A 57671-nucleotide genomic window follows, 5' to 3' on the forward strand; every position below is an offset into this window, starting at 1 on the left:
TAAATCAGGGATGATTTAGCAGAGCCATCAGGGAAGATTTTACGGCGGCTTGCAAAGACACTAGCGCATTGGCTGCAGATCGTTGACCCTTACTCCAAATACAAAGCAAAGATCGCTAGACTCCAGTCCAGAAGCGTTACTGGAGTGACGAATTGAATTAGCTCTAAGTTGTTTCGGGGCAGTAACGATTTAGCTTCAACCCGAAGTGGTTCCAATGACCTGCGGTCGGCGTATGTGCAGATACTGCAGAGACTCGCTGCAACTCTTTATAAAAGAAAAGGTCCATGGAAGCTCGACCATGACATCCATGTCATAGATGGCCACGGCCGTATCTACACTGGTTTCGAAAAGCGTAAACTCTCGGCATCTGAGTTTTCAGTTTAAGACTAAGAAATTAGATAGTTAATCTATATCTGACAAGTAACACCCATCTTCCCCGTTGGAAATTTCGCTGTTTAAATTTCGCCGGGGCGCTGAGGGATTGACTCTTATGAAATCAACAGCGGGCGCAAGCGCTTTCTCCCTCGTTTCACTATCGACTAACTATTAGCTAATTATCGAATAACTATCCGTTATTACAATCCATAGCTGTAACTTGAACCGAGTCCTAGCGGTAAACCTATTGACCAATAGAGCAGTAACCAACCACTCCATATTGTCATCAAGGCTAGACTAAACGGCAACATCATCGAGATGAGTGTGCCGATACCAATATTATTCACGTAGCGCTGACAATACACTACTACTAGCGGGAAATAAGGCATCAGCGGAGTAATGATATTGGAGCTTGAATCCCCAACCCTATAAGCCGCTTGCGACAGATCTGGGCTAATATTAAGCTGCATCAACATCGGCACCAGTACAGGACCGATCAATGCCCACTTTGCCGATGACGAACCAACAAATAGGTTTACAAAACCCACTAGTATAATCATCCCCACTACTGTTATCTCTGCCGGTAAGTTAAGTGCTTTAAGACCACTCGCCCCCTCTACTGCTATAAGTGCCCCTAGATTGGATGCCGAAAATGCTGCCACAAACTGAGCGCAGAAAAATGCCATTACAATGTAATGGGACATGCCACTCATCGATTTAGACATTGCTTGAACTACATCACTCGAGTTTTTAAAACTGCCAGTAATATAGCCATACACGAGTCCAGGCAACATAAAAAAGATAAATATCAGCGGCACAATAGACTGCATCAAGGGGGCACTAAAGCTGGTAAGTGAGCCATTACTATCACGTAGAGTCGAGGTTTCAGGCAGAGTCAGCGAGAAAAAGCCCACTATCGCGATTAACATCACCAAAGAGGCACTTCGAAATGCTTTCAACTCTAAAGGCGTGACCTTATCCATCGCGGGCAAGTCCACTTCATCACGGTTTACCTTATGGGTTCGATTCAATCTAGGCTCGAGTACCTTGTCGGTTAACCACCAAATAAGCAGCGTGATCGGAATACAAGATGAAGCAGCAAAGAACCAATTATTGAGTGGATTTACCTCTATACTTGGGTCAACAATTTGCGCCGCTGACTGGGTAAAACTTTGCAGTAGTGGGTCGATACCCGATGGAATGAAGTTGGCGCAAAAACCACCCGATACGCCAGCAAATGCCGCCGCTATACCCGCTAATGGGTGACGTCCAACCGTAAAAAAGATAACCCCAGCGAGTGGAATAACCACGACGTAACCCGCGTCAGTGGCGGTATGGGAGACAATACCGACCAGCACCACTGCTGGTGTCAAAAACTTAGCCGGTGTTATTTTTAGCATCTGTTTAAGTGCGGTATTGATAAAACCTGAATGCTCGGCAACTCCGACACCGAGCATAGCAACAAGTACAACACCCAGTGGTGCAAAGGCGGTAAATGTCGTGACCATGGAGGTTAGGAAGTGAGTGAGTGCTTCCGCACTGAGTAGATTGTTCACTACAATAGGGCTGTCTGTGCGCGGGTCTATCGCCTCAAAGCTGACACCCGACAGCAGTGCTGATAGCCCCCAAACGGCAAACATCAGTATTAGAAATAACATCGCGGGATCAGGTAACTTATTACCCACACGTTCAATGCCGTCCAGCGCTTTACCTAACATACCCTGCGCGCCGTTATCTGCAGGGATTTGTGTACTCGCCATATATCAATCCAACCTATTTTGTTGTTATCCGTCTAACCAAATAGGCCAAGCCAGTACAATTTGGCTCAGCTTTAGCAACGCGGATTTCTTAGTAAACGATAGGATATAATTGGCGGCTTTACCCAAGCTTAAATTAAGCGATTGATTTTAAAATAGATAGAGACGGCACTATTGCAGATAGGCATAAAAAAAGCCCCGTTGTTCAACGAGGCTTTAGCAGTAAACGCATTTTAAGTGAAAAATTACTTACTGGTATCGATTGGCGCAAATGACTTAATAAGGTCATCAACCGCTTTCATCTGCGTTAAATAGTTTTCTAACTGGTTCAACGGCAGTGCACAAGGTCCATCACATTTCGCATTGTCAGGATCTGGGTGCGCTTCAATAAATAACCCAGCCAACCCTAGAGCCATACCGCTACGAGCAAGCTCGGTTGCTTGAGCGCGGCGTCCACCTGCACTATCGCTGCGTCCACCAGGTTGTTGTAATGCATGAGTTGCATCAAAGATGACTGGATAACCAGATTGCTTCATCTCATCCATGCCCAGCATATCAACCACTAGGTTGTTATAACCAAAGCTTGAACCACGCTCACATAAAATGATTTTGTCATTACCCGCTTCATTAAACTTAGTAATGATATGACGCATTTCATGAGGTGCTAAGAACTGTGGCTTCTTAACATTAATAATCGCGCCAGTTTGAGCCATCGCGACAACCAAATCAGTTTGACGTGCTAAGAACGCTGGCAACTGGATAATATCGACCACTTCAGCCACTGGAGCACACTGAGCAACTTCATGTACATCCGTAATTAATGGTAGGTTGAAGGTTGATTTGATCTCTTCAAAGATCTTCAATCCCTCTTCCATACCGGGGCCACGGTAAGAGTTAACCGAAGAGCGATTCGCCTTATCAAATGACGCTTTAAAGACGTAAGGGATCCCCAGTTTCTGAGTCACTTCCGCGTAAGTCTCGGCAATCTGCATCGCAAGATCGCGTGATTCGAGCACATTCATACCACCAAACAACACAAAAGGTTTGTCATTTGCGATTTCAATCGAACCTAAACCAATGGTTTTATTGCTCATCAATCTCTTCTCTCTATCAGAGCCAAGACCTTTGCCTTGGCATTATTCAAATTAAATTGTTACCGATTACACTAGGTTGCGACTATTTGCAGGATTTGACCACACATCCATGCCATATAAGTGCCTAAAGCATAGCCCAACACAGCCAGAAGCACACCAACAGGCGCTAGCGCTGGGTGGAACGCTGCAGCGACAACAGGGGCCGACGCTGCGCCGCCCACGTTAGCTTGACTGCCCACCGCCATATAAAACAGCGGCGCTTTAATTATTTTGGCGACAATCAGCATAAAGCTTGCGTGCACTGTCATCCAAATAATACCAATAGCAAAGTACCACAGGTTTTCAGCATCAAATAGCTTAGACACATCCATATGTAAACCGATAGTCGCGACCAAGATGTACAAGAATACCGTTGCGACTTTCGATGCACCAGCCGCTTCCAAGTGACGCACAGGGCTGAACGACATCGCTAAACCTATAGTTGTTACCGTGACGATTAACCAGAAGAACTTAGAGGTTAGGCTGTAATCACGTGTCCATGGGTAGTTAGCTTCAAAAAATGGTCCTAGGAAGTCGGCAAATAGATGCGCTAAGCCGGTGATACCAAAGCCAACAGCGGCAATCATCATTAAGTCATTAAGACTCGGAATGCGTGAGTTCTCGGCGTGGTACTTTTCAACTTTCTCTTTCAATGCCTCTAAGGCCGTCGTATCAGCCCCTGTTCTAGCATCGATCTCCTTGGCTTTTGACGCCATAAACAGCAATACTGCCATCCAAATATTGGCCACGATGACATCGACGGTCACCATGATAGAGAATATTTCACCACCGGCTTCGTAGATCTCTTTCATTGCCGCCTGATTCGCGCCGCCGCCAATCCAACTCCCCGCAAGCGTTGTCATACCACGCCATACAGCCTCAGGGCCTGTGACACCGAGTACTTCAGGGTTGATACTGGAAACAATCAGCAGGGCGATAGGGCCGCCAATCACAATGCCGACCGTACCGGTCAAAAACATGATAATCGCTTTCGGGCCTAGTGACATAATCGCTTTAAGATCGACACTTAAAATAAGCAGCACTAAACAAGCGGGTAACAAATAACGTGATGCGACGAAATACAGCTTGGAAGTGTTACCATCAATAATATTAAAGGTGTTTAGCAATGATGGCAGAAAATAACACATCAATAGTGCAGGAATGTAAGTATAAAACTTCTTCCAAAAATGGTTGCTGCTGTTGCTGGTATAAAAAACAAAACCCAACACAACGGCGAGTATACCGAGCGCTGTCGCATCATTGGTTACTAATGCGCTGGTGACCGAAGCGGAACTACTCATTAATCCTATCTCCCTGATAGCGGCTGTACTTTTATTAACAGTACTTTGCCTAGTTATTATTCTTGCTGTTCAATTTGTTGTTTCATTAATGGCGCATTCGTGCGCTCTAATACTAATGATGGTGTTACTAAAAAAGGGCCGTTAGGCCCTTTTACATACTTAATGGAACGTTTCAACGTTCTCTTTGAGCTCTTTCAATTGCATCTTCACCAGTTCAATGACCGGATCATGTGGGCTGTTTTCGACAAAATGCTTTAAATCGGCCGTTGCCACACTGATACACCCCAACTGCTGGGCAATAAAAGCCCGTTCACGATTGAGATTAAGATCATCTGCGTGCCATTGGAGTAATAAGTTACAGCACTCCATCGCAGGCTCAAATTTGTGTGCAACAATACTGCCCGCTTTCATCTCATGGATCATGCGCGACACTAGACGCTTAACTGACGCTGGCTTTAAGTAACTCGGCTTTAATACTGCCGCATTACCAAGTTCACCACGCACCAATATATGCAACTGGTGTTTGCTAAACTCACTACCAGTCAAGGGATCAATATAACGAATATCGTCATCAATCTTGCTCACGAGTACCGTTTGACCCGGTAAAAGTAACGGCTCAAGTTTAAGGTCTAGTTGCTTTGCGAGTAGCATTAACACTGTTGCTAGCGTGGTGCTATTACCCTGCTTTGAGGTCATGCATTTACCGAGATCTGCAGCCTCTGCGCTGTAATACGCTTCGCGAGGACAGAAACCTAAGTCGTTATAAAACCAATTGAGTAACCCTGCTAAACGTTCTTGACGATCAACAACGTAAAAGCTCAGCACCGAACCCGCCAGCTCAAGCCAAGCCCAGTTAGCATTCTTGGCTTTTGAAAAGCCAAGATGCTCTGCAACTTCAAAAGCAGTTTCAGGTAGTTTAATTGAATCGTTAAGTTTCAAGGCAGTCTTCAACCTAATAATATAGCTTGCTTAAACACGGCGAGTTTAGCGGCATAAAATACCCAACCTAAAGCGCCCAATGCAGCAAATACTTTAAATAATTTATTACGATTGGCTTTCAGTGCGATGGTCGCTAGCAAGATATAAGCAACAACGGCACTAAACTTTTCAGTCATCCAGGGATCAACAAATGGATACTGTTTAATTGAGAAGCACAAAATCAATCCAGACAAAAGCAGCAAGGTATCGATAACGTGTGGCGCTATCTTAACCAATTTCTTATCCATTATCGGAGATTGACGTAAATGAAGAGAAAAACGCACAATAAAAAACAATACGCTTAACGCTACAAACGTCATGTGAGTATGCTTAAACACAGGGTACAAACTATAGAACGTTTCCATGATTTTAGGTCTTTTGGCCGACAAAGGCGCTAGTGTACCCGATCCCCTTAACCATAACCAATATCAGGTAATGGTATTACGATGGAGTGCGCAATAATTAGCCAGCATCGCAGTGATTTTTACTGCTGGTTAGTTTAATCTCCAGCAAATAAAAGATTTCTTTCCTGTTCCACTTTTTTAACACTGAGTTCGTATACTATAAATGTAAAAAATAACAGGCAGGAACACCAAAATAATGAGTCAGTTCACCTTTGATGACAGCCCAGTATTTTTCCAAGCAGTAAAAGACAAAATAGCGGAGTTTAATTGGCAACACTGGGAGGTATCTGAAAGGCTACCACTTGGATTAAAGCTTGAGAGTGAAACAGGTGAACTGTTAGCCGGCTTTTCAGGAAGGACTTTTGGCAACTGGCTGATGATTGATAATTTATGGGTATCTGAAAGTTTGCGGGGGCAGAAAATTGGTCACCAATTATTAGCCGAAGCTGAGAGTATTGCACACTCTAAAGGTTGTAAATTTGCACTGCTCGATACGCTTAACTTTCAGGCCAAACCTTTTTATGAAGCCAGAGGTTATCAAGTTAAGTGGACTCAATTAGCTTATCCTGCAACGGGCTGTAAATATTTCATGGTAAAGCCATTATCTGCACTTAAAAAATAAAAAGGCACTTTAAAAGTGCCTTTATTATTGCGAGTTAAAGTGACACTATCTTGGCCAACGCCCTAACGTACAACGGTCATTACTGCCAAAATCCCGCACTGTGGCCACGTTCTCATAGCCAAGTTCAATCAACTTTTCTCTAAGCTCTATAGCTTGCTGGTAACCATGTTCAAGTAACAAGTATCCGCCCGGTGCTAGGTAATCTCGGGCGCAATCAGCAATATGAAACAAGTCGGCAAAGCCTTTTTGCGGCGCAGTTAGGGCACTTTGTGGCTCGAACCGCACATCGCCTTGAGAAAGATGTTCATCCTCTTCGTCAATATAGGGCGGGTTAGACACAATCAAGTTGAAGTCATAGTACTCAACCGCATCAAACCAATCGCTTTGGAATACATCCACTTGCTCCAGCTTTAAGTTAATGCGGTTTTCAATCGCCAGTGCCACTGCTTCTTCGACTTTATCGATGGCGCACACCTGCCACTCGTTACGCTCATGGGCCAATGACAATGCAATCGCGCCGGTACCCGTGCCTAAATCCAATACCCGCGCATTTGCAGCTAATGGTAAATTTAAAGCAGTTTCGACTAATATTTCTGTATCAGGTCTTGGGATTAAGGTGGTGGGATTCACTCTAAACGGCAGCGACCAAAACTCCCTTTCGCCAACGATATGGGCGATGGGGTTACCACTAATACGCTTTGCTAGCATCTGCTTAAACTCTGAGACTTGTGCTGACTCTAAGCTTCTTTCTGGCCAGGTGTAGATATAGCTACGCGGCTTATTGATAATATGCAGCAGCATAACTTCAGCATCTAACGAGGCTGAATCCGAAATAGTGTCTAACTGAGAAGAGGCCCATTTAAGGGCCCCAGATATAGTCAATTGCAAGGAATGTCCTTATTCATCGAATATGATAGAACTGAGTAACAGTTAGCCTTCGCCAAGAGCTGCAAGCATATCGGCTTGGTTTTCTAGGATCAGCGGTTCAAGAACAACATCCAAATCACCTTCCATAAACTCATTTAAGCGATAGAGGGTTAGGTTGATGCGATGCTCACTGACTCGACCTTGAGGGAAGTTGTAAGTGCGAATACGCTCAGAACGATCACCACTACCGACTAAGTTACGGCGGGTACTTTCTTCGGCGCTACGACGCTTTTCATCTTCTACAGCTTGAATACGGGCAGTAAGCACACTCATCGCTTGAGCACGGTTCTTATGCTGTGAGCGCTGGTCTTGACACTCGACCACAATACCCGTTGGGATATGCGTAAGACGAATAGCTGAATCAGTTTTGTTGACGTGCTGTCCGCCGGCACCCGACGCTCTGAAAGTATCAACTTTCAAATCGCCTTTATTGATTTCGATGGCTTCTGATTCAGGAACTTCAGGCAACACAACCACGGTACATGCCGAGGTGTGTACCCGACCTTGAGACTCAGTTTCTGGCACGCGTTGAACGCGGTGTCCGCCAGACTCAAACTTCAATTGTCCGTATACGCCTTCACCGCTGACTTTAGCGATGACCTCTTTAAAGCCGCCATGCTCACCTTCGTTGCTGCTCATGACTTCTAACTGCCAGCGCTTACTTTCAACGTATTTACTGTACATACGGAACAGGTCGCCAGCGAAAATAGCCGCTTCATCACCACCTGCACCCGCACGGATCTCAATAAAGCAGTTGTTATCATCATTAGGATCTTTTGGCAGCAAGAGAATTTGCAGCTCATCTTCAAATCCAGCAATAGCTGTTTTAGCTATTTTGTACTCTTCTTGAGCCATCTCTTTAAGCTCAGCATCATCCTCTTCCATCATCTCTTTAGCTGACTCGAGATCTTCCTCGGCTTGCTGAAAAGATTTAAAAGTACTGACAACATCCTCTAACTGAGAATATTCTTTAGACAAGGCGCGAAAACGCTCCTGATCGGCAATAACACCCGCATCGCTCAGTAGCGCCAACACTTCTTCATTACGTTCAAGCAAGCCTTCAAGCTTGCGAATCACACTGTCCTTCATTAAAACGCTAACCTTAGTCTTTATCTAGTCCGAGCATAGTCCTTAATTGTCCAAGAGAGTTGAGATCCCCTCGGCGACTCGCAGCGGTAAGCGCTTGGGTCGGGGCATGGATCAATTTATTGGTTAGCTTATTGGCAAGCTCTAGCAACACTTGTTCGCTATTACCGCCTTGGGCCAACTTATTGACCGCCCGCTCTACCAACTCATCTTTTATCGCCATACTCTGGGTGCGATATTCACGGATACTGTCAACCGACTCTAATGAGCGGATCCACTCCATAAATTGATAAGATTGATCATCTGCAATTAATTCTGCTTGCTCGGCAGCTTCTCTTCGAGAAGCCATATTCTGTTCAATGATGCTTTGCAGGTCATCGACGGTGTATAGGAACGCATCATCCAGATCCGCTACTTCAGCCTCAATATCACGAGGAACTGCTATATCTACCAACAACATAGGTTGATGACGACGCTGCTTAAGCGCTTTTTCTACCATGCCTTTACCAATGATCGGTAATGGGCTAGCCGTAGAGGATATCACGATATCGGCCTTAGGGAGAAAATCTGGGATCTGTTCTAAGGTAATTGCCGTCGCGCCAAACTCTTCACACATGGCTTCAGCACGTGAAATAGTGCGGTTTGCCACAACCATTGTCTTTACGCCGTTATCTTTTAAATGACGTGCCACTAGCTCTATCGTCTCGCCTGCGCCCACCAGTAACACTTGCGTGCTGCCTATGGAGGAGAAGATATGCTTTGCCATGCTTACCGCGGCAAACGCTACGGAAACGGCGGCGGCGCCGATTTCTGTTTCGGTACGGATTTTCTTAGCAACTGAAAAGGTATTTTGAAATAACCGGTCCATTGTGGCTGCAACAGTGCCGGCTTCTTTTGCTTTAACAAAAGATTGCTTAACTTGCCCTAAGATTTGAGGTTCACCTAGGATCAGCGAGTCTAGTCCTGCAGAGACACGCATCAAATGCTTAACCGCTTCCTGATCTTTATATTGATACAGGCAAGGTTCAACATCTGCATGAGAAAGTTGATGATATTCTTCCAACCATTGGACAATGTCGCTCTCTTCACCATTATTACAGTAAAGTTCGGTCCGATTACAGGTGGAGATAATGACGGCTTCGCCCGATTGAGTGCGTGACGCTAGACTCTTCATGGCATCATGAATTTTGTCTGGCGCAAATGCGACTTTCTCGCGTAGGTCGACCGTGGCCGTTTTATGATTTATTCCGATTGCTACAAGGCTCATTTTACTCGTTCTGGACTCTTGGGCATCTTATTATTGGTGCCATTCTAATGAATTGGCTTTGTTAAAAACAGAATACGCTTAACAAAACCGAATAATAATCTCTGTTGTTGCCCATTTTTTCAATTAGCGTCACTCTTTTAACTATTTCTACATAGATACGACACACATTAACGATAATAAGCATTGTACAAATAGTTATTTTTGCATATGGGCATTGGTAATTTATCCAAGCCCTCGTATCATAAGGGCTCTTTTATATCAGTAATAGATGAATAACTTGAGCAGCATCACAAAAAACACTTATGCATGGGTGATATTGAGCTTTATTTTCATTAGCGGTTGCTCAACTACCATACCAGACAACTTAGTTCCCGTCTCTGTCGAGCAGGTTGAACACGCCCAAGCGTGGGAAATGCAGGGCAAGTTAGCCGTGCGCACAGCTGATGATAAATTTAGTACCAATTTGTATTGGTTACACACTCAATCCTCTAATGAATTAAAGCTCACCACCATGCTGGGCACCACAGTGTTAAGTCTAACCAGCACTCGAGGCGATACAATATTAGAGCTCGACGGTAAAACCTACACCGACACCGACGCTCAACGCTTGCTCAATCGCATCACCGGCTGGACGATTCCCATTGATGCCTTACCACTTTGGATTACCGGCCAACTCAGTAGTGACGACGAACTAGTAAGCCAAGATGCACAAAACCGCCCGTTAAGCATCGTGAACGCCACACAGTTTCCCCCTTGGAAGGTCGACTTCAAGAGTTGGCAAACCCAGAGCGGGGCGGAGCTACCTCGACTGCTTAATTTAAAGCGTGATGACATTCGACTTAAAATACAGATAAACCAATGGCAAGCTCTCGCCCCAGAAGATACATCCGTGACAAATCGTCCACAATCAAACTCTAGTGAGCCCTCGTTATGACCGCCCCACTCTCTTTAGGTTGGCCCGCGCCGGCCAAACTCAACCTTTTCTTGCACGTCAACGGGCGCCGAGACGACGGTTACCATGAATTACAGACGCTGTTTCAATTTGTAGATCATTGTGATTACCTCGATTTTAAAGTCACAGACAAGCCGAGCTTGATATTGCATTCAAATATGTCCGGCGCTGTCGCTGATAGCGATAACTTAATTCTGCGAGCCGCAAAATCATTAAAAGAGCACACACAATGCCAACTAGGCGCTGAAATTTGGTTGGATAAACGCTTACCTATGGGGGGCGGTTTGGGGGGCGGTTCATCTGATGCAGCAACCACATTAGTGGCGCTAAATGCACTATGGGGAACGGGTTTACCCCCTAAGGAACTGGCCAAAATAGGCTTAGCGCTCGGAGCCGATGTGCCTGTTTTTATTAATGGTTTTTCCGCTTTTGCCGAAGGTGTCGGTGAACGATTAAAAGATGTTGCTCCGAGCGAACCTTGGTACCTTGTGTTAGTCCCCGATGTGCATGTATCCACCGCCGAGGTTTTCCAAGACCCTCAACTGCCACGTAATACGCCCAAGCTCACACTTGAATCTTTAATGAGCAAGCCTTGGCGGAATGACTGCCAAGAACTGGTCGTAAAACGCTACCCCCAAGTTGCCAAGACCTTAGCGTGGCTGCTAGAATATGCGCCGTCAAGAATGACTGGAACGGGAGCATGTGTTTTCGGTCAATTCGAGCAAGAGCAACAAGCTAAAGATGTCTTGGCGATACTACCAGCATCGATAAATGGCTTTGTTGCCAAAGGATTAAATAAATCACCGTTAATGCTGAGATTAGCTCAGCATTAACCACATCTGGGATACCTTTTTAGTCCCAGCCACTATCATGAAGCATACGCCTGAGGTTCATACAGTGCCTGACATTAAACTTTTTGCCGGTAACGCAACACCTTGTCTCGCTAAGAAGATAGCTGATCGTCTATTTTGCAAACTTGGAGACGCAGATGTAGGCGTTTTCAGTGATGGCGAAATCAGTGTCCAGATAAATGAAAATGTACGTGGTGCGGATGTATTCATCATTCAATCTACTTGTGCTCCAACTAACGATAACTTAATGGAACTGATCGTTATGGTTGATGCGCTTCGTCGTGCATCTGCTGGTCGTATTACAGCCGTTATCCCTTACTTTGGTTATGCGCGTCAAGACCGTCGCGTTCGTAGCGCTCGTGTACCTATTACTGCTAAAGTTGTTGCAGACTTCCTATCAAGCGTTGGCGTTGACCGCGTATTGACTTGTGACCTGCATGCTGAGCAAATTCAAGGGTTCTTCGATGTTCCAGTTGATAACGTTTTCGGTAGCCCTGTGTTATTGGAAGATATGTTATCTAAGAACCTAGACAACCCTGTGGTTGTTTCACCCGATATCGGTGGCGTTGTACGTGCTCGTGCAATCGCGAAGCTGCTTGATGATTCAGATCTAGCTATCATCGATAAGCGTCGTCCAAAGGCAAACGTTTCACAGGTTATGCATATTATTGGTGATGTTCAGGGTCGTGATTGCATCATCGTTGATGACATGATTGATACGGGCGGAACACTTTGTAAAGCGGCTGAAGCGCTAAAAGAGCACGGTGCAAACCGCGTATTCGCTTATGCAACTCACCCAGTATTCTCAGGCAACGCTGCTAAGAACATCGCTGAATCAGTTATTGATCAAGTGATAGTGACAGATACGATTCCATTGAGTCCTGAAATAGAGGCACTTGAGAAAGTCACTCAACTGACAATGTCTACCGTAATGGCAGAAGCGATTCGTCGCGTAAGCAACGAAGAGTCTATCTCGGCAATGTTTAAGCACTAATCGCTATTTGAATAGCAGAATGTGATTAGGCTTACGCTGACATAAAAAAACGCACTCAATTGAGTGCGTTTTTTTGTCTGCATCTTTTAATTAAGTGCTCTGCGCTAGGCTTCAGCTTAAAGTGACACCTGCTCTCGATGAGCCCAAACCATCGTCTCACCCCATAGTGGCAGCATCCACACGCCACTATCATCATCTTGATAAAGTTGCCTGATGACCATGCGCTCATTTTGCAGCACATTTTTGCGGATCTCCCGGTAGATGGTTGCAGACTCTTTTGATATCTGTTGTGGACTGGTGAACGAGCGCTCTTTTATATCAACAAGGAAAGTATTGACCGCTTTGCCATCGACCTGACTTTTAGTTAGCTTGAAGTCGCCGCTAAACTGATAGCGAATTGAGATATCTTTGAGCATATCATCGGTAATACATGCCGCTGCAACTAGCTTGCCTCGATTCAATGAATCGAAAATCAATGATAACCTGACATCTGCGCGCACGACATTCTTACTCTCGGAGTAATAGTACACGTCGGCACGAAATACATCTTCAATCAAACCTTTATCGGTAGGTTCAAATTCATCTAATAGAATATTATTGTAGGTCACCTGCTCCATTCTCAGCTTGGTATCCGCTAACCATTGAATGTCCAATGGCGCCGTCGGCGCATTAACAGATCGAACCAGGTTAAGCGGCTGCTTATCATTACAAACTCCATCGAACTCATTACACAAGGCGACTGATTCATAGCGGCCATTATCAAAAGTAAACAATTGTTTTTCGGTAGCGTTTTGGAAAACACCCTCATAATTAAACCAATTACCGACAACTCGTTCAGCGGAAATGGTCTCTTTGAGTTGATTATCTAACTGTACTGCATTAAGTAGCGAGGGGCTTTGTGCCAATGAAAAGTGCTTTTGGCTGATTGACGCCACATCTGGCTCAGTGAGTACAGAAAGCTGATTTACGATGACTTTAAGTCCACCCGAGAAGTGCAACCCTGCGACAAACATCACTACAGCAGCTATTCCTATAAAGTGATAGTTCATCAGTTTGGATACGGCTATCCCAACTGCAAATTTAGCGTTTTTTGGGCTTGCTGGAGTTGAACGCGACGTGCTGGCCTTATCTGATACTCGTTTTTCTAAACCGCTGACGGGGTCGACAATCGCAGGTGTTACATCCTCAGCATGTTCAATAATGCATAAGCTATAGCCGTAGCGAGGGATGTTTTTTAACTCAATACCTGTTTGGCCAGCGAGCTTTTTTCGTAAGCTGCTCATACACTGGGTCAACGATGAGGGTGCCACCACTCTGTCAGGCCAGCCTGCGTTATTAAGTGTCTCTTTGCTAACCACTTCCCCCACATGGTTGACTAAGCTTTTTAGTACTTCTAGCTCTGCTAATGATAATGCGCAGCGAGTCGAGTTCTTGATATCAACTAACTCTCTGGCATCTAAATCAATAATTAAAAATTCAGTAATATTCACAACCTAACCTCTACTACTTTTAGTAGGTCCCCAAACAACATTCTAAGCTATTTTGTTAATGCTAAACCGGACGCAATGCTGAGTTCTGATTAAACAATTGCTGCTTTGTTAATATTTGTGATCCCCGTAAAAAAAGACCCTAGCAAAATGCTAGGGCCAAAAAATATTGCAGGGATGAGAGCTTTATTTCAGGTTATGAGATTCCTTTAGGTTGTTTAGATCATGACATACAGCACATGACTCTTCGCCAGTGTACTGACCAAGTTCGACACCGAACTGAGCGCCATTTTGCTTCATGTGACTAACCACATCTTTGCGGACTTGACGGCGGTCTTCACCCTCTTCCGCGGCGCGCTTACCATGACAGCTCAAACATACAGCAGCGGTAGGCGATACAAAAGCATCTGCAACTGCATCGACGGCATAACGCTTGTTACCGCTAGTGTCTTTACCATTTGCAGGGTCTAGACCGTCATAGGTATCCATGTAATCAAGATCCAGTGCCAACGGCTTGCGGCCCACTAGGTATTTAGCGTCGTAGCTATCTTCGATATGACATTTAGTACAGTTAGCGAGATCTGCCGAGTACTCAACATTACGCTTCCAACCTTCACCACTTTGGTTAGCACGGTTGTTGGCATGCATTGCATGGATCCATACTTTCTGATCAGGGTGACTCATCGTCAGCTGTTCAATATAATCCTCATCACCTTGCTTGGTTTGCGAATTACGGATGACCTGAGTTGGCATGTTGCTGGCGTTATGACAAGCCACACACTCTTCACCGGCATTCGATGCAGTCGTCCAGTCACGCTCACCGCGTGGCATCAGATTCTTCATCATAACCATTGGGTCTAAAGAGCCATCACCATCGGAATCGACCGAGCCAGAGGCGCAGGTAGTAGCGAAGTAAGTGCTATCGTTCTTGACGACAGAGTGACAGCTACGACAGTTCAACGTCATCTGTACAAAACCATCATCTGAGGTAGTGGTACCATGACAGTCGCCACACAGCTCGTTGGTCACGATCTGACGACGTGGACGCTCTTCCAACATGCCTTGCTTATTGAAGAAGTGTTGCCAGTTATAACCTGCTGCACCGTTACTCCAATCAGTTTCGCCATCACAGTCCTGAATTGTTTCACCATCTTTGTCGACACAGAACCAGATACGCGGCGTGACCATGCCGTAGCCATCATTTAAATCACCATCGAAATCATCTTCAAGATCGAATGGACCGATTTCAAACGTCGTCTTACCATTTTCATAGTTAAGCACGATTGGCTTATCTACATAGCCTGGGAAGTTTTCTTTATTGGTATGAACGCGCAGTACCTTACCACGATCCATGCCCATATCCTGGCCGCCCCAGTTGATATAGAACTCGGCGTAATACATGTACTTAACCAGATCTAACTGCTCATTACGCGTGTTACCATTTTTGTCCAAAATATCGACTGTCAGCTGTACATAGCCAGTCTTATCCGTATCTAAGTTGGCATCGATGTTGGCTTGTGCTTCTGGAGCATCAACCATCTTAGCTTCAGTCACCGTTAGGTGAAGGTTTTCACGGCGCTCGTTCTGACCTTTATAGGTAGACAAATGCACCATCTCGAGGGTATCTGCCGTATGACAACTGGCACATTGTGCATTGTCCTGATACGGCCAGTGGCCAACGCCTTCTTTAAAGTTAACGTCTGTATGGCAGGTAATACACGTTTCCTGAGTCGGGACGTTCTTCCAGTTTGCAAAATCAGTGGCTTGCTCATTTTCAGCATGGCAGTTATCACAACCGCCCACAGGAGCTGGGATCACTCCGATGTGTACATCATGGGCTAGCATTGGAAATACTTTACTGATGTCACTGACTTTGTTGTCCGCATGGCAAGCAGCGCATGTTTCGACTTCAGTGTACTTACCGCCATGGATAGTGAAATCATCATGACAGCTAACGCAGTTTTGGTTGTTGACCACATTCTTAGTGTAGAGCGGCTCTAGACCTTCGCCTCTAAAGTCATAGTGCATATTCGCATAACTTAACTCAGTTGCGCCTACTGCCTCGCCACCGGTTCTTAGCACTAACCGTAATGTCTTTTCATCTGTGATAGTAAAAGCAGTTTCTGCTGTAACATCTTTTTCAAAGCTATAGGTATAAGTACCGTCTTTATTATCAAGCAAGCTACCACACTTAGAGTACTTGCTAGCAGGACATGCTTCAGAGCTAAGTAACTTCCAGTTATTAGCATCGCCTTGAGTGCCTTGTTCAAGCCCTGAGAGTATAAAGCCAAATTTTTCTAAGCCTACGACAGGAAGATCTTTTTCATTAGTTACTGTAAACGTAATATCAGACTGTGCCCCAACAACTATCTTATCTACCGCGACAGTTAATGCCTTGGCATCTCCTGCAACTGGTATGCCTGGTTGCCCAGGAGTTCCGGGTGTACCGGGTGTGCCATCTTTACCATTTTGTCCATCATCACCAGAACAACCCGTTAAGGCCAGTCCAATGACGGCTGCTAATGTAGCAACTTTTACATTGACTCTTTTCATCATCTGTTCCACTCACTTTTATTTAGCCCTCTTTTTTGGGGCAAATGAAATGTAACTAAATGATTGAAATTAAAGTGTGACAACCTCGGTTGCATTTACAGGCAAACCGATTAACGAGAAATACAGCACAAACAAAGCCAGAACGGATAACAAGAAGTAACACTAAGGATGCAGAACAGTTCTTTAGTGTTGAGCTTAAGTTAAATACCAAAGGAAAAGCGTGATTGTTAGCACTAACCTAGCTAACAAAAGTTAACAAAAGGCTGATTTATTACCAAGCATTAGGATTTCACTCTGGTTTGCCAACTCAAATCACTGCAACAGTTACAGCATTAACCCTATTAATCCCGATAAATGACCTACTTTGACGCAGCCTTTGTATGCACCAGCAGTGATAATCGCTCAACAATTATCTAAAGCTTGTCACTATTGTCATTAGTGATGTATGCATTAAGAAGAAGGTATCTGTTTATAAGGGAAATTAGCCCCTGCAGGGTAAGAGCTACCTAATGATAACTAGAGGGAAGTTTAAAGCCAAAGCATCGCTATAACGATGCACCTCAGCTTTATATGCATCACAATGCGCCAGCACCTCACCGAGGGCTGAGAGGGTTATCATGTACCGACAGCAGCGTACACATACACGAAGCTTATATTACCAAGCCATATAAAACTGTAAAATCCAGCCTTGAACTCTGTCACTTCTCTACATGCTGAATCCTGCATATTGAGGTCGTTGGGGTATAGACGTTCTGATTGAGGTGGCAATAGCGCTATTGAATATTGGTATTGGTATTGGTATTGGTATTGGTATTGGTATTACAGCCTAAAGTCATATTGGGCTTATTGAATTGCATAGAAAGAGGAATTTAGGAAAGCAAAAAGCCCGTCTATTAAGACGGGCTTTCTGTGTTTGGCTGGGATACCAGGATTTGAACCTGGGAATGCCGAGATCAAAACCCGGTGCCTTACCGCTTGGCGATATCCCAATTAACTCTTTGTAATTAACTTTAGTACTAAAATTCGATGGTACGGGAAGAGAGACTTGAACTCTCACACCTTACGGCACCAGAACCTAAATCTGGCGTGTCTACCAATTCCACCACTCCCGCATCGAATCTTACTGCAAGTTGCCTTGCTTCATCTTTATAGCCTGGGACAATAAAATTGTCTAGTCACTATTCCGACAAGGTCAATAAATCAACCTTTTTAAAAATGGCTGGGATACCAGGATTTGAACCTGGGAATGCCGAGATCAAAACCCGGTGCCTTACCGCTTGGCGATATCCCAATTAATCTTTGTTGCTAATAACAAGTAAAAACTCATTACTTTAAAATAAATGGTACGGGAAGAGAGACTTGAACTCTCACACCTTACGGCACCAGAACCTAAATCTGGCGTGTCTACCAATTCCACCACTCCCGCACTGCATCAATTTTTACATCTAGATTAAGATGGCACTTAGTCATAGCGTGTCTAATATCAACATCCACCACTCCCGCACTGCATCAGGTTTTACATCTAGATTAAGATGGCTCATATTTTACATCTTGAGAAAGATGGTAGCCATATTGCCGGGACTTACGTACCGTCATTGCTACAAACTCATATTTTACATCTTGAGAAAGATGGTAGCAATGGCGGGACTTGAACCTGCGACCCCAGCATTATGAGTGCTGTGCTCTAACCAGCTGAGCTACATTGCCAAAGATGGCTGGGATACCAGGATTTGAACCTGGGAATGCCGAGATCAAAACCCGGTGCCTTACCGCTTGGCGATATCCCAATTAATCTTTGTTACTAATAACCAGCCTAAGCTCATTACTTTTCAATAAATGGTACGGGAAGAGAGACTTGAACTCTCACACCTTACGGCACCAGAACCTAAATCTGGCGTGTCTACCAATTCCACCACTCCCGCACTGCATCAGTTTTACATCCTGATTATGATGGCACTTAGTCATGGCGTGTCTAATATCAACATCCACCACTCCCGCACTGCATCAATTTTTACATCTAGATTAAGATGCCTCATTTTACATCATGAGAAGATGGTGCCAATCATATTTCTGATTAAATTAATCAACTAATCGGCTATTCTCTATTTTACATCTAGAGAAGATGTTAGCCATATCGTCGGGACTTGCGTACCGAGATTGCTACGTCTCCTGCTTTACATCTAGAGAAGATGGTAGCAATGGCGGGACTTGAACCTGCGACCCCAGCATTATGAGTGCTGTGCTCTAACCAGCTGAGCTACATTGCCATCTATTTTTCGTCCCTCTCACTGAGGAACGGGGCGTATTATGCTTATTCAGCGTATTCAGGTCAACTGCTTTTTTTCGCTAATTTAAACTAAATTCACTGTTAGGCTATTACTTCGCCAAACTGGGTAACAGATGTGCAATATATTGCGGTTTGCGCTAATTAAGCTGTTAAAAAGAAGTTTATTTTCTTACTCAAGTCTCTATGAGTGCTCGCGAGATGTTCAAAATCCAACCGTTCGCCAAGCTTAGCACTAAAAGTGAATCATGTTTGCCAAGGTTCATTGATGCCAAAATACAAACGCGGCGCTTAAAGGGGACTTTAAGCGCCGCGTTTAACATTCTCTTATGGCAATAACTGCCGCAACGAGCTTATACGTTAAATAGGAAGTGCATTACATCGCCATCTTTAACGACATATGTTTTACCTTCAACACGTAATTTACCCGCTTCTTTAGCACCAGCTTCACCTTTATGGGTGATAAAGTCATCGTACGCCATCACTTGAGCACGAATAAAGCCACGCTCAAAGTCTGTATGGATAACACCTGCTGCTTGTGGAGCGCTTGCGCCAATTTTAACGGTCCATGCGCGTACTTCTTTAACACCAGCGGTAAAGTAAGTCTGTAGCGTCAGTAAATCATAACCGGCACGAATGACGCGATCAAGACCAGGTTCTTCCAGTCCTAAGTCAGCCATGAACTCTTCACGGTCTTCAGCGTCCATTTCTGCAAGTTCAGATTCAATCGCAGCGCATACAGCCACTACAACCGCATTCTCTTCAGCTGCAATTGCATGAACGGTGTCTAGATGTGGGTTATTTTCGAAACCATCTTCTGCAACGTTAGCAATGTACATCGTTGGCTTAAGCGTTAAGAAGTTCAAATAAGCCACTGCAGCGAACTCTTCTTTGGTTAAATCCATTGAACGCAGCATGTTGCCTTCGTCTAATACTGGGCGCATTTTTTCAAGCACAGCCACTTCAAACTTCGCCTCAGAATCGCCGCCTTTAGCGCGTTTGGCTTGGCGAGTGATGGCGCGTTCACATGAATCTAGATCGGCAAGTGCGAGTTCAGTATTGATGACCTCGATATCGCTTGCAGGGTCTACCTTGTTTGCCACATGCACAATGTTGTCATCTTCAAAACAACGCACAACATGGCCAATAGCGTCAGTTTCACGAATGTTAGCTAGAAACTTGTTTCCAAGACCTTCACCTTTTGATGCACCAGCAACTAAACCTGCAATATCTACAAATTCCATTGTTGTTGGCATAATACGCTCAGGCTTAACGATCTCAGCGAGTGCATCTAGTCTTGGATCCGGTACCGGAACGATGCCAGTGTTTGGCTCAATCGTACAGAACGGGAAGTTTGACGCTTCGATGCCTGCTTTAGTTAACGCGTTGAACAGTGTTGATTTACCAACATTTGGCAGGCCTACGATGCCACATTTGAAACCCATATTGTTACCTTTATATCAATGAATAACTTGGAGGTTTGCCCCAAGCATTTGTTTATGCTTTAAAAGAATGCAACCTGTGCATCGCCTTTGCCATATCTTCGTTAAATAAAATCTCAGTGGAGCGCACCGCTTCATCTATTGCGGCGTCCATCAACTCTTGATCCGTTGGTGATGCCTTACTCAACACATAGTTACTGACCTGACTTTTATCACCAGGGTGTCCAATACCAATGCGTAAGCGATAGAAGCCTTTATCATTTGCCAGTTTGGCAATGATATCTTTCAGGCCATTGTGGCCACCGTGCCCTCCGCCTAACTTAAACTTTGCCACCCCTGGTGGCATATCGAGCTCATCATGCGCTACTAATATCTCGTCTGGGGCGATGCGAAAAAAGTTCGCTAACGCGCCAACCGATTTACCACTTAAATTCATAAACGTTGCCGGGACCAATAAGCGGACGTCCTTGCCATGCAGCGTCACTCTTGCCGTCATGCCAAAGTACTTACTGTCTAACGTTAACGTTGCACCACAGACTCTCGCGAGTTCTTCAACGTACCAAGCACCTGCGTTATGGCGCGTTCGCTCGTACTGCGCGCCGGGATTTGCTAACCCAACAATAAGTTTAATGTTGCTCATAATACTCAGTCTGTGTTTGCTTACTTACGTTTTGCCGCCATTGGCCACAAAATTAAAAACGCGGCATTTTAGCACTCAAAGCGCGCGCCAACAAATTATACGCAAAATTGGCTATATCATGTCGTAAACGTTTGCTGAGAAAATCTGTTTATTGTCCGTATAAACAACAAAGCGAAAAGCTGTTGTGCAACTTTTCGCTTTCCTGTTACCGCTCGAGCTTAGCAGCGATTAAAAACCCATAGCGTACTTAAGCACCTGTTTTTTAATCGGACTATCGATATTCGCTAATTTCAGCACGCTATTTCTTAACAGCTTTAGCGGTAAAATATCGTTGCTAAAACTGGCATAAAATATATCCATCGCAGTCATCATCAACTGATTATCCCGATAACGACACTCTTGATACTCTTTTAATACCGCAGCACTCCACCAGCCAGTGTCGTACTGTAAATGCGACTCGATAGTAGTAATCAGCGCATCGACATCTTTAAAGCCAAGATTAACCCCCTGCCCCGCTAATGGATTAATCGTATGCGCTGCGTCTCCGAGGATAACCACGTTATTGCAGTAATAGCGCTCAGCATGACGACGGGTTAGCTTAAAGCTCGCTTTATTGACCACTTTAAAATCACGATCTAACCGCTCTGGAAAATGCTGATCAATCTGGTTTTTCAACGCTGTATTATTTAACTGTGACAATTGCGCGATGCGATTAGCATCATCGTACCAAACTAAAGAAGCATTATTGCCAGGAAGAGGTAGTAAAGAGCGCGGACCTTGAGGGGTAAATTGCTGCCAAGTTACGTCTTGCTCGGCGATCTTCGTTTCGATATTAATCAGCATTGCAGACTGGCTGTAATCCCAACCAGTAATACCTATCTTCGCCCACTGTCTAACATAGGAGTTGGCACCATCTGCACCAACCAATAAACGTGTAGAGAATGATTGACCGTCCTCAAGGATAATATCGATCACATCATTATTTAATCGCGCTAACTGACTAACTTTTATCGGACAAAATAGAGTGATGTTCTCCAACTGTGCCATCCGATGCCACAAAGATAACTGGATCAAACGGTTTTCGACTATATGACCCAGGTGCGAAGTATTAATTTGGTCGGCATGAAATCGGGTAATACACCCCTCGATCTCCCATGTTTCTAGTCCTTTATAAGCAACTTGACGCATGGTTCTCAGGTGCTCTAATGCCCCGAGGCGGGATAGAAGCGTTTCTGATGCGGCGCTAATCGCAGACACTCGCAGATCTAGCGGTTGTGAGCTTTCATAAGCTTTAGGCGAAAATGCTTCAACTACTGCAACGGTTAATCCTAACTGGGCTAAACCAATCGCCGTCGCGGCGCCAACCATGCCGCCGCCAACAACGACTGCGTCATACTTACTGTTTTTATTCTTCAGCTGTTCCACAGATTTCAGGCTCCTGAAAGATGACACCACCTATACCCATCTTACCTGAAGATGCAGGATTCAGTGGGATGGGGATATATGTAGGCAAGTTTACACTCAATTACAGTTCAATTTGTCCTTCGTACTGCAAAATTTGATCAAAGCAGTGCTTCTTCAGTAAGGAGCATGCAATTAGGCCAAATAAAATATGTCGTTTAATGTCTCAACCCACTCTAACGTATTTAAATGTGTCTGAGACGCCAATGATTAACAACTGGTTACATACCATACAAGCTAGCATTCAAACCATGCCATAGACTCAAATAGTCAAAAGAGTATATCCCTATGGAATAAGTGAGAATGCTATGAAAAAACTAACTATAGCAGCAGTGCTAATAACGCTATTAACCCCGTTAACTAGCCTTGCAGCCGCACCGCAGCAAGAGATGGAGCGTATGTCCGTGACTTATCGTACTCCACTTGATTATGCGATTTACCAATACACCACTAATTTGCTCAACAGTTTCAAGCTGGAATTACGTGCTGACATCCATATGCAAGCTCGGATGAACATTCAAAAAATGGCTCAAGAACATGGATTTACCGTTGCCGCTGTCAATACCGAACAACAAAAACCTATACCCGCACTGTTGACAAGGGCAATCACGTCCGCAGAATAATTTCACTCAACATAGGCTAAATGCTAGCCAGCAGCGCCTATAAGCGTTAAAATATTTCGCTATTTTTTCGGTGCCTCTAGAGTGATATAAACTGATGAGTAAAAAACTCCATATTAAAACTTGGGGCTGTCAAATGAATGAGTACGACTCATCAAAGATGGCCGATCTTCTCAACGAATATGAAGGCTATACCCTGACAGATGACGCAACTGAAGCTGACGTGCTTTTGCTAAACACCTGCTCTATTCGTGAGAAAGCACAAGAAAAAGTTTTTCATCAGCTAGGACGTTGGAAAACACTAAAAGACAAAAAACCAGGCCTTATTATTGGTGTGGGTGGTTGCGTCGCATCTCAAGAAGGTAAGGCAATTAAAGAGCGCGCTCAATGTGTGGATCTTATTTTTGGCCCACAGACACTGCATCGCCTACCAGAAATGATCGACCAGATTAAAGATGGCAAAAAAGTCGTCATTGATGTCAGTTTCCCTGAGATCGAAAAATTCGATCGTCTACCTGAACCCCGTGCTGATGGCCCTAGTGCCTATGTGTCAATCATGGAAGGTTGCAGTAAGTACTGCTCTTTCTGTGTAGTACCTTATACCCGTGGTGAAGAGGTCAGTCGTCCATTAGACGATATTATCCTTGAGATAGCCCAACTGGCTGCACAAGGTGTGCGTGAAGTGAATCTACTAGGGCAAAACGTCAACGCCTATCGCGGTGCAACCCATGACGATGAGATCTGTACCTTTGCTGAACTGCTTCGCTATGTTGCTGCGATTGATGGTATTGACCGTTTACGTTTTACCACTAGCCATCCAATTGAGTTCAGCCAAGACATTATCGATGTTTACCAAGATACCCCAGAGCTTGTAAGCTTCCTACATCTACCGGTTCAATCTGGCTCAGATTTGATTCTAACGCAGATGAAGCGTGGCCATATGGCTATTGAATATAAGTCTATTATTCGCCGTTTACGTAAAGCACGCCCTGACATTCAGATTAGTTCTGATTTCATTATTGGCTTCCCTGGTGAGTCTAAGCAAGATTTTGCTGACACAATGAAGCTCATTGAAGACATTCAGTTTGATCACAGTTTTAGCTTTATCTATAGCGCACGCCCAGGCACACCCGCAGCCGATCTCCCTGATAATGTATCACTGGAAGAGAAAAAAGAGCGCTTAGCGATATTACAAGATAGAATCACTCAACAAGCCATGCGCTATAGCCGCCATATGGTAGGCACAGTGCAGCGTATTTTGGTTGAGGGCCCATCGGTTAAGAACCCAATGGAACTGCGTGGCCGTACTGAAAACAGTCGCGTGGTCAACTTTGAAGGTAAGCCTGAGCATATTGGCGGCTTTGTTGACGTTGAAATTGTGGATGTATACACCAACTCGTTGCGCGGTGTTTTTGTCCGTGCTGAAGATGAAATGGATCTACGCCGCGATCTGCGTCCATCTGATATTGTGGCGAAATACAAGCAAGATGACGCCATAGGTGTCAGCCAATTTATCCCGTCTTAATTGACTGAATAATCAAGGGTAAATAAGCTAACAAAGCGGCATCTTAGATGGCGCTTTTTTCGTCCCTATAATCAATAAAAAAACCATTCGCATTTATTGATTATCGCTCGTAAACTAGAGTGATCACGCTTGATAACATTCTTGGATCTGGAGTTACTTTTTGTCTAATAAGTTAACGACGCTCAACCTGTATTTGGAGCCAGCAGAAACACGCAGACTAGCCTCACTTTGCGGTCCTTTTGATGACAATATTAAGCAATTGGAACGCCGTATTGGTGTTGAGATCAGCTACCGCAACAATCATTTCCAGATAGTCGGTGTGGCTAAAAATTGTTTAACTGCCAATAATTTATTAAGAGATTTGTACATTGAAACCCAGCCTCTAAAAGGTAGCACGCCGGATCTAGAACCAGAAACTGTCCACATTGCCATTCAAGAAGCTGTTGCTTTTGATATGGAAGCACCTCGCGATGAGAAAGAGCTTTATATCAAAACTAAGCGCGGTGTCATTAAGCCACGCAATCCAAATCAAAGTGATTATGTGCGTAATATTGTCTCCCATGATATTACCTTCGGCATTGGTCCTGCGGGCACGGGTAAAACATACTTAGCCGTTGCAGCCGCCGTTGATGCGCTAGAGCGTCAAGACGTTCGTCGTATTCTGTTAACCCGTCCAGCGGTTGAAGCAGGTGAGAAATTGGGGTTTTTACCTGGCGACTTGAGTCAAAAAGTCGACCCCTATTTACGACCACTTTATGATGCGCTATTTGAGATGATGGGCTTTGAAAAAGTCGAACGCCTAATAGAACGCAATGTCATTGAAGTTGCACCACTGGCCTATATGCGCGGACGTACCTTAAACGATGCCTTTATCATTCTTGATGAAAGCCAAAACACCACCATTGAACAGATGAAGATGTTTTTAACCCGCATAGGATTTAACTCCCGTGCGGTTATCACCGGTGACATCACTCAAACCGATCTGCCTAAGCATCAAAAGTCTGGGCTACGTCATGCAATTGAAGTATTAGGTGAAGTTGGCGAAATTAGTTTTAATTTCTTCCAAGCCAAAGATGTCGTTCGTCACCCTATTGTGGGGAGAATTGTTGAAGCTTATGAAGAGTTTGAGCTAAAGAGCCAGACAATTAAAGGCCATAAAGATAGCCAATATCAGCTACAGGGAGCAAAAAATCATGACTAACGCTCAAACTAGTGTTGATCTCGACCTGCAGATTGCAGTTGATACAGTAAAACTTCCTTCGGCACAAGAGCTGGAACTTTGGGTAAAAACAGCACTCAGAGAGAGTATGGACCACGCCGAATTGACGATACGAATTGTCGATTCGGCAGAAAGCCAGATGCTAAATAATACCTACCGCGGTAAAGACAAGCCCACCAATGTGCTCTCTTTCCCGTTTGAGGCACCACCAGGCATAGAACTACCACTATTGGGCGATTTAGTTGTCTGTGCAGCAGTGGTAGAGCAAGAAGCAATTGATCAACAAAAAACCCTTACCGCACATTGGGCGCACATGGTTGTACATGGTTGCCTCCATCTGCTAGGGTATGATCATATAGACGATATGGAGGCTGAAGAGATGGAGTCATTAGAGACCCAACTACTTGAAAGCCTTGGTTATAACAATCCTTATGAGGAGCAATAATTGACTCAAAAGAGTCGATAGAAAACTATGAGTGACGATATCCCCCCGAGTAGCAACGCCCAAAAGAAGGGCTGGTTGGAAAAAGTAAGTCAGTTATTCCAGGGCGAACCCCAAAATCGCGAAGACTTGGTTGATGTAATTCACGGTGCAGAACTGCGTGAAGTGATCAGCGAAGACACCCGTGAAATGATTAAAGGTGTATTGGAAGTCTCCGATCTTCGAGTGCGGGACATCATGATCCCACGCGCACAAATCGTCGCACTTCAAATTAACGATACGGTAGAAGAACTTCTCTCTACTGTTATCAGCTCAGCACACTCCCGCTTTCCTGTAGTCAATGAAGATAAAGATCATATCGAGGGTATTTTACTCGCAAAAGATCTGCTTCAGTATGGCTTTAAGAACAATGAAAAGCCTTTCGAACTAGGGCAAGTTATCCGCCCAGCAGTTGTCGTTCCAGAAAGTAAACGAGTCGACGTCTTGTTAAAGGAATTTCGTTCTCAACGTTATCATATGGCGATAGTTGTCGATGAATACGGTGGAGTGTCAGGCCTAGTGACAATTGAAGATATTCTTGAAGAGATTGTTGGCGATATTGAAGATGAGTTTGATCATGACTCTGCAGAAGAGACTGAGATCAAACAAATCGCCAAGCAAGTCTACATGGTCAAAGCATTAACGCCAATAGATGACTTTAATGACGCGTTTAACACTCGATTCAGTGATGAAGAGTTTGATACCGTTGGTGGTTTAGTTTCTCATGCTTTTGGTCACCTGCCTGAACGTGATGAAAAAGTTATGATTAAAGGTATTGAATTCAAAGTCGTCAACGCCGATACCCGTAGACTGATTCAATTACGCGTAAAATTCCCCGATAAAGCTGCCACCGAGAGCATTGCTTAGCAATCCGCTCCTTTAACAGCACCCAATGATGAGGCTGTATGCTGAGTAAATTACGGGCATCTGCCCATCATTCCTTTCTAAGATTGGTGCTAGCCTTTGCGGCTGGCGCCGTGACATCTCTTGCTTTTGCCCCCTACTCTTATTGGCCGCTGTATTTAATTGCGATGGCATTTGCCCTGCATCAAAGTGCAGGCTTAACCGCCAAGCAAGGATTACACTACTGGCTAAGTTTCGGTTTTGGTTGTTTTTCCGTAGGGATCAGTTGGGTACATGTCAGTATCGACACTTATGGCGGTGTGCCGCTTATCGCATCATTAGGCCTGATGGCGCTATTGGCACTTTATTTAGCACTCTATCCGGCGATTACCGGCTATTTATTGCAAAAACTAACCCCACAAACCAGTATCAGCCGTAACTTAATGCTGTTCCCTGCGCTTTGGACATTAACGGAATGGGCGAGAGGCTGGGTGTTAACTGGCTTTCCATGGCTGTGGGCCGGTTACAGTCAAACACAAGGGCCGCTAAAACCCATAGCCTCGATGACGGGAGCCTTAAGCTTAAGCTTTCTTGTCGCCTTAATTGCTGGTTCTCTGGCGCTGGCAATGGCTAAACGCTGGCGCAGTATGCTTATTATTGTCCCTACTGCGGCAATACTGACTTTGGTAGCCCCCTACACCTCCACTATTGAGTCTAAAGGCGAAAGTCTCAGTGTTGCACTTGTGCAAGGTAATATTGCTCAGAGTATGAAGTGGCAGCCTGATGCATTGTGGCCAACCATGCTCAAGTATATGGATCTGACGAGGTCAGAGTTTTCGGCAGATCTCATCATCTGGCCAGAAGCGGCAATCCCAGCGCCGGAGCATATGGTCAAAGATTTTCTTTATAATGCCAATCAAGCCGCTACCTTAAATAACAGTGCCATCATCACCGGGATAATTAGCCAACGAGGCAGCCGTTATTACAATTCGCTCATTGTGTTAGGCAATTATGACGCTACAGAGCAAGTTAAAGCTGATTACTACGGTGAAGAATATAACGAATATAAAAAGCATCACTTATTACCCATCGGCGAGTTTGTGCCGCTTGAGGCTCTGTTACGCCCTATAGCACCACTGTTTAATTTGCCAATGTCATCTTTTAATCGTGGCGATTTTAAACAAGATAATTTAAATGCTGTTGGACAGCAGATCGCTCCAGCTATCTGCTATGAAATTGCTTTTCCAGAGCAGTTAAGAGCCAACATCAATGAAACCACTGACTTACTGTTAACGGTTTCAAATGATGCTTGGTTTGGCAGTTCAAATGGGCCTCTGCAACATATGGAAATAGCGCAAATGCGCTCGGTTGAGCTTGGCCGACCTTTACTGCGGGCAACCAATAATGGCTTGACCGCCATCGTCAATGAGAAAGGGGATATTACCCACCAGCTACCGCAATTCGAAGCGGGAGTGTTAACGGCTGATATTCCACTGGTTAAAGGTCATACACTCTTCACGCTAGTAGGCCAGTGGCCCGTTTTATTCGTCTGTACTTTGTTACTTATATTCGCTGCTATCAGGCGCTATTTATCCTTATAACGCCAATATATAATCGCGACATTCATTATGATCAAGCACATTTACCCGAGCATTAGGCACCAGCACATGAATACTGTCTGGTAATGTCTCGATAACAGCGGCGGATAATAGATTCCATTGATTTCATCGCCGGATGTTGATACCAAGCGCGATGATAGACAAAACCATATTCATATTCAACGGGTTGTCCATCTAGCGTGAGTGGTCTCCAGGTCAAATTCATCGCGTTACCTCGATTGAATATGTCAGCACTAACCACCATATAATCTAGCTCTTCAACACAACGAAGCGCTGCACGCATTGATGAGAGGGATATATCGACATGAATATCGATCCCCATCTCACGACAGCGTGCCTCGTCCTGCACATCGACATTGGCTCCGGTGTTTAATGCTGCAAACTTACACCCTTTTAATTTAACTACATCGATACTCTCTAACGCTGCTAGAGAACTAGCACGGTTCAAATACACCCCCATAGTCACAGAGCCCAGTCGTCGCTGGACATAATTGCTATCAATATTGAAAGGAAAGCGATTGATGCCAATACCGAACTTGCTCGAATTTAGATCGGGAAAGCTATCCGCTGGCCAAGGGTAACTGACGAGCTTGAGATGACTATCTTGCTGCCGAAGCCCCTGAACCAGCCCCACCACTAAATGCTCATCTAAGTATGAGGGGCAATAAAGATGGATATTCCCCTCCATATCTGCCAGCAATTCAGTCTGAGCCAAGCCTAAACAACGCTCAACCTCCATTAATGGCTGCTCCACTCTCTTTATCAATAGCTTGGTAAAGGATGTTGGCTCATAAACGCCATTACTCAGCACAAACATCTCATTACCAAAATGTTCTCGAAGTTGTGATAACCCTCTGCTCAAAGTGGAACGACTCACATCAAGCCTTCGGATAATAGCACTTGGGCTGCGGTATGCAGCGATGACTCTTAAGTAACGCAGTAAGTTTAAATCGAATTGTTTCACTGAAAATGACTTATCGTTGTTGTGAGTGATTATGGCTGAAAAACTTACCCCATAAAACCATTAAGAAATATGACTAAGATCAACCTTTTGTGCGTTGCTAAACTGTTGAGTTAGTTTGCATTTATATAGTACGCGATCTCCCAATTAAGACTTTTTGTCCCACTTTTAAAGTAAAGCATTCACCCGCTAACCACTGTGAGTCCTTTTAGCTGTTCTCATTTCGAACACAGAGGTTTCTAGGCAAAACCGAATCAATACTCGTTAAGCTATTTTCATTCATTTTTGAGTGTCAATACCATCAAATTTGACTGATAACTTGATGAATACTCTTCCCTATAAACCAAACTGCCATCTGGCCGCCAATTCCACTCTGTCGATATAGGCAGCAATATCACCAAGGATGTCTCATGAAACTAAAAGGCTTTGCCGGTAAGATTTTGCACATCGATCTTACGACCCTCAGCACCCACATCATCGATACCGAGCAGTACCAACGCTGGGGCGGTGGCCATGGCCTCGGTGCCGCGCTGTTCTGGGATCTGTGTAAAGAGATTGAATCTATAACCGACGGCCGCGATGCTCGCAACGTCGTCACCATCGCGGCATCGCCATTTTCCGGTACCAATGTACCGTCCGCGGGTGGCCGCTGTGAAGTCACCGGTATGGGTTGCGGCAGTGAAAAAAACTGGTTCGTACGCTCCAACTTTGGTGGCCACTTCAGTGCCATGCTAAAGCACGCTGGTTGGGATGCGGTCACAATCTCGGGTAAGGCGCCCCACCCTGTCTATCTGGACATTCGCAACGACAAAGTGATGATCCGTGCTGCTAACGAATTATGGGGCATGGACACTTACGATACCCAGCAGCGGATCCAAGAAGATGTCGCCAGTGTCGAAGCCACCGCCGGTTGGAGTGCGATGAGCGATGGCAATGACATTGGCCGTACCACCCAAAAAGCCGCGGTACTGACCATTGGCGCCGCCGGTGAAAACCAATCCACTCTGGCCAGCCTGCTCCATGGCGCCGGTAATGCCGCTGGCCAAGGTGGCTTCGGCGCCGTCTTTGGCTCAAAGAACCTAAAAGCGATCAGTGTTATCGGTACCGGAGCGGTAGAAATTGCCGACCCTGCTGCCTTGGTTAAGGCGCGCTTTATTACCCGCGAAAAATTTGCCCACGACGCTGATAACCATACCGCCAAAGAGATTGGCACCAACGCTGCCGCCTCTTTTATGCCCGGTGCAGAATTGGGCTTCAACACCCAAGGCGCTCCGGCACGCTCCAATGCCTTCGCCCGCCTTAGCAAGGATCACCGCGTAACCGCCTGTCACGGCTGCATTAACGGCTGTAAGCAACGCCTAGATGGCTACGGTAATGAAACCACCTGTCAGACCACCTTCTGGTACTTGGCCCCGGCCCTATTGGCGGCACGAGGCCCCGCGGCGATGAAGATGACCCTGTTCGATGACACCAGTGATGTCACCGAAACCCAAATGTACGCCGGAGAGCTGACTCAGCGCCTCGGCATCAACTCCTACCCTATCGGCGAAGCCGTGTTGTGGTTGGGCATTCTGGCCCAGTACGGTGTCGTCGGCCCAGGTAAGCCGATTGATTCAAATCTTCCATGGGACAAGTTTGGCACTAAAGAATTTGTCACCGCCTTCTGTGAAGCCATCGCCTATCGCACCGACATCGGTGAAGCCTTGGCCGAAGGCATAGTGCCCGCGGTTAAATTCTTTGGCCGCGAGCAAGACCTTAAAGATGGTAAGCTACTGCATTTCCCCTACTGGGATATGCCGGAGCACGGTTATGACCCACGCGCCGAATTGACCTGGGGCTATGGCACCATCATGGACAGCCGCGACATCAACGATCATATGTTCAATGTCATCTATTGGCAGACCAACTACGAAGCCGCCGCCGATATCCCCCATACCCTCGACGCCAAAACCACGGCAGCCATCTTCGCCGAAAAAATGATCCCCTATGCCCACAATATGCCAGAGGCGTTGGATTTCAGTGAAAAGAACATGTACTCCGAGAGCGTGGCGCGAGCGGTACAGTGGCAGCTACACTACAACCGTTTCTACAAAAACTCATTGTTGATGTGTGACTTCCGCTGGCCAGATTGCGTCAACTTCAATAACAAAGACGCCCGTGGCGCCACTGCCGATCCCGAGGTGGGCGAGCAGGCCTACTGGAATGCGGTGACCGGTGAGAACATCAGCTTCGCGGACGGCATTCGTCGCGGCCGCGAGATTTTCAACCTCGATAACGCCATTTGGGCGCTGCAGGGTCGCCACCGCGACATGGCCGTATTCCAAGATTACATCTACGACAGCAAGTTTAAGAAGTCAAAGTTCGGTGCCTACCTGTGGCCCACCACCGATGACGAGGGAGAGTGGGATTACCGTGACTTAGTCGGTCGCCAACTGGATCGTGACGGCGTAGAGCGTTGGAAGGATCATTATTACCGCCTTGAGGGCTGGGATCTGAACAACGGCTGGCCAACCCGTTCATTATTGAACGAACTGGACATGAACCATGTCGCCGACCGCTTAGAGCAAGCCGGAAAGTTAGGCCAAGAGTCATAACGCCTCATTAATAACTAAAGCCGAATATAATTAAAGCCCATTGATTGTGTGTATCGCTCTATACGCAATCAATGGGTTTTTTTATGCATCGCGCCCAACATTGTGACCCAGGTCTCACCTGGCCACATTGCCACCCTTGCTAGATCTCACTTTTGACCGTGCTGACCCTCCTCTCTGTTGAAAGACACCCGTCTCCACCACCGCCCACATGGGTAATATTGTCCATTGTGCCATTTTGCTTCGGTCTAAAAGTCATTTAGGCAGCGTTTTGGGTGTAGCGCACGTTATTGGCTGAAAACGTCTAATAGTTCAAGTTTATTCCCCATTTTGCGACCAGCAAACTTGACCGTTAGCTGCATCAAAAATGACGATTCAACTCGGCAATACTGCGCTCACCGGGCCTTCAGGCCTTATCACTCGTTGTTTTAGCCCATGTTGGAGCATGTATGAACGCACGAACCTATAATCTCTTCGGCTGGTTACTCGGCGCAGGCCTCGCCCTGTTGCTGTGCACCATCGCCGTCGTTTCATCTCAGTACAGCGGCGATAGTAGCCGTGACATCGTATTGTATTTCGATGAGTTGGCTTACTTCCCACTGATCGTTTTGGCCATCGCCTTTGTGGTTGCCTCAAAGCTGCGTCGCAGTGGTGATCGCATTGAAGGTGAGCAAGTGTTGCGCCACGACGGCATAGCTCGCATCACCCACTGGACTACCGCCTTTGGCTGCCTATTGTTGATGGCAACAGGCGTCGCCCTAGGCTTCCTGTTCGTGCCTCGTATGGTAACCGACGCCAGTGCCACCGCAGTATTGTTTAACCTGCACTTCGTCGGCGCACTGTTCTTCCTATTTGGTAGCTGCCTATGGGCCGCCAACCAAATCGTTGACCGCAAGCGGATGCAAACTCACCTTCCTGACGAGTCTCTAGTACAAGAGATCAAAAAGTCGGTACTGCATTACACCCACATGGCTGGCCTAACCAAGAAGCACATCGAAGCGCCTAAATACCACCACTCTGGTCGTTTAGCCGGCCTAATCATCATCGCCACCTCGCTGGTTATCATCTTGTCTGGCTTTGCCAAATTGGCGGTTCGCGGCATCGATGTCTCGCCAACTATCGCGACCATCATCAACCTGAGCCATGACGGTGCCACTCTGGTGATGCTGATGCTGATCCCGGTACACGCCTTCCTAGGCGGCGTTGCTCCTTGGGCTTGGAATACCCTAAAAGGGATGTTCACTGGCTACGTTAGCCGTGATTACGCCAAGCAACACCACACCCTATGGTTCAAAGAGCTTGAAGCGAAACAGCGTCAGGAGAAGAAATAATGACTACCTCTAATCACGACACCGATACCGGACGCCGTCATTTCCTGACCGCCATGGGTGCCGCCGGCATGATGATCGGTATAAGCGGCAACGCTTATATCCTTAAAGACGACAAGATGTACATCAAGACCGCCGGCGGTGCATTGGCGGTGGATCTGAAGAAATGCATGGGCTGCGGCACCTGTATGACCACCTGTTCGTTGGTCCATCATGGCAAGAGTTCAATGTCGCTATCGCGCATTCAAATCCAACAGGATTCCTTCGCGCCCTTCCCCGACGACATTCAGATGGCCACTTGTCATCAATGTGAAGATGCGCCTTGTGTTAAAGCCTGTCCAGTCAATGCCAACAAGGCCAACGATGAATACGGCTTTATTCGTGATATCGACCCCGAGAAATGCATCGGCTGTATGCAGTGCATCGAAGCCTGCCCTTACACTCCGAAACGGGTGCAATGGAACCCTGAGACGCGCTGTGCGCAGAAGTGTGACCTGTGTGTACACACCCCATTTATGAACGAAGACGGCGGCCCTGAAGGCGTTCGTGCCTGTGAGCGTGTCTGTCCGGTTGCGGCGATTAAATTTGTTACCGAACTGCCAGACGCTGGTGCCTCCGACGCCGATTACGTCGTTAACCTTAGAAACGATAGCTGGGCATTGTCCGGTAAGACTATCGAGGATTAAACATGAAACTCAAAGGCTATGCTGGCAAGATCCTGCATGTGGATCTGACCAACCTTACAACCCACATCATTCCAACGGACAAATATCAGCGTTGGGGCGGCGGCCATGGGATCGGAGCGGCACTATTTTGGGATCTGTGTAAGGACTTAGAGTCCATCACCGACGGTCGTGATGAACGCAACGTGGTTACCCTAGCCACCTCACCGTTCTCAGGCACCAACGTGCCTTCCGCCGGCGGTCGCACCGAGGTCACCGGTATTGGCACCGGGATCAAGCCCATTAATTGGTTTGCCCGTTCCAACTTTGGCGGCCAATTCAGCGCCATGCTTAAACATGCGGGCTGGGACGCCGTGACCATCACTGGTAAGGCGCCGCACCCTGTGTACCTGGACATTCGTAACGACAAAGTGATGATCCGCGATGCGGCTGAACTTTGGGGTAAAGACACCTACGACACCCAACAGATCATTCAAGATGACGTTGCCAGTGTCGAGGCCACCGCTGGCTGGAATGCCCTCAGTGACGGTAACGAGATTGGCCGCACCACCCAGAAAGCCGCCGTGGTGGCCATTGGTCCCGCCGGTGAAAACCAGTCGGTATTTGGGTGCCTAGTGCATGGTTCTGGTCACGGCTCAGGCCAGTGTGGTTTCGGTGCGGTGTTTGGCTCTAAAAACCTTAAGGCCATCAGTGCCATGGGTACCGGTTTTGTGGACATCGCCGATCCTGCGGCCCTAGTACAGGCGCGGTTTAAGACCCGCGAGTTGTACGCCAGTGATGCCGACGATCACAAGTTACCGGAAGTGGCTCAAGGCGAGAGCCAGACCTTCATGCCGGGCGCAGCCATGGGCTTCCACCCTCTCGGTGGCGCAGCCAGGCCGTTGATATTTGCACAAATCAACGATCAGCACCGCTCCGTGGGCTGCCATGGCTGTATCAACGGTTGTAAGCAGCGCCGCGACGGTTACGGCAACGAGTCTCACTGTCAGGTCACCGCGTGGTACCTGCCACCGGCCTTGATCGCCACCCGCGGTCCAGAAGCTGCGCACATATCGATCTTCTCCAACCGCGAAGACATTGCTGAAATCCAGATGTACGCTGCCGAGCTCGTGCAGCGCCTAGGCATCAACTCCTACCCACTGACCGACGGTTGTTTGTGGCTTGGTATCCTAGCCCAATACGGCCTAGTGGGTCCGGGTAAGCCGATTGAATCCAGCCTGCGCTGGGATCTGTATGGCAGCATGGAGTTCGCCAAGCAATTCTGTGAAGCCATTGCCCACCGCACCGACATTGGTGAGCTATTGAGCGAAGGTTTTGTCGAAGCGGCCAAGAAAGTTGAACGCTTCGAGGACGTGCGCACCGGCAACATCCTGCAGTACCCGTACTGGGGCATGCCAGAGCACGGTTACGATCCGCGCGCCGAGCTCACCTGGGGTTACTCGACCCTAATGGACAGCCGTGATGTTAACGACCACACCTTCAACTGGATGTTCTGGCAGGTGAACTATGAGGCCGCCGCTGGCCTTAAGCACCGCGTCGACGCACCGACCATGGTCAAACTTTACGCCGAAAAGATGATCCCTTACGCCAACAACCGGCCTGAGGTATTGGATTTCTCAGAGAAGAATATGTACTCCGAGGACATTGCCCGCGCCGTACAGTGGCAGATGCACTACAACCGTTTCTATAAGAACTCGTTGTTGCTGTGTGACTTCCGCTGGCCAGATATGGTCAACATTAACCGCCCTGATTTCCGTGGCGCCACCGCCGATCCCGAAGTGGGTGAGCAGGTGTACTGGAACGCGATTACCGGTGAGAACATCGACTTTGCCGAAGGCATTCGCCGTGGCCGTCAGATCTACAACCTAGATAACGCCATTTGGGCATTGCAGGGCCGCCACCGCGAAATGGTGACCTTCCAAGACTACATCTTCGAATCGAAGTTCAAGAAGTCGAAGTTTGGCGGTTACCTGTGGCCATGTACCGATGACAACGGTGACTGGGGCTACCACAACGTGGTCGGCCGCAAGCTAGACCGTGAAGGGCTTGAGCAGTGGAAAGACCATTACTACCGCCTAGAGGGTTGGGATAAAGCCTCTGGCTGGCCAACCCGTTCACTGCTAAGTGAACTGGACATGGGTTTTGTTGCCGACCGTCTAGAGCGTTCAGGCAAGTTAGGGGCAGAGTCATGAAACCGGTGACCAAGGCTCAAGCCAAGCATTACCTTAGGCGGGTCGATATGGACCAGCTTTTGGATGCGGCGGTGATCATTCGACCTCGCGGTCAGGCTCAGGTACTGATTAACTCCTTAGAGTCGCTGTACCTGTTATTTGAACCCAACAAAAAATCCTTACCTGGAGTTGAGTTTGAAGAATTAGAGCTGTGGTTAAGGGATGCCATTGGCGATACCGAGTTGGCCTATGCGCTTGTCTACAATAAGGACAAATCCAGTTATATCAACCATTGCATCAAAGTCTACCAAACGCTCAATACTCGGATGCGCCACTACGCCGATGTACTGGGTGTTGAGTTTAGTCAAAAGGAGTTACTAGCCACGACTAAGCCAACCACCACCTTGTATCAACAACTGTAAAAACGTCACCTCTATTGGGGCCTATTTGGGCCCCTTAGACAGCATTTTGCTGATTAAAAATAATAAACACTAATAATAAGTTAAAGGGATAATAATGCAAAAAACGATGACTGCCGCACTAGTAATGGCCAGCCTGAGTACTGCTGCTATCGCCAGCGAAGATATGCACACCAAAGACCCACGTAACGCCGGCCAAAAAGTGGGTCTTGAAGTGCAACATAATGGCGATCTAAAACTGATAGGTGGCGGCGGTGCCACCAACTGGTATGCAGGCAGCGACAACCAACTTGTTTACCAGGCAGAATATGAGCTGGACTCAGAATACGCCCGTGTCCGTGGAGCTAACTTCGACAGCCGTTTCGGTGGTTTGTACGTAGACATTATCTCCATAGCTGACGCGTCGGTAATGAGCACCGTTGGTTTTATGCTACCAATCACCGCCGACAACGGTAAGACCCTGTTCTTTCCTAGCATCAACTACAGCTACGTAGCCCATGATAAAAAGGCCCTGCGCGGCGTGCCTGACGAGATCGGTGGCGGCAACGCTAGCCACCTTTCTAGTTTGAATCTGTACATCCTGCACCCTTGGAACGAAACCCACTTCTCCTTCATCGAAATGGTTGGTGGTAAGTCTTTCTCTGGCGTAGAGATGGAGATGTATGACGTGGTATGGACCCAGGGTATGAACAGTAATATTCTAGGTCAACCAGCGATGGTTTATTTTAAAGGGCAATACAGCCGTACTGAAGTTTACGGCCAGTTTACGGGCGCTAAAGGTTCTCTCAATAGTGATGAGGCTAAATTTAGCTTCGGATTTGAACTTAAGTTCTAAGAACGCTTCTGCAACAACATCTGCGTGATTGCCAGCTTAAAACCTGAAACACGCAGACGTTGCAGCCATGCAAATACCCTTGACACTGATGCTCTCGGGTCCAATCACAGCACAATCGCCCTTCTGCAATCGCTCCTCAGCTTGTCTCGCCGAAGAGCTAGAACCGCAAATTACTCATACCTGAGCGCTTCGATAGGATCGAGGTTGGCAGCTTTGCGAGCTGGGTAGTAGCCGAAGCCGATGCCAATCACTGCCGTGCCAGCCACCGACAACAACATAATATTGGTCGGTAACACCATCTCCCAACCAAACAGCGGGCCGGCAATGATGAGGGCTAACACTGATAAGGCGAGCCCCAGTAAAGCGCCAACTAAACACAGCACCACACTCTCAATTAAGAATTGATTACGAATGTCTGCAGGTTTAGCGCCTACCGCGAGTCGCAAACCAATCTCCCTCGTACGCTCGGTGACGGTGACCAGCATGATGTTCATCACCCCGATGCCGCCCACCAGCAAGGAGACTCCTGCGACTCCGGCCAACAATGAACTAAATACCTGAGAGGCCTCAGCTCGGGTTTCCATCATTTGCGATAGGTTCATCACGCGAACAGGTGAGGGTTCATCATCGGCCACTCTGTGGCGCTGTTTAATGACGTTTTCTATCTCAGCTGCGACCCAATCCATGTTACTTGGGTCGTCCACTTGCACCGTAATGCGCTTGATCCTGTCTTGATACTTGCTGTTGCCACCAATCACTCGGCGCACCGCAGTAGAGAAAGGCAACATGACCGTATCGTCTAAATCACTGCCGCGCATGTCTTCGCCTTTGCCCTTTAACAGGCCGATCACGAGTATGGGGATCTTGTTAATTCGAATGGTTTCACCGACCGCCATTGAGGCGATACCAAACAACTCTTCGGCGACGGTTTCACCGATAATGGCCACTTTGGCTGCGCTTTTCATCTCCTGCTCGCTGAAGGTTCTACCTGCCTGAATTTCCCAATGGTGGGCACTGAGAACATCAAGGTTGATCCCCTCGATACGGGTGTTCCAGTTTTCATTACCCCACACCACTTGGGCCTGCGCGTTGACTGAAGTTCCTGCAGCAACAATCTGTGGGATCTCGCGCTTAAGCGCCGCGACGTCGTCTAAAGTCAATTTCTGTACATTGCCCGCCGCCCCCTTCGCCCCTCCAGCGCTCACAGAAGAAGACTTCACCATTAGCAAGTTGGTCCCAAGCGCTTCAATTTGCTGCTCGACTTTTTTCTGGGCCCCTTCACCTAAGGCAAACATAATGATCACCGCGCTAATACCGATGATAATCCCAAGGGTGGTGAGCATGCTACGCATGAGGTTACGCCTCAGAGAGCTCAGTGCCGTATTAACCAGTTGTATCTGTATCATGTGGCGCTCTCCACTTTACCGTCTCGCACCATAATGGTTCGGTCGGCGTACGCGGCTATCTCTGGTTCATGGGTGACAAGAATAACGGTGATGCCGCTGCGGTTGAGCTCTTTAAACAGTACCATGATCTCCTTACCCGTCTTGGTATCCAACGCTCCCGTTGGCTCGTCGGCCAGTAATATCTTCGGTTGATTCACCAGTGCACGAGCAATGGCGACGCGCTGTTGCTGCCCCCCTGATAATTGGTTCGGCGTATGACCCGCTCGATCACCGAGTCCCACCATCTCTAAGCAATGCCGAGCCTGCTGCTCATCATCTCGAGTCGGGTCGGGGTTATACATCAGTGGCATCTGAACGTTGTCCTGCGCCGAGGTCCTTGCCAACAAATTAAACTGCTGAAAGACAAAGCCAATGTGCTGGCTGCGAAGCTCTGCCAACTGCTCCCGGCTCATGCCGGCCGTCTGCTGCCCCAGCACTGTAAGGCGACCCTTTACCGGGGTCATTAAGCAGCCGAGTAGGTTCATTAGAGTGGACTTGCCAGACCCAGACGGCCCCATGATGGCCAACATTTCACCGGTTTCGATCTCCAAATTGATATTATCTAGCACGGTTAATGATCCCCCAGCCATGGGGAAACTGTGACTTAAATCATGACAACTGAGGGCAATACTCATAGCTTCACCTGCTGGATCTGGGTGACCACCGCTTTTCCCACTAGCGCCGTACCATCAATTTGAGTGTATTGATCATCACTAAGACCCAATTGCACATGCATCAACTTTGGCTCACTATCCTCTAGGATCATGACGTAACCGGATTTAACCTGTCCGCTGCGTAAGGCCTGCAATCGTTGCTGTTGCTCTGAGGTGAGGATCTGCTTCAACGCTCGATCTAGCCGTTGGCGAGCCTGCTCTCTATTACGAGCCATAGGATCGGCTCCTTTATCTGGGCGAGCAGCAGCCACCTGTTGGCGTTGCTGCTCGGTTAAGTCCAGTTGATCCATTAACTCGCCCATCTTTCCCATAGACTGCTTACCACTGCGTTCATTTGAGGAGTTTAGACTAGCCTGTCGGGCGGCAATGCGAATAGCAGAGTTCGGCACTCGTACCACATTTCTTGCGGTGTCTATGCGGACCGTAAGATCGGCCGTCATGCCGGGCAACAACTGGCCCCTCGGATTTGGCGCACTGATGATCACTGTGTAGGAAACCACCCCTGAATCGGTTTCCGGATATTGGCGGATTTGGCGCACTTTACCGATAAATTTCGCCTGCGGGTAAGCGTCGACAGTGAAATCCACCCGCTGGCCACTAGTAATGAAACCGATGTCAGATTCATCGACATAAGCTTCGATCTCCATCTGCGATAGATCTTTGGCGATGACAAAAAGCTCTGGAGTGTTGTAGCTCGATGCCACAGTCTGGCCCGCTTCGATGGTGCGGTTAATAACAATGCCGCTGATCGGCGCGCGAATTTCAGTCCGATCTAGCTCGATTTGTGCCTGTAACAGCTGCGCCAACGTGCTTGCCTTACTGGCTGTCAAGGCATCTAGCTCGGCTTTGGCTTTCAAAACGTCCAGATCCGCGAGGGCCGCAGAGGTTTTTAACTGGTCCAGCTCCTCTGCGGAGATATTGTTGCTGGCGACTAGCCCTTGACCGCGAACCAGATCCCGTTGAGCAAGACTTGCGCTAAGTTGGACCATGCTAATCGTGACTTTTTGCAGAGCAATATTGGCGTCAATACTAGCGATCTGCGCCTGGTATTGATCGACTTTGGCACTAAAAGTGCGCGGATCGATGCGAGCCAGTAGCTGCCCTTTTTCGACCTTATCGTTGAAATCCACCAGCAGCTCGGTGATCTGACCCGAGAGCTGTGACCCCACCACCAAATCATCGACCGCAGCGAGGGCGCCAGTGGCTCCCACCGTTTTTTGGATATCTCCAGTCGCTAGTACTTGCGTCTGATATTGAAACTCAACTTGGTTATTCTCGGCAGGGATAAAATACCAAAAAACGGTTAAGGCCAGTGCCGTGGCGGCGATAATAAATTTGTTCATGGGGGATCCTCTTCAATCTAATGTAGGGGATTCTACCTCTATAAAATTCAAGCGTATTAGAGCTTTAATCATCTTTACACTTCTTGAAGCCATTACCGCATTGATGACACCAAATGACAAAAAGACCTATCTGGCTACCATTTGCCATCACAGCCTCAATATTGTTATTCATCGAGTCAGCTAATTCAGCCACACTCTGACTCACTTGGTCATATATCTATTGCTTAACCTGGGAGTACTGTTCGCTAGAGGGGAATATTGAAAAACCGCATTCTGGCTTAAGCAATGCGGTTTAATTAATCATAAAAATAGTAACAACAGGATGGACATGTTAACTAAGGTGCTAACGGTTCTCGGGTAAACTCGTCGTTATCACACTCAGTGCAATCAGAGATTACTTGAGGAAATTCGATTTTCGACTCATGGCCACAGGCAGTGCACACCATGGTGCCCTGCCCGACTATCTCGCCGGACTCGTAATAGCCGTGATGCTTAAAATCTTGCGCCACTTCATGCCATTCAATCTGACTGCGGTCGGTAATTCCACTTAACCAATGCCATAACGTATTTTCAACAGCGATCATAGTCGGGCTATGGCTCAAGTCTTTAGCGTTTTTCTCTTGTAAAAAACTGGCAATATCACGTTTTAAAAATTGTTCAACTAAAGCTAGCTCTTCAGCCTTTGCTTGCTGCTTGATAGCCAAATATTCCTTACTGGCCTGAGTCTGACTATATAAACTCTTTACTGTCAAAGAGTTATCATCATTGTATTGCGCTTTTATTTGATGAATTAGTGCCTCGTAAAGCGAAAGTAACTCAGTACTTTGTTCACTCATAGTAAATACTCCTTCGACGAACCTTTTTAATGACTCACTTCTAGTTTATTCTATGTCGATATAACTCGCGCATAAATAGCGCTAGATCAAACAACGGCCGGAAATAGATTGATGCAAGAGCAATATACTCCTTCTGAAATTGAAGCAAAAGTGCAACAGCACTGGAAAGACGAAAAGACATTTGAAGTTACCGAAGATGAAAACAAAGAAAAGTTTTACTGCCTTTCTATGTTTCCATACCCTTCAGGCCGACTGCATATGGGCCACGTACGTAACTACACCATAGGTGATGTTGTCGCGCGTTACCAACGTCTGCAAGGCAAAAATGTTCTACAGCCTATCGGTTGGGACTCTTTTGGCCTACCCGCTGAGAATGCGGCAATCAAAAACAATACCGCGCCAGCCCCATGGACTTATGAAAACATCGACTACATGAAGAACCAGCTTAAAATGCTTGGTTTCGGTTATGACTGGTCACGTGAAATAGCGACTTGTACACCCGAGTATTACCGCTGGGAACAATGGTTCTTCACTAAGCTTTACGAAAAAGGCTTAGTTTACAAGAAGACAGCTTCGGTTAACTGGTGTCCTAATGATGAAACAGTTCTAGCAAACGAGCAAGTTATCAACGGTTGTTGCTGGCGCTGTGATACCACTGTCGAGCAAAAAGAGATCCCGCAGTGGTTCATTAAAATCACTGAATATGCCGATGAGCTGCTCACTGATCTTGATACATTAGACGAGTGGCCTGAACAAGTTAAGACCATGCAGCGCAACTGGATTGGTCGTAGCGAAGGTATCGAGATGACGTTCAAGGTTGCAGGTAGCGACCAGAGCTTCGATATCTATACCACGCGTCCAGATACTGTTATGGGTGTGACTTACGTTGCCATTGCAGCCGCACATCCTTTAGCACTGCAAGCAGCGGCGAATAACCCAGCACTGGCTGAGTTTATCGAAGAGTGTAAAAACGCCGATACTACCGAAGCGGCAATGGCTGCTATGGAGAAAAAAGGCGTTGCTACCGGTCTTAATGCAATCCACCCGTTAACAGGTAAAGAAGTACCCATCTGGGTCGGTAACTTTGTATTAATGAACTACGGTACGGGTGCAGTGATGTCTGTACCGGCACACGATCAACGTGATTATGAATTTGCCAAGAAATACGGCTTAACTATCGAAGGTGTTGTTAAGCCTGCTGGTAGCGAGCTTGATATCACTGAAGAAGCTTACACTGATAAAGGTGTTTTGTTTAATTCAGGCGACTCTTTTCCAGAGCTGGACGGTCTTGATTTTCAAGCGGCGTTCGATGCCATTGATGCAAAACTAACAGCTGAAGGCAAAGGTAAGCGTCAAGTGAACTTCCGTCTACGCGACTGGGGTGTTTCACGTCAACGTTACTGGGGTGCACCGATCCCGATGGTAACCTTGGCTGATGGTACTGTTGTACCGACGCCAGAAGATCAACTGCCAGTTATCTTGCCTGAAGATGTCGTTATGGACGGCATTCAAAGCCCAATTAAAGCTGACAAAGAGTGGGCTAAAACCCAGGTTAATGGTCAAGAAGCTTTCCGCGAAACCGATACCTTCGACACCTTTATGGAGTCATCTTGGTACTACGCGCGCTACTGTAGTCCTCATGCAGATGAGATGCTTGATCCAGCCAAAGCAAACTACTGGTTACCCGTGGATCAATACATTGGTGGTATTGAGCACGCTTGTATGCACCTATTGTATTTCCGCTTCTTCCACAAGTTGCTACGTGATACTGGTTTAGTGAACTCTAACGAGCCCGCTAAACGTCTACTGACTCAAGGTATGGTATTGGCTGATGCTTATTACTATAACAATGAGAAAGGCGCACGCGTTTGGGTTGCACCAAGTGATGTCACCGTGCTTGAGACTGATGACAAAGGCCGTACTGTAAAATCGGTAGACAGTGAAGGTAATGAGCTGGTTTACACTGGTATGAGCAAGATGTCTAAGTCAAAGAATAACGGTATTGATCCACAAGAGATGGTCAATAAATACGGTGCTGACACCGTGCGTTTATTCATGATGTTTGCCGCGCCACCAGAGCTAACGCTTGAATGGCAAGAATCGAGTGTTGAAGGCGCACATCGCTTTATTAAGCGTTTGTGGAAAACGGCACACGATCATGTTGCTGCTGGCCCAACGATAGAATTAGATCTGAAATCACTTAACGCTGCTCAAAAAGAGCTGCGCCGTGAATTGCACAAGACCATTGCAAAAGTCGGTGACGATATTGAACGTCGCCAAATGTTCAACACTGCTATTGCATCTGTGATGGAGTTGATGAACCGCTTGCAAAAAGCGGCTACTGAAACTGAACAAGACAGAGCACTAATGCAAGAAGCATTAAGCGCCGTGACTCGTTTACTTTATCCGATCATTCCTCACACTAGCTTTAGCTTGTGGAATGAACTGGGTAATACTGGTGCGATTGAAGACGTACTTTGGCCTGAAGTAGATGAAGCCGCACTGGTTGAAGACAGCAAGCTTATTATCGTACAAGTTAACGGTAAGCTGCGCGCTAAAATAACTGTCGCTGCAGATGCAAGCAAAGAAGAAGTTGAAGCGGCTGGCTTGGCTGAAGAGGGTGTGGTTAAGCACACTGAAGGCAAAACTGTTCGTAAAGTTATCTACATACAGGGTAAGTTACTCAACATCGTAGCGAACTAAATGCAGACTAATTTGCTTTGTAAACCGAAAATGCAAACAAGGAAGACTAAACAAAGCTTATGCTAATTAAACGCATATTTTTAGCAACCTTAGCACTGAGTGTACTGCTCAGTGCGGGTTGTGGCTTTAAATTACAGGGAAGCTACTCTCTCCCTGAACAGTTGCAAACATTAAGCTTAACCAGCCAAGACGAATACAGTGAATTAACTCGTCTAGTGCATGAACGTTTAAGACTTAACCGTATTGCCGTTGTTGAGCCAGCACATGATATTCCAATGCTGCGCATTATTAGTGACTCGCTAGACCGCTCCACTCTGTCTATTTACCCAACGGGTAACGTGGCTGAGTACGAGTTAATCTACCAAGTCTCTTTTGCTGTGCAACTGCCTGATGCCGAATCTCAGCGATTTGAAGTTGATATTCACCGCGATTACTTGGACGATCCGCGCACCGCATTAGCAAAGAGTCGCGAGATGCAATTGCTGCTCAAAGAGATGCGTATTCAAGCTGCCGATCGTATTATTCAAGCTCTGGCAGCAACAGAGGTTAATTGATGCGGGTATACCCAGATCAATTACTGCGAAACCTCAGCCCTTTGCCCCAATGCTGCCTTATTTTTGGCGATGATCCTTGGTTATGCGAGCAAAGCCGCAGTGCTTTGTATAACATCGCTAAGCAGCAAGGTTTCGATGAAAAAATTCAATTAACCCAAGAAACGGGGTTTAACTGGAATGAATTAATCGAGCAATGGCAAGCCATGAGCTTGTTCTCAAGTCGCCGTATTATTGAACTCACACTGCCCACAGCCAAGCCTGGTACCGAGGGTAGCGCCATGTTTCAATCATTAATGCAGATGGATAATCCTGATGTATTACTGGTGTTAACGGGTCCTAAACTCGCTGTCGAGCAAACCAAGAGTAAATGGTTCAAATCCTTAGACGCTAAAGGCGTTTATGTTCCTTGCATCACCCCAGAAGGCGCTCAATTTCAACGTTGGCTTGACACTAGGATCAGCCATTACGCATTGTCTTTATCTCGTGATTCCCGAGAGATGCTTTTTGCACTATATGAAGGCAACTTACTTGCTGCAGATCAGGCGTTGCAGTTGCTGCAACTACTCAGCCCTACAGCACCGATTGAGCCTGAACAGTTAACCCAGTATTTTGAAGACCAGTCTCGTTTTAGTGTTTTTCAGCTGACCGATGCAATGTTGAGTAACCAACAAGATAAAGCGCAGCATATTTTGTCACAGCTAAAAAGTGAGGGCGTTGCTATGCCAATCATACTCTGGTCACTATTCAAAGAGTTGAGCGTATTACTGCAACTCAAAACAGCTGAAGCCAATGGTCAACCAATACAAGCCCTTTGGAGTAAATTGCGCATATGGGACAAACGTAAACCCCTGTATCAGCAGGCGCTCCAACGTTTATCCCTGCCACAAGTCGAAACACTGCTAGCGACGTCATCACAACTTGAGTTAAAGCTAAAGCAGCAAGGCATAGAAGATTGGACTGGACTGAGCCACATTAGTCTACTTTTCGATGCGAAAGCCCATGAAGCACTCAAACACATAGCGCTATAATCATGAAAATCGGTATTCTAGGCGGCACCTTCGACCCGATACATTTTGGTCATATTCGTCCCGCGATAGAAGTACAACAGCGGCTTAAACTCGATGAGGTTTGGCTAATGCCAAACCATATTCCGCCGCACAAAAATGGCACCCACGTTAGCACCGATGACCGATTAGCAATGGCGCAGGCGGCATGCGATCAATTCCCGCAACTCAAACTATGCGCAATTGAAGCCAATCGAGACACTCCCTCTTATACCGTAACCACATTAGCAGTGCTAAAACAGCAATATCCAATGCATGAGTTTTATTTTCTAATGGGGATGGATTCATTTTTAGGGCTACAGAGTTGGTATCAATGGCAGAGTCTATTTGATCTGTGCCACATCGTCGTCTGTCAACGACCGGGGTGGCAACTATCGATACAGCACCCAATGCAGACGGTACTGACCGAGCGCAGTGCCAAAACAGCAACAATCTCTAAAACTGGCGCTATCTTTCCCGTGTCAATCACAGAGCAGCCCTTTTCGTCGACGCAAATACGCACCGATCTTAGCCAAGGTATATCGGTTAATGATGCATTACCCTCCAGTGTTCAACTTTATATAAAACAGCATCGGCTATATGGCTCAAAGACTTAGCACTACCCACAAAAATCTTCACTGCTAAAGTCACTATTTCTAATCTTCGCTATTAATCTCATACCTATTACCTGCTATACTATCGCGCTGTCTAAAAATTAATGGGGTATCCGCGTGGAAAGCGCCGAGCTAAAGCAATTTGTAATCGATAAGGTTGAAGACCTTAAAGCCAAAGATATTGTTGTAATGGACGTATCTGAGAAATCTAACATCGCCGACTTTATGGTGGTTTGTACTGGTAATTCAAAAACTCATGTTAAAGCAATCGCTGAAAACTTAGTGGTTGAATCAAAGCGCGCTGGCCTAAAGATTTTAGGCGTAGAAGGCCGTGAAAGCAGCGAATGGGTTCTTGTTGACCTAGGCGATGTCATCATGCACGTAATGCAAGACCAAACTCGCGACTACTACCAGCTTGAAAAGCTATGGTCAGAAAAACCTGAATAATGAAAATTCAGTTAGTTGCAGTAGGGACCCGCATGCCAGATTGGGTCGAAACAGGTTTTAAAGAATATCAGCGCCGCTTTCCTCGAGATATGGCGCTTGAGTTAATTGAAATCCCCGCTGGCAAACGCGGTAAAAATGCCGATATAGCTCGTATCCTCCAAAAAGAGGGCGAGTTAATGTTGGCTGCAATCCCTAAGGGTAACCATATCGTCAGCCTCGATCTTCCAGGTAAAAACCTGAAGACCCCCGAGTTGGCGCAGCAGATGAATAAATGGCTACTTGATGGCCGAGATGTCAGTCTGTTAATTGGCGGCCCCGAGGGGCTATCACCCGACTGTAAAAAAGCAGCAGCGCAAAGTTGGTGCTTATCAGCGTTAACCCTTCCCCACCCTTTGGTTAGAGTGATTGTTGCAGAAAGCCTTTACCGAGGCTGGAGTATTAACAATAATCATCCCTACCATAGAGAATAATATCGACTTTACATTCAGTTAGTCTTACCTTTACAGGAATGAGCTATGTGCCTGGCACCTTTTTTTGAGCAGGAGAAAATGTAAGTGTCCCCTAGAAAGCGCATCACCATGAACGACCATGCAGCTGAAGCCTCGCTGTTTAAACGTCGCGCTCTGTTTACTTTCCTCTGTGTTTTCATTCTGCTGAGTTTACTTCTCATTAATCTGTACCAGCTGCAAATCCTCTCGTTCAAAGACTATGAAACACGCTCCAATGATAACCGCATCAGAGTCGTACCCGTTGCCCCGAGCCGTGGACTGATATATGACAGGAATGGACAGCTACTGGCGGAGAATCAACCTTATTTCTCTCTAGAGATGGTGCCGGAAAAAGTTAACGACATCAGTGAAACTTTGGCTGAGCTAAGCCAGGTCATCGCCCTTACTGATGATGAAAAAGACAGTGCTATCGAAGCGCTTAAATACCACCGACGCTTCAAGCCTCTCACCATTAAAAACAAACTCACCGAAGAGCAAGTCGCTAAGTTTAGCGTCAATCAGCATCGATTCCCTGGCATCTCAATAGAAGCGGGCCTAAAACGCCATTATCCTTACGATGGCCTAATGACTCATGCACTGGGCTATGTAGGGAAAATCAACAGCCGTGACAAAGCTTCACTTGAGCGCAATAACAAGTGGAGTAACTACGCTGCTACCAAAGATATTGGTAAACAAGGTATTGAGAGGTTTTACGAAAGCATGTTGCTTGGCAAGCCTGGTCACCTTGAAGAAGAGGTGAATAACCGTGGCAGAACCATTCGTACGTTAAAATCAAAGCCTCCCGTTCCAGGACAAGATATCTACTTAACCTTAGATCTTAATTTACAAAAAAAAGCCATGGAATTGCTCAATGGCCGTCGAGGTTCAGTGGTGGCTATTGATCCTAGAGATGGCGGTATATTGGCCCTGTTATCAAGCCCAACTTACGATCCAAACCCATTTGTTCATGGCATTAGCAGCAGAGCTTATAACGAACTACTCGATTCAACATCACGGCCTTTAATTAACCGCGCAACTCAAGGGCAATACGCACCAGCTTCGACGGTGAAACCACATTTAGCGCTGCTTGGCTTAGAGACTAAAGCGGTCACACCGAAAACGCGCATTTGGGATCCGGGGTTTTGGCAAATCCCTGGCGTTGAACGCAAATACCGAGATTGGAAACGTTGGGGCCATGGCTGGGTTAATGTTAACAGCGCAATAGTAAGCTCCTGTGATACCTACTTCTACGATTTAGCCTATAAAACAGGTGTCGATGCTATCGCCGATTTTATGCAACCCTTTGGGTTTGGTGAGCGCACTGGTGTCGATATCTTTGAAGAGTCTGCTGGTATCATGCCATCTAAAGATTGGAAACGTCTGCGCTATAATCAGCCTTGGTATATAGGTGATACTATTTCGGTCGGTATTGGCCAAGGTTACTGGACGACAACGCCACTTCAATTAGCTAATGCGACAGCTATTATGGCCAACAAAGGCCGCCGTTTTGTGCCACACCTACTTAAATCTATTCAAGATAAAACGGCGAAAATAGACAGCCCAGCCAATGAACTAGCCCCCATTGTACTTAAAGATCCCAACAACTGGGACATCATCAATGAGGCCATGCGTGACACCGCACACAAGTCTCGTTTCACTGATGCCAAATATACTGCCGCAATGAAAACAGGTACGGCTCAAGTGTTTAGCATGGCAGAAGACGCTAAGTACGACGCCGAAACCATTGATGAGCATCTGCGAGACAATGCATTGATTATCGCCTATGCACCCTATGAGAACCCCACAATAGTACTCGCGGTAGTACTTGAAAATGCGGGCTGGGGTGGAAAAAACGCAGGCCCGGTAGCGCGAGCGCTACTTGATGAGTATTTACTAAGAGATTCATGGGACAAAAAAGAATGAGTGCACACAACCATCGCCCCAATATTTGGCAGCGTCTTCATATCGATCTGCCGTTATTAATCGGACTTTTGGCACTCATGGGCTTTGGGCTAGTGGTTATCTACTCCGCTGGCGGTGAAGATTTAGCCTTAATGGATCGTCAACTAGTGCGTATGGGGTTGTCACTGGTGATCATGTTTGCCGTAGCGCAAATAAACCCCGAAGTTTTTCGCCGCTGGGCATTCCCCATCTATCTTGCGGGAATAATATTATTGCTTGGGGTACATTTTTTTGGCGAAATAAATAAAGGGGCACAGCGCTGGCTCAACCTTGGTTTTATGGAGTTCCAGCCCTCTGAATTAATTAAACTCGCCTTCCCAATCACAATGGCTTGGTATATCAGTAAGTTCCCACTGCCGCCTAAGAAGCGCTACTTAGCCGGTGCGTTAGTCATTTTACTAGTGCCAACGTTACTCATTGCTAAGCAGCCCGATTTAGGCACCTCTATTCTTGTCGCCGCATCGGGGATATTTGTCCTTTTCTTATCAGGCATGAGCTGGCGAATTGTCGGTGGTTTTATCGCCGCAGTATTAGCAATGTTACCCGCACTGTGGTTTTTCTTCATGCACGATTACCAACGCACCCGCGTGCTAACACTACTTGATCCTGAAAAAGACCCCCTTGGGGCCGGCTACCATATCATTCAATCTAAAATTGCTATTGGGTCCGGTGGACTTTGGGGCAAAGGTTGGCTCGATGGTACCCAATCTCAGCTCGAATTTTTACCTGAGCGACATACAGATTTCATCTTCGCTGTCATCGGTGAAGAGTTTGGTCTTATCGGCAGTTTGCTTTTATTGGCACTCTATCTTTATGTTATCGGCCGCGGACTCGTTATCGCGTCTCGCGCTCAAACCAGCTTTGCTCGGTTGTTAGCTGGCAGTATAACCTTAACCTTCTTCGTGTATATATTTGTCAATATCGGCATGGTTTCAGGCTTATTACCTGTGGTAGGTGTACCTCTGCCATTAATCAGTTATGGTGGTACCTCCATGCTGACATTAATGACTGGCTTTGGGATCTTAATGAGTATTCATACTCACCGGCGATTCATTGATAGATAACATTTCAGCAACCGAACAAAGTGATTAACTCGATAACGCTTACCGTATTCAGGTATCACCGTAAGCGTTTAATCGACATTAAGGATTGAATAGCAGATGACACTGTTAAACCGCTTTATTGCGCCCTTAGCGCTGACCATTTTATCGAGCTCCGCATTCGCAAATACTATAGAACCCTCTGTCGAAGCGCTAAAAGTTGAGTTTATTAAAACTCAACATGCTCAAGGTTTCAGTGATACAGAAACTCAAGCCTTTATCGACAATGCGGAGTTTAACCAAGCGGTTATAGATGCAATGACCAAGCCTTGGGAAGCTAAACCTTGGCATCAGTATTATCCAATATTTCTGACCGAAAAACGTCTAGCGGCAGGGCTAGCATTCTGGAAAGAACATGCCTCAACCATAGAAAAAGCCTCTAAAGAGTTCAATGTTGATCCGCAAATCATCGTCGCTATCATAGGTATTGAAACTTTCTATGGCGGCTATATGGGCAACTACCCCGTTAAAGACGCTTTGTACACATTAGGGTTTCATTACCCCCCTAGAGCCACCTTCTTCCGCAGTGAATTTGCTAATTTACAAGCGTTAGTAAAAGAAGAAAATCTTGATGTTAATAGCTTAAAAGGTTCATATGCTGGCGCGATGGGATTTGGCCAGTTTATCCCTTCTAGTTACCGTCACTACTCGGTAGATTTCGATAATGATGGCAGTCGAGATCTACTCAATAGTCCGGTAGATGCCATTGGCAGCGTTGCTAATTACTTTCATCAGCATGGCTGGCAACAAAATCAGCCCGTGGCAGTAGAATTAACATTGACAAAAGCATTGCCTGATACCGTTAAGACATGGTCTGGCGAGAAACTGCATTACACTATTGCTGATATTTTGTCCCCTAGTGTCGCGTTAGCTGAATCAATCGATATTGATGTATCCAAACCAGCACTCGTGGTAAAGCTCGAACAGATTGATAAGGATGAGTACTGGCTAGGTTTAAAGAACTTCTATGTCATCACCCGTTATAACCGAAGCCCTCTTTATGCGATGGCGGTATACCAGTTTAGTCAGGAACTCGAACAAGCTTATGCAACGCACTAACGCCCTCGCTGTCATCTTATTAGCAAGTATTTTGGCTGCTTGCTCTAGCAGCCAAAACAGCCGCTACGATATTGCTAACGATAAAGCACCGACATCGGCACCCGACGTATCAAAAGTCGAAGACGCTCACCCAAAATTTGAGCCCTATAGCCGTGGCGGCAACAAGGCAAATTACACTGTTTTGGGTAAAAGCTATCAAGTCATGGATAGCGGTGAAGGTTATCAAGCAAAAGGCATAGCCTCATGGTATGGCGCTAAGTTTCATGGCCATTTAACCTCTAATGGTGAAACCTACGATATGTACTCAATGTCAGCGGCACACAAGAGTTTGCCACTGCCGAGTTATGTGCGGGTTACCAACCTAAAAAATGATAAAACCGTTATTGTTCGTGTTAATGATCGCGGGCCTTTTCATGAAGACAGGCTTATCGATCTGTCCTATGCCGCCGCTCATAGACTCGATATGTTGAAAACGGGCACCGCCAATGTCAGCCTTGAGGTGATCTATATTGCCAATCCTGAATCTATTGCCTTGGCAGAGCTTAAAGGGACTGAGCTGCATTTTATCCAAATTGTGGCGTCTTCAAACAAAACACGTTTGGACCTCTTAGCTAATGAGCTTGAGAAAAAATACCAAGTAAACAGCCGAGTGCAACAATCGAACAACCTATACCGCTTACAGCTTGGCCCGATTGGACAAGCGCAGTTAGCCAGCAAACTGACAGAAACACTCAAACAGCAAGGTTACCCACAAAGCTATTTGATAACAGAATGAAACAAGATTAATGAACCTAGTGCGAATTAGCTTGTCGACTAATGATATACTTTGCGGAACTTCGCTTTCATCATACCTAAACATAAAGACGTGCATGATTAATATGAATTTATTAAACCAACCTATAAAAACGCTTTTGCTAGCGACCTCAGTCGCCGCCTTTTCTGCACAAGCAGCTCCTGTTGTTACGCCAAATGCACCAACTGTCGCCGCTAAAGCCTATGTCCTATTGGATTATAATACCGGCCAAATTATTGCGGAAAACAATGCCTACGAGAGCTTAAATCCAGCCAGTCTAACTAAAATGATGACCAGTTATGTTATTGGTCATGAAATTAAAGTGGGCAACATATCACCTTCCGATGAAGTGACCATCAGTAAAAAAGCGTGGTCAAAGAACTTCCCTGATTCATCAAAAATGTTTATCGAAGTCGGTAAAACCGTTTCGGTAGAAGAGCTTAATAAGGGCATTATCATTCAATCTGGTAATGATGCTTGTGTTGCAATGGCTGAACATATCGCTGGCACTGAAGATGGCTTTGTTGACCTGATGAATTCATGGGCGAAGCAGTTAGACATGCAAGATAGTTACTTTGAAAACTCTCATGGCCTCGATTCAGATAACCATAAGACAACGGCCTATGATATGGCTATCTTAGGCGCCGCTATTATTCGTGATGTGCCAGATGAGTATGCTGTCTACAAAGAAAAGTCTTTTACCTATAACGGTATCAAGCAATATAACCGTAACGGACTATTATGGGATAAAAGCCTAAACGTTGATGGTATTAAGACTGGCCATACATCAGGTGCTGGCTATAACTTGGTGACCTCAGCGACTAAAGATGGCATGCGTCTTATATCTGTTGTGATGGGTACGAAAAGCGAGACTGCACGTAAAGCTGAAAGTAAAAAGCTACTCAATTACGGCTTCCGTTTTTTCGAAACCGTCACACCTTACCAAGCAGGCGATAGCTTCGTTACCCAAAAAATTTGGTATGGCGACAGAGAAACCATTGATCTTGGTGTCACCACTGATACTCCCATCACTATTAGCCGCGGACAAACCAAAAACCTACAAGCTAACTTTGAGCTAACCAAAGAGCTTAAAGCCCCTATCGCCAAAGGCGAAACTGTGGGTCGTATCTACTTCCAGTTAAACGGTAAAGATATTGCGCAGTTCCCACTTGTGACGTTGCAAGAAGTGAACGAAGGCAGCTGGTTTAGTCAGTTAATGGATTACTTTAAGCAAATATTTGAAGGCTGGTTTAGCTAATCAAACTAATGCCAATTGAAGCCACCTTAGGGTGGCTTCTTGCGTTTAATCGCTTTGATATCACCTAGTGCAGGAATAGTGGACTTGAATTCGCTATAATCGACACCATATAACAGTTATAGAAATTGCTGAGAGTAAAAAATGCTAGATACTAAATTTGATGAATTAATGGATTTTCCAAACTCTTTTCCATTCAAAGTTGTCGGTGATGCCCATGAAACTTTGGCCGATCGTGTTGTTGCTGTTGTTCAAAAACATGCCCCTGGGGACTACGCGCCAAGCACTAAAGTCTCAAGTAAAGGGACTTATCACTCAATCACAATCCGAGTGACAGTGCAGAGTAAAGAGCATGTCGAAACGTTATACGTCGAACTCGCCAAAATAGAGGGTGTTAAACGCGTCCTATAAATATTACTCATTGCTGATAAATGTGATCTGTCTTACATTTATCAATTTGAAGCGTATAATAGCCGCACTTATATTTGGGGGAGAGGTTGCCCTTGCTAAAAAGCACTTTGCATATTCGACATCTTGGTAAGCAAGACTACGAATCAGTGTGGCATGCTATGCAGCACTACACTGATAATCGCGATGAGAACAGCCAAGATGAGATCTGGGTTGTAGAACATACGCCGGTATTTACTCAAGGCCAAGCCGGTAAGAGTGAACATATCTTGAACCCAGGCGATATTCCAGTGATCCAAGTTGATCGCGGTGGTCAAGTGACCTACCACGGCCCAGGACAATTGGTCGTTTACCCTCTTTTAGATATCAAACGACTCAAAGTTGGCGTACGCCAACTCGTCACCCATATTGAACAAAGTATTGTCAACATGCTTAAACGTTATGAGGTAGAAGCTTATGCTAAAGCTGACGCACCAGGCGTGTATGTTGAAGAGCGTAAAATAGCATCGCTCGGTCTGCGGATCAGAAAAGGATGCTCTTTCCATGGATTGGCTCTCAATGTAGATATGGACATGTCACCATTCCAACGGATCAACCCATGCGGGTATGCCGGAATGGAGATGATCCAATGCAAACAGCTCGGCGGACCGCAAACTGTCGAAGAAGCTGGCAAGCAGTTAATTGAAACCCTTAGCCAAGAGCTTGGTTTAAGCAACCTAGTTCATCATCAAGGATTACCAGAGTCATTATGAATAGGCCTGAAAGATTACAACCTGGCGTTAAGTTAAGAGACGCTGACAAGGTTTCACGTATTCCAGTGAAAGTCGTCCCTTCTGAGCGCGATACCATGCTGAGGAAACCTGATTGGCTACGCGTTAAGCTGCCCGCTTCGAATCAGCGTATTACTGAGATAAAGCAAGCTTTACGTAAGAATGGTTTGCACTCGGTATGTGAAGAAGCGTCGTGCCCTAACCTGTCAGAGTGTTTCAACCACGGTACCGCCACCTTTATGATTTTGGGTGCCATCTGTACTCGACGTTGTCCTTTTTGCGACGTTGCACACGGGCGTCCATTAAAGCCCGATGCTGCAGAGCCAAAGAAGCTCGCTCAGACCATCAAGGATATGAAGCTTAAGTATGTGGTCATCACCTCTGTAGACCGTGATGATCTGCGAGACGGCGGCGCGCAACACTTTGCTGATTGCATACGTGAAATACGGGTATTAAATCCTCAAATTAAGATTGAAACCTTAGTCCCGGATTTCCGTGGCCGCATCGATAAAGCCCTCGATATTTTAGCGACTGAGCCACCAGATGTGTTTAACCACAACTTAGAAACAGCGCCGATGCATTATCGTAAAGCGCGGCCAGGTGCTAACTATCAGTGGTCACTCGATCTGCTAAAGAAGTTCAAAGAACGTCACCCAGATGTACCGACAAAATCTGGTCTGATGATGGGTTTGGGTGAGACGAACGAAGAGATCGCTCAAGTGCTACACGATCTTCGTGCTCACAATGTTGAGATGCTGACGTTAGGTCAATATCTGCAACCATCAAAGTTCCATCTGCCAGTTGAGCGCTACGTGCCTCCAGCAGAGTTTGATGAGTTAAAAGAGATAGCAGAAAGCATTGGTTTTACTCATGCAGCCTGTGGTCCCTTAGTTCGTTCAAGCTACCATGCAGATCTTCAAGCACAGGGTAAAGAAGTTAAATAACTTTGCTTGAGTGAGAAAAGATAAAAAAATAGCGCCTATCTGGCGCTATTTTTTTATCTAATGCTAATACCACGTGTACACTAAAAGGTCAGAGTCATCAATATGGCATCTTCAGGTTCGCCTGCGGTCTTATAGTAACCTTTTCGGACTCCCGACAGTTCAAAGCCAGCCTTTACATATAATGCCCTAGCACCAACGCCTGACTCTCGCACCTCAAGCATTAACACTTCAGCACCATGAGTTTGGGCTTGGGTAATCACTGTATCAAGCAAAGCTTTGCCGTAACCTTTGCCTTGATGCTGAGGCTCAACGCAGATATCCATTAAGGTCGCGTCTTCAAAGATCTGATGCAATATCGCAAAACCACACAACTCATCACTTTCATATACACCTAAGCAAGTATACAAAGACCCAAAGCAACTCCTTACTGTCGACTCAGACATTGGGTGACTATGTGCTTGAGCTGCGACGTGCGCCATCTGAGGCGCCGATACCTCGGTAAGAGGGATAACGTTCACTCGAAATCCTTTTTAACGATAAAAGGCTGCATATTACGCCATAGTAACTTTTTGGCTTCAGGGTTAGATTCAATTTCATTAATCGGAGCCGACATCAGTATATTGTCATCGCTGTGCACTTGCTTACCGCGCATATCCCAAATGACTTTTGAGTGCGGAACAGCACTCGTTGCAAAGCGTATATGCTTACGATCATAACCAAGCATCTCAAGCACTTTAGAAATAATGGGACTATCAATTTCAGTAAGCCGACGCGGGCTCACAAGTACCGTTGAGATCTCAGCTTTCAATTCAGCTTTAACCCAACGAGTTATTCCCATTGCATCTAAGTAGTCACTCGATTTCATACTGGCTCTAAAGGTAATAATGATGAGTAAGGATAACAGTTCATTCGCAAGCTTGTGAAGCTAATACCCATACTGAGATTTCTAAATTGCAGATGCAAAAAAGCCGAGCTAATGCTCGGCTTTTTCTAATTTGGCAGGGGTGGGGAGACTCGAACTCACAACATCCGGTTTTGGAGACCGGCGCTCTACCAATTGGAGCTACACCCCTGTTGACGACACGCATTATGCGTAAACAGACCTAAAAGGTAAAGTACTTTTTTATATAAAGGCTATCGACTGCAGGTTTTTCGGTCAACACAGCTATAGCAGTGTAAATTGGCTGTAGGAAACCAAAATAGCAGAGCCGAACAAGTATGAGAAAATTGCAGATGTAAAAAAGCCGAGCTGATGCTCGGCTTTTTCGAATTTGGCAGGGGTGGGGAGACTCGAACTCACAACATGCGGTTTTGGAGACCGCCGCTCTACCAATTGGAGCTACACCCCTGTTGAAGACGTCACTATGCGTAAACTGACCGAAAAGGTAAAGTACTTTTTAAGACAAACTCACTGACTGCCCTTT

Annotated in this window: 51 protein-coding genes and 10 tRNA genes; 30 read left to right on the forward strand and 31 right to left on the reverse strand. The window is 46.2% G+C overall.

All coding sequences use genetic code 11. The annotated features are described in order from the left end of the window. Positions 1 to 575: 575 nt before the first annotated feature. The 5 genes from L2755_RS13440 to L2755_RS13460 all read right to left on the reverse strand — a co-directional run bounded on the left by L2755_RS13440 (position 576) and on the right by L2755_RS13460 (position 5909). A complete protein-coding gene (locus L2755_RS13440; RefSeq protein WP_248981206.1) occupies positions 576 to 2135 on the reverse strand; it encodes an AbgT family transporter in 1560 nt (519 codons plus the stop codon). Between the two features lie 242 nt (positions 2136 to 2377). Continuing rightward, positions 2378 to 3226, reverse strand: coding sequence for a 3-deoxy-8-phosphooctulonate synthase (gene kdsA / locus L2755_RS13445; protein ID WP_248981207.1), 849 nt, complete (start codon positions 3224 to 3226; stop codon positions 2378 to 2380). Between the two features lie 71 nt (positions 3227 to 3297). Next, positions 3298 to 4566 (reverse strand): DUF819 family protein, encoded by a 1269-nt coding sequence (locus L2755_RS13450; RefSeq protein WP_248981208.1) that lies wholly within the window; start codon positions 4564 to 4566, stop codon positions 3298 to 3300. 159 nt (positions 4567 to 4725) lie between these two features. Further along, on the reverse strand, positions 4726 to 5505 hold the full coding sequence (locus L2755_RS13455; RefSeq protein ID WP_248981209.1) for a transglutaminase family protein: 780 nt from the start codon (positions 5503 to 5505) through the stop codon (positions 4726 to 4728). An 8-nt stretch (positions 5506 to 5513) separates the two neighbouring features. Then, the gene (locus tag L2755_RS13460; RefSeq protein WP_248981210.1) at positions 5514 to 5909 is read right to left on the reverse strand and encodes a SirB2 family protein; all 396 of its coding nucleotides are present in this window, start codon (positions 5907 to 5909) and stop codon (positions 5514 to 5516) included. 235 nt (positions 5910 to 6144) lie between these two features. Between L2755_RS13460 and L2755_RS13465 the strand changes: the two genes are divergently transcribed. Further along, positions 6145 to 6570, forward strand: a complete 426-nt coding sequence (locus L2755_RS13465; RefSeq protein WP_248981211.1) for a GNAT family N-acetyltransferase — start codon at positions 6145 to 6147, stop codon at positions 6568 to 6570. A gap of 45 nt (positions 6571 to 6615) precedes the next feature. Here L2755_RS13465 and prmC read toward each other — a convergent pair whose 3' ends face one another. From prmC to hemA, 3 genes are read right to left on the reverse strand one after another with little or no spacing between them, the layout of a single operon-like run. Further along, positions 6616 to 7458: a peptide chain release factor N(5)-glutamine methyltransferase gene (gene prmC / locus L2755_RS13470; RefSeq protein ID WP_248981212.1), complete on the reverse strand. Its 843-nt coding sequence runs from the start codon at positions 7456 to 7458 to the stop codon at positions 6616 to 6618. A gap of 42 nt (positions 7459 to 7500) precedes the next feature. Then, positions 7501 to 8586, reverse strand: a complete 1086-nt coding sequence (gene prfA, locus L2755_RS13475; RefSeq protein ID WP_248981213.1) for a peptide chain release factor 1 — start codon at positions 8584 to 8586, stop codon at positions 7501 to 7503. Between the two features lie 13 nt (positions 8587 to 8599). Further along, complete coding sequence (hemA, locus tag L2755_RS13480) at positions 8600 to 9850, reverse strand: glutamyl-tRNA reductase (protein WP_248981214.1); 1251 nt, start codon at positions 9848 to 9850, stop codon at positions 8600 to 8602. Between the two features lie 268 nt (positions 9851 to 10118). On the opposite strand from hemA, the gene lolB reads away from it, so the two are divergent. From lolB to L2755_RS13495, 3 genes are all read left to right on the forward strand, one after another. Beyond that, positions 10119 to 10784 (forward strand): lipoprotein insertase outer membrane protein LolB, encoded by a 666-nt coding sequence (lolB, locus tag L2755_RS13485; RefSeq protein ID WP_248981215.1) that lies wholly within the window; start codon positions 10119 to 10121, stop codon positions 10782 to 10784. Continuing rightward, positions 10781 to 11635, forward strand: coding sequence for a 4-(cytidine 5'-diphospho)-2-C-methyl-D-erythritol kinase (gene ispE / locus L2755_RS13490; protein WP_248981216.1), 855 nt, complete (start codon positions 10781 to 10783; stop codon positions 11633 to 11635). Before lolB ends, ispE begins: the two co-directional genes overlap by 4 nt. Before the next feature lie 64 nt (positions 11636 to 11699). Then, a complete protein-coding gene (locus tag L2755_RS13495) occupies positions 11700 to 12647 on the forward strand; it encodes a ribose-phosphate pyrophosphokinase (protein WP_248981217.1) in 948 nt (315 codons plus the stop codon). Positions 12648 to 12763: 116 nt separating this feature from the next. On the opposite strand, the gene L2755_RS13500 is transcribed toward L2755_RS13495, so the two are convergent. From L2755_RS13500 to L2755_RS13560, 13 genes are all read right to left on the reverse strand, one after another. Further along, a complete protein-coding gene (locus tag L2755_RS13500; protein ID WP_248981218.1) occupies positions 12764 to 14137 on the reverse strand; it encodes a winged helix-turn-helix domain-containing protein in 1374 nt (457 codons plus the stop codon). A gap of 183 nt (positions 14138 to 14320) precedes the next feature. Continuing rightward, positions 14321 to 16687, reverse strand: a complete 2367-nt coding sequence (locus L2755_RS13505) for a multiheme c-type cytochrome (RefSeq protein WP_248981219.1) — start codon at positions 16685 to 16687, stop codon at positions 14321 to 14323. 914 nt (positions 16688 to 17601) lie between these two features. Then, positions 17602 to 17676: transfer RNA gene (locus L2755_RS13510), tRNA-Gln, on the reverse strand. A gap of 38 nt (positions 17677 to 17714) precedes the next feature. Beyond that, positions 17715 to 17799 (reverse strand) — tRNA-Leu (locus L2755_RS13515). Between the two features lie 104 nt (positions 17800 to 17903). Next, positions 17904 to 17978: transfer RNA gene (locus L2755_RS13520), tRNA-Gln, on the reverse strand. Positions 17979 to 18028: 50 nt separating this feature from the next. Beyond that, a tRNA-Leu gene (locus L2755_RS13525) sits at positions 18029 to 18113 on the reverse strand. 204 nt (positions 18114 to 18317) lie between these two features. Next, a tRNA-Met gene (locus L2755_RS13530) sits at positions 18318 to 18394 on the reverse strand. Positions 18395 to 18399: 5 nt separating this feature from the next. Continuing rightward, positions 18400 to 18474 (reverse strand) — tRNA-Gln (locus L2755_RS13535). Positions 18475 to 18524: 50 nt separating this feature from the next. Further along, positions 18525 to 18609: transfer RNA gene (locus L2755_RS13540), tRNA-Leu, on the reverse strand. Between the two features lie 268 nt (positions 18610 to 18877). Then, a tRNA-Met gene (locus tag L2755_RS13545) sits at positions 18878 to 18954 on the reverse strand. A gap of 370 nt (positions 18955 to 19324) precedes the next feature. Next, on the reverse strand, positions 19325 to 20416 hold the full coding sequence (gene ychF, locus L2755_RS13550) for a redox-regulated ATPase YchF (RefSeq protein ID WP_248981220.1): 1092 nt from the start codon (positions 20414 to 20416) through the stop codon (positions 19325 to 19327). 52 nt (positions 20417 to 20468) lie between these two features. Beyond that, on the reverse strand, positions 20469 to 21053 hold the full coding sequence (gene pth / locus L2755_RS13555; RefSeq protein ID WP_248981221.1) for an aminoacyl-tRNA hydrolase: 585 nt from the start codon (positions 21051 to 21053) through the stop codon (positions 20469 to 20471). A gap of 228 nt (positions 21054 to 21281) precedes the next feature. Next, positions 21282 to 22421, reverse strand: coding sequence for an FAD-dependent monooxygenase (locus L2755_RS13560; RefSeq protein ID WP_248981252.1), 1140 nt, complete (start codon positions 22419 to 22421; stop codon positions 21282 to 21284). 401 nt (positions 22422 to 22822) lie between these two features. Between L2755_RS13560 and L2755_RS13565 the strand changes: the two genes are divergently transcribed. The 6 genes from L2755_RS13565 (at position 22823) to lnt (ending at position 28803) form a co-directional block, all read left to right on the forward strand. Then, positions 22823 to 23137 carry a hypothetical protein gene (locus L2755_RS13565; protein WP_248981222.1) on the forward strand — a complete coding sequence of 105 codons (315 nt, stop codon included), beginning with the start codon at positions 22823 to 22825 and terminating at the stop codon, positions 23135 to 23137. A gap of 94 nt (positions 23138 to 23231) precedes the next feature. Next, positions 23232 to 24659, forward strand: a complete 1428-nt coding sequence (miaB, locus tag L2755_RS13570) for a tRNA (N6-isopentenyl adenosine(37)-C2)-methylthiotransferase MiaB (protein ID WP_248981223.1) — start codon at positions 23232 to 23234, stop codon at positions 24657 to 24659. 160 nt (positions 24660 to 24819) lie between these two features. Continuing rightward, complete coding sequence (locus L2755_RS13575; protein ID WP_248981224.1) at positions 24820 to 25860, forward strand: PhoH family protein; 1041 nt, start codon at positions 24820 to 24822, stop codon at positions 25858 to 25860. Further along, positions 25853 to 26323, forward strand: a complete 471-nt coding sequence (ybeY, locus tag L2755_RS13580) for an rRNA maturation RNase YbeY (protein WP_248981225.1) — start codon at positions 25853 to 25855, stop codon at positions 26321 to 26323. Before L2755_RS13575 ends, ybeY begins: the two co-directional genes overlap by 8 nt. 27 nt (positions 26324 to 26350) lie before the next feature. After that, entirely contained in the window at positions 26351 to 27226 is an 876-nt protein-coding gene (corC, locus tag L2755_RS13585; protein WP_248981226.1) for a CNNM family magnesium/cobalt transport protein CorC, read from the forward strand. Positions 27227 to 27264: 38 nt separating this feature from the next. Further along, positions 27265 to 28803, forward strand: coding sequence for an apolipoprotein N-acyltransferase (gene lnt / locus L2755_RS13590; RefSeq protein ID WP_248981227.1), 1539 nt, complete (start codon positions 27265 to 27267; stop codon positions 28801 to 28803). A gap of 52 nt (positions 28804 to 28855) precedes the next feature. Here the strand turns inward: lnt and L2755_RS13595 are convergent, their stop codons facing one another. Further along, complete coding sequence (locus L2755_RS13595; RefSeq protein ID WP_248981228.1) at positions 28856 to 29785, reverse strand: LysR substrate-binding domain-containing protein; 930 nt, start codon at positions 29783 to 29785, stop codon at positions 28856 to 28858. A 407-nt stretch (positions 29786 to 30192) separates the two neighbouring features. On the opposite strand from L2755_RS13595, the gene L2755_RS13600 reads away from it, so the two are divergent. From L2755_RS13600 to L2755_RS13625, 6 genes are all read left to right on the forward strand, one after another. Then, complete coding sequence (locus L2755_RS13600) at positions 30193 to 32376, forward strand: aldehyde ferredoxin oxidoreductase N-terminal domain-containing protein (RefSeq protein ID WP_248981229.1); 2184 nt, start codon at positions 30193 to 30195, stop codon at positions 32374 to 32376. Positions 32377 to 32822: 446 nt separating this feature from the next. Then, positions 32823 to 33704 carry a cytochrome b/b6 domain-containing protein gene (locus tag L2755_RS13605; RefSeq protein WP_248981230.1) on the forward strand — a complete coding sequence of 294 codons (882 nt, stop codon included), beginning with the start codon at positions 32823 to 32825 and terminating at the stop codon, positions 33702 to 33704. Continuing rightward, positions 33704 to 34387, forward strand: a complete 684-nt coding sequence (locus tag L2755_RS13610) for a 4Fe-4S dicluster domain-containing protein (protein WP_248981231.1) — start codon at positions 33704 to 33706, stop codon at positions 34385 to 34387. Before L2755_RS13605 ends, L2755_RS13610 begins: the two co-directional genes overlap by 1 nt. Before the next feature lie 2 nt (positions 34388 to 34389). Then, entirely contained in the window at positions 34390 to 36576 is a 2187-nt protein-coding gene (locus L2755_RS13615; RefSeq protein WP_248981232.1) for an aldehyde ferredoxin oxidoreductase N-terminal domain-containing protein, read from the forward strand. Further along, a complete protein-coding gene (locus tag L2755_RS13620) occupies positions 36573 to 36977 on the forward strand; it encodes a hypothetical protein (protein ID WP_248981233.1) in 405 nt (134 codons plus the stop codon). The genes L2755_RS13615 and L2755_RS13620 overlap by 4 nt, the downstream gene beginning before the upstream one ends. 94 nt (positions 36978 to 37071) lie before the next feature. After that, positions 37072 to 37809 (forward strand): hypothetical protein, encoded by a 738-nt coding sequence (locus L2755_RS13625; RefSeq protein WP_248981234.1) that lies wholly within the window; start codon positions 37072 to 37074, stop codon positions 37807 to 37809. A gap of 170 nt (positions 37810 to 37979) precedes the next feature. Here the strand turns inward: L2755_RS13625 and L2755_RS13630 are convergent, their stop codons facing one another. From L2755_RS13630 to L2755_RS13645, 5 genes are all read right to left on the reverse strand, one after another. Continuing rightward, entirely contained in the window at positions 37980 to 39215 is a 1236-nt protein-coding gene (locus tag L2755_RS13630; protein ID WP_248981235.1) for an ABC transporter permease, read from the reverse strand. After that, positions 39212 to 39889 (reverse strand): ABC transporter ATP-binding protein, encoded by a 678-nt coding sequence (locus tag L2755_RS13635; RefSeq protein WP_248981236.1) that lies wholly within the window; start codon positions 39887 to 39889, stop codon positions 39212 to 39214. Before L2755_RS13635 ends, L2755_RS13630 begins: the two co-directional genes overlap by 4 nt. Continuing rightward, positions 39886 to 41271 (reverse strand): efflux RND transporter periplasmic adaptor subunit, encoded by a 1386-nt coding sequence (locus L2755_RS13640; protein ID WP_248981237.1) that lies wholly within the window; start codon positions 41269 to 41271, stop codon positions 39886 to 39888. The genes L2755_RS13635 and L2755_RS13640 overlap by 4 nt, the downstream gene beginning before the upstream one ends. Before the next feature lie 64 nt (positions 41272 to 41335). Further along, on the reverse strand, positions 41336 to 41464 hold the full coding sequence (locus L2755_RS22235) for a hypothetical protein (RefSeq protein ID WP_283102830.1): 129 nt from the start codon (positions 41462 to 41464) through the stop codon (positions 41336 to 41338). A 142-nt stretch (positions 41465 to 41606) separates the two neighbouring features. After that, on the reverse strand, positions 41607 to 42107 hold the full coding sequence (locus L2755_RS13645; RefSeq protein ID WP_248981238.1) for a zinc ribbon-containing protein: 501 nt from the start codon (positions 42105 to 42107) through the stop codon (positions 41607 to 41609). 111 nt (positions 42108 to 42218) lie between these two features. On the opposite strand from L2755_RS13645, the gene leuS reads away from it, so the two are divergent. From leuS to lipA, 14 genes are all read left to right on the forward strand, one after another. Further along, entirely contained in the window at positions 42219 to 44810 is a 2592-nt protein-coding gene (leuS, locus tag L2755_RS13650) for a leucine--tRNA ligase (RefSeq protein WP_248981239.1), read from the forward strand. 59 nt (positions 44811 to 44869) lie between these two features. Further along, the gene (locus tag L2755_RS13655; protein WP_248981240.1) at positions 44870 to 45364 is read left to right on the forward strand and encodes an LPS-assembly lipoprotein LptE; all 495 of its coding nucleotides are present in this window, start codon (positions 44870 to 44872) and stop codon (positions 45362 to 45364) included. Next, a complete protein-coding gene (gene holA / locus L2755_RS13660; RefSeq protein ID WP_248981241.1) occupies positions 45364 to 46392 on the forward strand; it encodes a DNA polymerase III subunit delta in 1029 nt (342 codons plus the stop codon). The genes L2755_RS13655 and holA overlap by 1 nt, the downstream gene beginning before the upstream one ends. Before the next feature lie 2 nt (positions 46393 to 46394). After that, entirely contained in the window at positions 46395 to 47024 is a 630-nt protein-coding gene (nadD, locus tag L2755_RS13665) for a nicotinate-nucleotide adenylyltransferase (protein WP_248981242.1), read from the forward strand. 114 nt (positions 47025 to 47138) lie between these two features. Next, positions 47139 to 47468: a ribosome silencing factor gene (rsfS, locus tag L2755_RS13670; RefSeq protein WP_248981243.1), complete on the forward strand. Its 330-nt coding sequence runs from the start codon at positions 47139 to 47141 to the stop codon at positions 47466 to 47468. Continuing rightward, the gene (rlmH, locus tag L2755_RS13675; protein WP_020913937.1) at positions 47468 to 47938 is read left to right on the forward strand and encodes a 23S rRNA (pseudouridine(1915)-N(3))-methyltransferase RlmH; all 471 of its coding nucleotides are present in this window, start codon (positions 47468 to 47470) and stop codon (positions 47936 to 47938) included. The genes rsfS and rlmH overlap by 1 nt, the downstream gene beginning before the upstream one ends. Before the next feature lie 84 nt (positions 47939 to 48022). Continuing rightward, positions 48023 to 49879 (forward strand): penicillin-binding protein 2, encoded by a 1857-nt coding sequence (mrdA, locus tag L2755_RS13680; RefSeq protein ID WP_248981244.1) that lies wholly within the window; start codon positions 48023 to 48025, stop codon positions 49877 to 49879. Next, on the forward strand, positions 49876 to 50982 hold the full coding sequence (rodA, locus tag L2755_RS13685) for a rod shape-determining protein RodA (protein ID WP_248981245.1): 1107 nt from the start codon (positions 49876 to 49878) through the stop codon (positions 50980 to 50982). Before mrdA ends, rodA begins: the two co-directional genes overlap by 4 nt. Before the next feature lie 96 nt (positions 50983 to 51078). Continuing rightward, positions 51079 to 52077 carry a lytic murein transglycosylase B gene (gene mltB / locus L2755_RS13690; protein ID WP_248981246.1) on the forward strand — a complete coding sequence of 333 codons (999 nt, stop codon included), beginning with the start codon at positions 51079 to 51081 and terminating at the stop codon, positions 52075 to 52077. Beyond that, a complete protein-coding gene (locus tag L2755_RS13695) occupies positions 52064 to 52852 on the forward strand; it encodes a septal ring lytic transglycosylase RlpA family protein (protein WP_248981247.1) in 789 nt (262 codons plus the stop codon). Before mltB ends, L2755_RS13695 begins: the two co-directional genes overlap by 14 nt. Before the next feature lie 103 nt (positions 52853 to 52955). Then, positions 52956 to 54128, forward strand: coding sequence for a serine hydrolase (locus L2755_RS13700; RefSeq protein ID WP_248981253.1), 1173 nt, complete (start codon positions 52956 to 52958; stop codon positions 54126 to 54128). A gap of 141 nt (positions 54129 to 54269) precedes the next feature. Beyond that, complete coding sequence (gene ybeD / locus L2755_RS13705; RefSeq protein WP_248981248.1) at positions 54270 to 54536, forward strand: DUF493 family protein YbeD; 267 nt, start codon at positions 54270 to 54272, stop codon at positions 54534 to 54536. Positions 54537 to 54628: 92 nt separating this feature from the next. Then, entirely contained in the window at positions 54629 to 55285 is a 657-nt protein-coding gene (gene lipB / locus L2755_RS13710) for a lipoyl(octanoyl) transferase LipB (RefSeq protein ID WP_248981249.1), read from the forward strand. Next, positions 55282 to 56247 (forward strand): lipoyl synthase, encoded by a 966-nt coding sequence (gene lipA / locus L2755_RS13715; RefSeq protein WP_248981250.1) that lies wholly within the window; start codon positions 55282 to 55284, stop codon positions 56245 to 56247. Before lipB ends, lipA begins: the two co-directional genes overlap by 4 nt. A gap of 80 nt (positions 56248 to 56327) precedes the next feature. On the opposite strand, the gene rimI is transcribed toward lipA, so the two are convergent. From rimI to L2755_RS13735, 4 genes are all read right to left on the reverse strand, one after another. Continuing rightward, a complete protein-coding gene (gene rimI / locus L2755_RS13720; protein ID WP_248981254.1) occupies positions 56328 to 56726 on the reverse strand; it encodes a ribosomal protein S18-alanine N-acetyltransferase in 399 nt (132 codons plus the stop codon). 35 nt (positions 56727 to 56761) lie between these two features. Further along, positions 56762 to 57112 (reverse strand): hypothetical protein, encoded by a 351-nt coding sequence (locus L2755_RS13725; protein ID WP_248981251.1) that lies wholly within the window; start codon positions 57110 to 57112, stop codon positions 56762 to 56764. 131 nt (positions 57113 to 57243) lie between these two features. Beyond that, a tRNA-Trp gene (locus L2755_RS13730) sits at positions 57244 to 57320 on the reverse strand. Positions 57321 to 57519: 199 nt separating this feature from the next. Continuing rightward, positions 57520 to 57596, reverse strand: a tRNA-Trp gene (locus L2755_RS13735). Positions 57597 to 57671: the final 75 nt, after the last annotated feature.

This window comes from Shewanella abyssi, assembly GCF_023284025.1.
Lineage (GTDB): Bacteria > Pseudomonadota > Gammaproteobacteria > Enterobacterales > Shewanellaceae > Shewanella > Shewanella abyssi.

Bases quoted from the DNA above. Each gene is read 5' to 3' on its own strand.
- L2755_RS13440 (WP_248981206.1), bottom strand. From the start codon at position 2,135: ATGGCGAGTACACAAATCCCTGCAGATAACGGCGCGCAGGGTATGTTA.
- kdsA (WP_248981207.1), bottom strand. From the start codon at position 3,226: ATGAGCAATAAAACCATTGGTTTAGGTTCGATTGAAATCGCAAATGAC.
- L2755_RS13450 (WP_248981208.1), bottom strand. From the start codon at position 4,566: ATGAGTAGTTCCGCTTCGGTCACCAGCGCATTAGTAACCAATGATGCG.
- L2755_RS13460 (WP_248981210.1), bottom strand. From the start codon at position 5,909: ATGGAAACGTTCTATAGTTTGTACCCTGTGTTTAAGCATACTCACATG.
- L2755_RS13465 (WP_248981211.1), top strand. From the start codon at position 6,145: ATGAGTCAGTTCACCTTTGATGACAGCCCAGTATTTTTCCAAGCAGTA.
- prfA (WP_248981213.1), bottom strand. From the start codon at position 8,586: ATGAAGGACAGTGTGATTCGCAAGCTTGAAGGCTTGCTTGAACGTAAT.
- hemA (WP_248981214.1), bottom strand. From the start codon at position 9,850: ATGAGCCTTGTAGCAATCGGAATAAATCATAAAACGGCCACGGTCGAC.
- lolB (WP_248981215.1), top strand. From the start codon at position 10,119: ATGAATAACTTGAGCAGCATCACAAAAAACACTTATGCATGGGTGATA.
- ispE (WP_248981216.1), top strand. From the start codon at position 10,781: ATGACCGCCCCACTCTCTTTAGGTTGGCCCGCGCCGGCCAAACTCAAC.
- L2755_RS13505 (WP_248981219.1), bottom strand. From the start codon at position 16,687: ATGAAAAGAGTCAATGTAAAAGTTGCTACATTAGCAGCCGTCATTGGA.
- ychF (WP_248981220.1), bottom strand. From the start codon at position 20,416: ATGGGTTTCAAATGTGGCATCGTAGGCCTGCCAAATGTTGGTAAATCA.
- pth (WP_248981221.1), bottom strand. From the start codon at position 21,053: ATGAGCAACATTAAACTTATTGTTGGGTTAGCAAATCCCGGCGCGCAG.
- L2755_RS13560 (WP_248981252.1), bottom strand. From the start codon at position 22,421: ATGGTTGGCGCCGCGACGGCGATTGGTTTAGCCCAGTTAGGATTAACC.
- L2755_RS13565 (WP_248981222.1), top strand. From the start codon at position 22,823: ATGAAAAAACTAACTATAGCAGCAGTGCTAATAACGCTATTAACCCCG.
- miaB (WP_248981223.1), top strand. From the start codon at position 23,232: ATGAGTAAAAAACTCCATATTAAAACTTGGGGCTGTCAAATGAATGAG.
- ybeY (WP_248981225.1), top strand. From the start codon at position 25,853: ATGACTAACGCTCAAACTAGTGTTGATCTCGACCTGCAGATTGCAGTT.
- corC (WP_248981226.1), top strand. From the start codon at position 26,351: ATGAGTGACGATATCCCCCCGAGTAGCAACGCCCAAAAGAAGGGCTGG.
- lnt (WP_248981227.1), top strand. From the start codon at position 27,265: ATGCTGAGTAAATTACGGGCATCTGCCCATCATTCCTTTCTAAGATTG.
- L2755_RS13600 (WP_248981229.1), top strand. From the start codon at position 30,193: ATGAAACTAAAAGGCTTTGCCGGTAAGATTTTGCACATCGATCTTACG.
- L2755_RS13605 (WP_248981230.1), top strand. From the start codon at position 32,823: ATGAACGCACGAACCTATAATCTCTTCGGCTGGTTACTCGGCGCAGGC.
- L2755_RS13610 (WP_248981231.1), top strand. From the start codon at position 33,704: ATGACTACCTCTAATCACGACACCGATACCGGACGCCGTCATTTCCTG.
- L2755_RS13615 (WP_248981232.1), top strand. From the start codon at position 34,390: ATGAAACTCAAAGGCTATGCTGGCAAGATCCTGCATGTGGATCTGACC.
- L2755_RS13620 (WP_248981233.1), top strand. From the start codon at position 36,573: ATGAAACCGGTGACCAAGGCTCAAGCCAAGCATTACCTTAGGCGGGTC.
- L2755_RS13625 (WP_248981234.1), top strand. From the start codon at position 37,072: ATGCAAAAAACGATGACTGCCGCACTAGTAATGGCCAGCCTGAGTACT.
- L2755_RS13630 (WP_248981235.1), bottom strand. From the start codon at position 39,215: ATGATACAGATACAACTGGTTAATACGGCACTGAGCTCTCTGAGGCGT.
- L2755_RS13635 (WP_248981236.1), bottom strand. From the start codon at position 39,889: ATGAGTATTGCCCTCAGTTGTCATGATTTAAGTCACAGTTTCCCCATG.
- L2755_RS13640 (WP_248981237.1), bottom strand. From the start codon at position 41,271: ATGAACAAATTTATTATCGCCGCCACGGCACTGGCCTTAACCGTTTTT.
- L2755_RS13645 (WP_248981238.1), bottom strand. From the start codon at position 42,107: ATGAGTGAACAAAGTACTGAGTTACTTTCGCTTTACGAGGCACTAATT.
- leuS (WP_248981239.1), top strand. From the start codon at position 42,219: ATGCAAGAGCAATATACTCCTTCTGAAATTGAAGCAAAAGTGCAACAG.
- L2755_RS13655 (WP_248981240.1), top strand. From the start codon at position 44,870: ATGCTAATTAAACGCATATTTTTAGCAACCTTAGCACTGAGTGTACTG.
- holA (WP_248981241.1), top strand. From the start codon at position 45,364: ATGCGGGTATACCCAGATCAATTACTGCGAAACCTCAGCCCTTTGCCC.
- nadD (WP_248981242.1), top strand. From the start codon at position 46,395: ATGAAAATCGGTATTCTAGGCGGCACCTTCGACCCGATACATTTTGGT.
- rlmH (WP_020913937.1), top strand. From the start codon at position 47,468: ATGAAAATTCAGTTAGTTGCAGTAGGGACCCGCATGCCAGATTGGGTC.
- rodA (WP_248981245.1), top strand. From the start codon at position 49,876: ATGAGTGCACACAACCATCGCCCCAATATTTGGCAGCGTCTTCATATC.
- mltB (WP_248981246.1), top strand. From the start codon at position 51,079: ATGACACTGTTAAACCGCTTTATTGCGCCCTTAGCGCTGACCATTTTA.
- L2755_RS13695 (WP_248981247.1), top strand. From the start codon at position 52,064: ATGCAACGCACTAACGCCCTCGCTGTCATCTTATTAGCAAGTATTTTG.
- L2755_RS13700 (WP_248981253.1), top strand. From the start codon at position 52,956: ATGAATTTATTAAACCAACCTATAAAAACGCTTTTGCTAGCGACCTCA.
- ybeD (WP_248981248.1), top strand. From the start codon at position 54,270: ATGCTAGATACTAAATTTGATGAATTAATGGATTTTCCAAACTCTTTT.
- lipA (WP_248981250.1), top strand. From the start codon at position 55,282: ATGAATAGGCCTGAAAGATTACAACCTGGCGTTAAGTTAAGAGACGCT.
- rimI (WP_248981254.1), bottom strand. From the start codon at position 56,726: ATGGCGCACGTCGCAGCTCAAGCACATAGTCACCCAATGTCTGAGTCG.
- L2755_RS13725 (WP_248981251.1), bottom strand. From the start codon at position 57,112: ATGAAATCGAGTGACTACTTAGATGCAATGGGAATAACTCGTTGGGTT.